The following is a 57,671-nucleotide window of genomic DNA, read 5'->3' as shown; positions in this document are numbered from 1 at the left end:
GATTTTGTAGTTGTCGGCTTCGGGGTACACCACGCGCTTCGGGGCCGAGCGGGCCCGCGACGTCACGCGGTTCATCAGCTTCTGGTTCACGCCGAGGCGGGCACGCAGCTCGTCCTCGTAGGCCGTCCAGTCGGTAATCTGGATGCGGGCCACGCCGCTTTCCATGGCCGCCTTGGCCACGGCCGGGCTCAGCGTGGTAATCAAGCGCGGGTCCAGGGGCTTGGGAATCAGGTAGGTGCGGCCGAAAGTCAGGGTGTTGTCGCCGTAGGCCTTGTTGACCATGTCGGGCACCGGCTCCTTGGCCAGTTCCGTGAGGGCGTGCACGGCGGCCAGCTTCATGGCCTCGTTAATCTCCGTGGCGCGCACGTCGAGGGCCCCGCGGAAGATGTAGGGGAAGCCCAGTACGTTGTTGACCTGGTTCGGGTGGTCGGAGCGACCGGTGGCCATGATGATGTCCTCGCGGGTACTCAGCGCCAGCTCGTAGGCAATTTCCGGGTCGGGATTGGCCAGCGCGAAGACGATGGGGTCTTGGGCCATCTTCAGCAGCAGCTCGGGCGCCAGCACGTTGGCGGCGGAGAGGCCGAGGAAGAAGTCGGCGCCTTCCATGGCCTCGGCCAGGGTGCTGACGGGCCGCTCGGTGGCAAACTGCATCTGCAGCGGCGCCAGGTTGGTGCGCTGCGGGTTGATGACGCCGTCCTTGTCGAACACCACCACGTTTTCGCGCTTCAGGCCCAGCTCCAGGTACAGGCGCAGGCAGCTGATGGCAGCCGCGCCGGCGCCGCTGACGACCACTTGAATTTCGTCGATTTTCTTGCCGACGATTTCCAGGGCGCTCAGCAGCGCAGCCGACGAAATAATGGCCGTGCCGTGCTGGTCGTCGTGCATGAGCGGAATGTTCATCTGCTCGCGCAGCGCCGTTTCGATGGCGAAGCACTCCGGGGCCTTGATGTCTTCCAGGTTGATGCCGCCAAACGTCGGCTCCAGCGCCTTCACCACCCGGATAAACTCGTCGGGGTCGGTGGCGTCGATTTCGATGTCGAAGCAGTCGATGCCGGCGAACTTCTTGAACAGTACGCCTTTGCCTTCCATCACCGGCTTGGAAGCGGCGGGCCCGATGTTGCCTAGGCCGAGCACCGCGGTGCCGTTGCTGATGACGGCCACGAGGTTACCCTTGGCCGTGTACTTATAGACGTCGTCGGGGTTGGCAGCAATTTCTTTGCACGGCTCGGCTACGCCCGGCGAGTAGGCCAGGGCTAGGTCAAGCTGGGTGCTGACGGGCTTGGTGGGTACCACCTCAATTTTGCCGGCGGGGTTCTGCTGGTGGTAATTGAGCGCGTCTTCCTTGTTTATTTTCAGCATAGGGGGGAATTCAAAACCAAAACGGCGCCGCCCGCTGAAGGCAGCGCCGTTAGGCAAGTTGCGGCTAAATTAGGCGGAATCAAAACCCCGGCCGTGCGCGCCGCGCCGGGGCGGAGCAGCTAAGTGTCTCGGCTATAGGTAGGAGGTAAGGCGGGAAGGCCTCTATTCTAGGCGCACGTTTTCGAATGTGCCACTAACCGTGACGCGGCAGCGCGGGGCGTTCTGTCCGGCCCGGCTGGGCAGCGTAGGGTCGGACACGTCGGGCAGGCGCACTTCGTAGCTGCCGCTGAGCAGGTGGCGGTCCGCATCGTACTCGGTGATGCGCACGTGACCCTCCATCTGGGTGGTATTGCTGTCGAAGAGGCGCAGAGAGGTTTGGCTATCCGTCAGCACGTAAGCGTAGCTGTAGCGCACCACGGCATCGTTGGTCAGGGAGCCTAGGCCCTGGAGCGAGTACGTGCCGGTAAGCGCCGACGCGAGGCGGCTACGCTGAATGCCGAAGTGCAGCGCGTCCTGTTGGCTTTTTGGGCCCACATTGATGCTGAGCGTGGTGGGTTCGTAGTAAGCCGACGTCTGCAATTCATCCGGGGCATAGCCGATACCGCTGCTGACGGTGGACGCGGGGTAGAAAAAGGTGCGGTCCATGGTAGCAGCCGGGGCAGGAGTAGCGGGCTGCGGGTCTTCCGTTTTGTGCTTGGAGTCGCAGGAAGCAGCCGTAAGGGTAAGGGCCAAGCCCAGCAGCGGGAGCAGAAATTGTTTCATAAAAGCAGAAAGGGTAGCGTATGGATAGCGTCGGCCAATAGCTGTGCCAAACGCAACAGATAGAAGGCTTAATTCGGCCACAAAACTATAACAAGTTGATATATAATTAATACAAAATATGTGATTGACAAAGACCGAATCTGGTGCTATAGCAGGCCGCTGCAAACAAAGAATGGCCGCTGCCCAGAGCGGGCAGCGGCCATTCTATAGTTATGCCAACCTACTTAAGCAGGCGGGCCAGCGTGGCTTGCAGCTGCTCGCCACGCAGGTTCACGGCCACAATTTTGCCAGTGGGGTCGATGAGGTAGTTCTGCGGAATGGACTGCACGTGGTAGCGCCGGGCGGCTTCGTTTTCCCAGCCCCGCAGGTCCGATACCTGCGTCCAAACCAGCTTATCGTCCTTCACGGCCTGCAGCCATTTGGCCCGGTTCTTCTCGTCGTCCAGCGAAACGCCCAGCACCTCGAACTTGCGCCCCTTGTAGGCATTGTAAGCCTTGATGACGGCCGGATTTTCCTCCCGGCAGGGGCCGCACCACGAGGCCCAGAAGTCTACCAGTACGTACTTGCCGCGGTAGTCCTTCAACGACACCGCCTTGCCTTCCGGGGTTTTCTGGGTAAAATCCGGCGCTACCGCCCCCAAGGCTACATCCTTAATGCTTTCCAGCATCTGGCCATACGTGCGCCCCAAGGGCGAGGCTTTCAGCGCGGGGTTTAAGGCGTTGTAAATAGGAGCCAGCTCGGTGTACTCGGGCGTGCTCATCATGCCGGCTTGCTGTAGGGCGTGCAGGCTCACCCACGAGGCGGGGTTGGCCTTGGCAAAAGCGAGGTGTGCTTGCCGGATGCGGGAGCCAATTTCATCGAACTGCGTCTGCAGCCGCTGCTTGAACTCCGGAGTGTTGCGCTGGGCCTCCGGCGTGCGGCCAAACGCGGCTTCGTAGATCTTGGCCTGCGCAATGATGGGCTTCAGCGAGGCCTGCAGCCGGTCGTAGTCGGAGGTGAGCGGGCCGCCTTTCAGGGTCGCATTCGGCAGCGAATCAGTGCTGGTCACCGCCAGCGTGCCGGGCTCCAGGATGATGTTCTTGTGATTGGGTGAGGCATCGTAAATACTTTTCAGCCGTCCACTGCGCTGCACCACGAGGCGGGCTTCGCTGGGGGCCGTGGCGGTGCCTTTCAGCTCAAATGCGCCATTTTGCAGCACCGTGGAGTCGGCTATTTCGTTGCCGCGCAACAGGTAAACTTTGGCCGGGGCGTTCAAGTGGCCCACCTGACCTTTGATGGCAAATGGAAATGGAGCCTGGGCGTGTGCCAGGATTGGGGTAAACAACAGGAGGCTGAGTAAGTACTTTGGATTCATCGTGAGATGTTAATATTAGAGTTGGTTAACGAGGCTCGTGGTAGCTTAGTATATCCTTTTGGCGGCTAGCAACCTGTTGCGTGTAAAAAGGTGCCGAATAACAGGAAGGCCGCTCCCTCAACAAGCCTAATAAATCGTTTTCCGCTTAGGAGTGGGCTTTGACAAAGCAACACGGCTCCGCTAGAAATAGCGGAGCCGTGTTGCTTTGTTTGCCTGCGAAAGGCTAGCTGGCTACGATGAGCTTCTGGCCCGGCTTTACCTCATCAGATTTGAGGTGGTTGAGCTTGCGCAGCTGTTCCACCGTCAGCCCTTGATAGCGCCGCGAAATGTTGTATAGCGTGTCACCGGGCTGCACGATGTGTACGCGCTGCGGCAGCTCAGCACGCACGGGCTTGGGCACCTCTTTCGCCACCGTCCGCTGATTGCGTGTCGCCTTAACGGGTTCTGTCTGGGCCCCGGCTTCGGGCTCGGTCGGCGGAGCGAAGCGCAGTTTCTGGCCCGGCGTCACCACTTCGGAGCGTAAGTTGTTCCACGCCATCAGCTGCTCCACCGATAAGCTCCGCTCACGCGCCAGCTTGGTCAGATAGTCGCCCTTACGTACTACATACTCCAGCACGGCTGCCTGCTGGGCCTGCAGTTGCGCATTGGCCGTTTCGACGCTGCTGGGCTCGGCCATAGCAACCACCGCTTCTACCGGGGCTGCTTTAGCTGCGCGCGTTGAGCGTGGCGTCGGCGTTTCGGTGGCTACTTCCGGAGTGGGGGAGGGGCTGGCAGTGGCTGGTTCTTCGGGCTCGGTAGCTGGCTTGCTTACCTGCGCTACGGCCCGTTTTGTCACTTTCAGGCCCATTTCGGCCGGCGTGCGCGGCATAGCAGCTACTGCGGGGGGCGCTGTGGCACGCACCGCTACGGCTGCTGGTGCCGTCGTGTTTTCCTTGGCCGGCAGGAATACCACCAACTGTTGCTTGGGACGCAATGCCCGGCCCTTCGGCAGGTCGTTCCAGCGGCGCAGTTGCGTCTGCGAAACGCCGTACCATTCGGCTAGCTCGGCCAGCGTCTGGCCGCGCTTCACCGTGTGCACCTTGCGGCGCGTGCGCGGGGTTTCCGCCGCTTCCGGTGGCGCGGCCGCTGCTCCACGTTTGGGAGTAGTAGTTGCCAGCGCGGCCGAAGGGAATGGTTCCACGCCTTCCAAACGTGGCGGCAAAGCCGGCAGCGGCGCAGGCAGGGCTTGCTGCGGGCGGCAATACCCAAACAGCGTGGCGCGGTCTACCACCTGCAGCTGCGGGCGCAGGGCGGCGGGGAAGCTCACGGCGTAGGCCCGGTAGCCGTCGGGCAGGTAGGTGCGGCGCAGCTCAGGATTGAAACGTCCGATGGCCGCCGAATCCAGCCCGATAGCCTGGCTTAGGCGCGTCATGTCGAACGCCTGCCCGTTGAGCTGCAGCGTATCCATGGGCTGGGCGTACTGATACTTCAGCTCCGGCGAGTGCAGCTGATGCTGCTGCGCGTACTTCATGGCGTACATAATGGCCGTGAAGCTGGGCACGTAGTTGCGCGTTTCCTTGGGCATGTAAGGGTACAGGTCCCAGAAATTACGCTTGCCCGATTTACGCATCACCCGTTGGATATTACCTGCGCCCCAGTTGTAGGACGCCAGTACCAGTTCCCAGTCGTGAAATATGCCGTAGAGGTAGCGCAGGTGCTTGCAGGCGGCTTCGGTGGCCTTTTCGGGGTTCATCCGTTCGTCCACCCACTCGTCGCGGCGCAGGCGCAGGTCATTCGCCGTGGGGCCCATAAACTGCCACAGGCCCGTAGCGCCCACCCGCGACTTGGCCGTCGGAATCAGCGCCGATTCCACCACGGCCAGATACTTCAGGTCGGGCGGTAGGTTGTATTTGGTCAGGTACTTCTCAAACAGCGGGAAGTACAGGTTTTCGCGCTCCAGCACCCGCTGCATGTAGTTACGGTTGCGCAGCGTGAAGTAGTTGATGTGCGCCAGCACCGTGCTGTTGATGGCATGCGGCGCCTCGGTATCGAAGCAAGCTACTCGGTCACAGATCAGGTCGCGCACCTCGGGCGGGGCCTGTAGCCACGCCAAACGCACCGAGTCAAGCTGAATGGGCTCGGCTACCAGCGAATCAGGCTGTAGTTCCAGCCGTACCCGGGTGGTATCGTCGCCCGCGCCGGCCTCCGGCAATACTACGGGCGGCTGCGTCACCTGGGCCGCCGCGGGGCGGGCAAAAGCGGCAGCCAACAACAGTAAAGCGGAGGCGCGGAGCGTTTTTTTCATGCCAATGCGACTACGGTGTTACTACCGGGGCCCCTACGGTTTCGGTGAGGTGCTTGGCAAAGGCCAGCATGTCGGCTTCGCGGAATGCACCGCTGAGCACCTGCAAGCCAATGGGCAAGCCCTGCTGATCGTGGCCGACGGGTACCGAAATAGCCGGCACGCCCGCCAACGAGGCCTGAACGGTAAAGATATCAGCAAGATACATGGCCAGCGGGTCTTTCGTATTCTCCCCGATGCGGAAAGCCGTGGTCGGCGCCGTGGGCAGGATCAGAAAGTCGTACTGGCGCAGCAGCTCGTCGGTTTGTTCCTTGATGAGGCGCCGCACGCGCTGGGCTTTGGTGTAGTACGCGTCGTAGTAGTCGGCCGACAGTACGAAAGTGCCCAGCATGATGCGCCGCTGCACTTCCTGGCCGAAACCCTGGCTGCGCGACTTTTTGTAGAGCGACTCCAGATCCGTGGCATTGGGGGCGCGGTAGCCGTACTTCACCCCGTCGTAGCGGCCCAGGTTCGAGCTGGCTTCTGCCGTAGTCAGGATGTAGTAGGAGGGTACGATGTAATCGAGGTAGGGAAAGTCAACTGCATCCACCACGTGGCCCTGGCCGCGCAACTGCTCGATAGTCGTTTCCAACGCCTGCTTGATGTCGGGCGCCAGGCCCGGATGCTCCACCGTGTCGCGGATGTAACCCACGCGGTAGCTGGCCTTGGCCTCCAGTAGCTGCGAGTACGCCGGCACCGGCTCGTGGCTCACCGTCGAGTCGAACTCATCGGGCCCGGCCATTACTTCCAGCAGCAGCGCGGCATCATCCACCGAGCGGGTAATCGGCCCGATCTGGTCAAACGACGAGGCGTAGGCAATCAGCCCGTAGCGCGACACGCGCGAGTAGGTGGGCTTCAGCCCGATGACGCCGCAAAACGCCGCCGGCTGGCGCACCGAACCGCCCGTATCCGAACCGATGGACGCCAGGCACATATCGGCCTGCACGGCCACTGCCGAGCCCCCCGACGAACCGCCGGGCACGCGGTCCGGATCGATTTCGTTACGGGCCGGGCCGAAGTAGGACGTCTCGTTCGAGGCGCCCATGGCAAACTCGTCGCAGTTCTGGCGGCCGATAAGGATGGCGTCTTCGTCGAGGAGGCGCTGCACGGCCGTGCCGGTAAACAGCGACTTGAAACCGTCGAGAATGTGGGAGCTGGACTGCAGCGCGTGGTCTTTGTAGGCCAGCACGTCTTTCAGGCCGATAACCATGCCCGCCAGCTTGCCCGCCGTGCCGGCGGCCAGCTTGGCATCGACGGCCTCGGCCTGCTGCCGGGCTTCGTCGGGCCACACTTCCAGGAAGGCGTTCAGCTGGCCGTTCTTCTGCTCGATGTTATCCAAGTAATACTCGACGAGCTGACGGCAGGTGAGAGTACCGGCCGTCAGCTCGTTCCGAACTTCCGTGAGGGAGTTAAAGCGTTTCATGTCGGGGGCCATTCAGGCCGCAGCGGGCGGCCGGGCTGGAGAGAAAAGGCTAGGCCGCCGCGGGGTACGCGGCGGCCGAAAATAACAGGAGGCGAAGATAAGCTTAAACCGACTGGGTCGGAAGCGGGGTGTCGCGCGGCAGGCCGCTGGGCGTTACCGTGGGCTGCTCAGGTGCCAGAGTAGCATCGGCTACGGGCGGCTGATCGAGGCCGCTGGGCTGGTAGGCTACTGGGGCCGCCGGCGTGGGCGGGGCGGGCTGATAGCCCGGCTGCTGGTAGTTGTTGGGCTGCTGATAGCCGGGTTGGCCGGCGTTTTCAATTTCGCTGCGAATCTCACGCGAGGCGTCTTTGAATTCGCGGATGCCCTTGCCAAGGCCCCGGGCCAGTTCCGGAATCTTGTTGGCGCCGAAGAAAATCAGGATGACGACCATGATGAGCAGAATCTCACCGCCGCCCAGGTCGCCGAGGAAAAGCAGAAAAGGCGTTTGCATGGCTGTCAAAGGTTAGGCGCGGGGCGGCTGCGGGTCGCGGTAGTTCGGGTTCTGGTCGCGGTACTCAGGCTTTTGGTCTTTGGTAGCGTCCTTAAATTCCCGTACGCCCTGGCCCATGCCCCGGAACAGCTCCGGAATACGCTTGGCGCCGAACAGCAGCACGATGATGAATACGATGAACAGAATTTCAGTCGTACCGAAATTACCGATCAGAAAGAGCGAGTTGAGCATGAGTTCCGCGTGGGTTTATCTACTGCAGGCTTACGGGCAAGCCCGCCGAAGGGATTGGTAAAGGTACCCGATAATTTTCAAAAGTCGTTTTGAAGCCTTTTGTTCCCGGGGGCGCGGGTTATTCCCAGATTAATCTGCACGATGCCGTTAAACGGCTGGTTTACCGCGTTTGACGGGCAAAAAATATTCTTGGTCGTGAAAAACCGATGAAAGGCTGCTTTGCGTAAGCAGCTTTAACCGCATATTTTACGTTTGTTCGCGTAACTCTATGGGGTTATGTCATTGCCCCTGCCAAAGGTCCCTACTATGAATGTGCGTGCACTCTCCTCTTCGCAATTAACTCCTGTGCTGCCGGACCCGAACAGCGAGCTGGAGCGGCTGGAGGCGTTGCAGGCCTACCAGGTGCTGGATACCTCGCCGGAGGCAGATTTTGACGCGCTTACCCGCTTGGCGGCTTACATCTGCGGTACGCCTATTTCGCTGATTTCGCTGGTCGATTCGCACCGGCAGTGGTTCAAGGCCAACTACGGCCTGGGCGGTGTCACCGAAACGCCCCGGGAGTATTCCTTCTGCCAGCATGCCATGGTAGGCACGGAGATATACGAAGTAGAAGACGCCACGACCAATCCGCTGTTCAGCACCAACCCGCTGGTGACCGAGGACCCCAACATCCGGTTCTACGCTGGGGCCCCGCTGGTCACACCCGATGGGCAGCCGCTCGGCGCGCTGTGTACCATCGATACCAAGCCGCGGCACCTGACCCCCGAGCAGCGGGATGCCCTGCAGATTCTGGCGCGTGAAGTAGTGTCGCACCTGGAGCTACGCCGGGCCCGGATTCAGTTGGAGCAAGAACGGGCCAAGCTCGAAGGCTTGCTGCGCATGGCCAACGACGCGGCTACTTCCATGTATTCTACCGGCCGCAGCAACGAAATTTTCGTCAAGCAGGACCACAAGCTCATCCGGCTCAACACCGAGAACATTTCCTACCTCGAAGCCCTGGGAGACTACGTCAATATCCACGCGGCTGGGGAGCGGTACACGGTGTACACCACCATGAAGGACATGCTCACGCGCTTGCCCCCGCGGGATTTTGCCCGGGTGCACCGCAAATACATCGTGCGCATCGGCAGCATCGTGGCCATCGACGGGGATTCGCTGATCGTCGATGGAGGGCGTGATTCGTCCGTGCCCATCGGTAATTCGTACAAAGGCGAACTGATGGGCCGATTGAACCTTGTGTAGTTCGTTGACTAGAACGAAGCACTCGGATAGAAATACGGCACCTTGGTCGAGTAATTTGATAATTTGGACGAAAGCCGCATTACCCTAAGGTTATATCTGTCGTATCTTTCGGCTGTTATCGGGGGATTAATCCTTTGGCGCTTGGGCTTAGGCTCTGCCAAGGAGGGATTAACTGATAGCTAAGTTTGTTTTCATAGCTCAGAAAGGCACCGTACACTGTACGGTGTTTTTTTATTTCTGCCTATGTCAAAATTGGCAGTAACCGTGTAGCAACAGCTATTTACGGCCCAGCCACTGCTCCGGGTTCAGATTGGTACTGTTACGCCACACCTGAAACTGCAGCTCTGTAGTTCCTTCCGGATTGGTGTACACGGTGCCGATGAGCTGGCGCATCTTTATCTGCTGCCCTTCACTTACGCTGACGGTGCGCAGCTTGGCGTACACAGTAAAATACTCGCCGTGCTGTACCATCACCACGTTGTTCATGCCGGCAATGTTGGCCACGGTGAGCACCTTGCCGTCGAAGATGGCGCGGGCCTGTTCGCCGGCGCTGGTCTGGATGTCCACGCCGCGGTTGTCCACCGTCACGTGCTTCAGTACCGGGTGGGGGTGCCGGCCGAAGCGCTGGGAAATAAAGCCACGGCCCACCGGCCAAAGCAGACGGCCGCGGTTTTCGGCGAAAGACGACGACAGTTCGGCCGTTTCGGGCGTCAGCGTCACCCGGTCAGTATTGGTGGTGGCTTCTTCGGCGGCCACGGCGGCATCGGCGGCTTCAGCCGTCTGGGTAGCTTCGCGCTTTGCGGTGGTACGCTCGGCCACGGTGGCATTGCTGCGTTCGGCGCGCTCGGCCCGTTCGGCGGCGGCTTTGGCGGCGGCTTTGGCGGCAGCAGCCTTGGCCGCGGCGCGGGCTGCGGCTAAGCGGGCGGCCCGGGCAATTTCTTCACGCACGCGTTGCGCAATGAGGTCATCCAGCTTGCGTACCGCCTGCTGACGTTCGGCCAGCTCTTTCTGCAATTGCTGCTCCTGCTGACTGAGCTGTTGCACCACTTGGTCTTGCTGAGTCCGCATGGTTACCAAGGTGCGGTTTTCCGTCAGCTGGGTGCTTAGCAGGGAGCTTTTCTGCTGCTTTTGCTGCGTGAGTGAGCTGAGCTGCTGGTGCAGCTCCTGCTGGGTGCGCAGGATGCCGCTGACCTGTTGCCGCCGGGCCTCCGAGTACTGCCGCACGTAGCGCAGGCGCAGCATAAACTCGTTGAACGAGTCGGCCGCGAACAAGAACATGATGCGGTTGTAGGAGTTGGCCGTTTTGGCCGAGGCGTAAATCAGGCGGCCGTACTCCGCTTTCAATCGGTCCAGCTCGCTTTGGGTGAGCTGCACGTTGGTAGCCGTTTTCTTGACTCCCGTTTCGATGTAGCGCAGCTCCGAAGAGGTCGACTTAATGACCTCCTTCTGCACCGTAATCTTTTCCTTAAGCGCGTTGAGCTGGCCCAGCGTGCTTTGCTTTTTCTGCTGGGTTTGCTCCAGGATTTTGCTGGTTTCCTGAATGCGCTTCAGGTTATTGCGCCGTTCGCGCTCCAGTTGAGCCTTGGTTTTGGGGGCTTCCTTGCTGCTGCGTCGGCGCTGCTGAGCCGGAGCCACCGTCAGGGCCAGCACCAGGCTACCCGCCAACAGCCAGCCGGCCCACTGCTTACTTGCGGTTTTTACGCCCATACTCGGCCGGCACGGAGAAGGGGAACGAAAGCCGCTCCTTGTCCAGATCCACGTTGCGGTAATTGATGGTCACGTTGGCGGGCTGCCGGCCGGGCTGCTGGGCCTGTACCAGAATGCCGTGGGCAAACGGCTGCTCACCCGGTTGCAGGGGTTGAAAATCGTTGTACGTTACCTTCAGGCTGCTCTGCGACTTGGGGTCCGTCACGTTCAACTGCTGCAAACGGGCCCGGCTCAGTTCGATGAGCTGCTCGACCAGAATACCCGTTTGGCGGTACTGCACCCGCTGAACGGGGCCTTCGGTAACGGCCGTCAGCGCGGTATCCTGCGGAGCAGGCAGGTAGTCGCCGAGCAGCATGGCCTGTAGCTGGGCGTAGGTGATGGGCACGTTGAACTGCCGCCGCAGGTAATCGAAGCCACCGGCGTAGTAGGTTTTCTCCAGCTTGTTGATGACCTGCACCGTGTCGGGCGTGATGCGGGCCCGGATGCCCTCGATGCCGAGCAAGGACGCCGACACCCAGATAACGCTGTCCTTGCGCATGCGCACGTTCAGGTTGGCCGAGTATTTCTCGCCGTTGGCTTCGATCTGCGCCTTGCCCTTGGCCGCCAGGTACGTGAAATCAAGGTTGCGGGCGCGCACTTCGGGCGCCGGCGGGCGAACAACGGCAGTGGTCTTGGAGGGAACGGCGCGGCGAGTACAGGCGCCCAGGCTCAGGCTGCCGATCAACACCAGCAGCGGCCAGCGTCTATTCATAGAGTTTTCGGTCTTTGATTTTTCGGTCGATCAGGGCGGAGGTGCCACCGGCCTTTTTGGCCTGCTGCCAACGCTCCACGGCTGCCGCCGAGTCACCTAGCTGGTACAATACGTCGCCGTAGTGCTCCAAAACGGTGCCGTCTTTGGAAGTACGTACGGCTTTTTCTAAGTATTGGCGGGCGCTGCTGTAATCTTTCAACTGATACAGCACCCAAGCGTAGGTGTCGAGGTAGGTGTCGTTGTCGGGGAAGAGTTTCACCAGCTTGCCGGCCATTTCCTTGGCTTTGGGCAGGTTCTTGCCGCGTAACGACAGGTAGTAGCTGTAATTGTTCAGGGCCTGCGCATTGTTCGCGTCGAAGGTCAGCGCTGCTTCGTAGGCCGCATCCGACTTGTCGTACTCCTTCAGCTCGTGGTAAGCGTCGCCGAGCTGCGAGTCAAACTGCGCGGCCAGTTCGGGGTTGTCGGTGGTGAGCTTTTTGCCCTGCTCCAGGGCCCGCACGGCCTTCTGCGGCTGTTTGGCCATCGTTTGCCCCACGCCGCTGTAAAACCAGAACACGGCCTGGTTCGGAAACAGCTCCAGCGCCTGGTTGGTGTGGCGCAGCAGCGAGTCCGTCTGCATCAGCTCGGCATCGAGGAGTACTACCTGCTGCCAGATCTTGAAGTGCGAGTTATCAAGGCGCAGGGCGCGCAGGTAATTGTCGCGGGCTTTGGGCTTTTGCTCAGCCAGCAGCTGCACGTCGCCCGCTACCGAAAAGGCTTTGGCCTCCCGTGGGTGCACGCGCGTGGTGATGTCGGCCAGCTCCAGCGCGGTGTGCTGAATAGCCGGGTTGGGCAGCTGCTTGAGGTAGTCTACCAGGATGCGCACCTTCTGGTCGATGTTCAGCCCGGGGCTTTCGAAGGCCTGCTTAATTTGCTTTTCCGACTCCGCCGCGTTGCCTTGCTGGCGGTACGCGTCGGCCAGAATCATGTGCGCCTGTGGGTTTTCCGGGTCTTTGCGCAGGGCCTGGTTGGCCACCCGAATGGCATCGGGCAGGCGGTTGTTGGCTGCGTACATTTCGGCCTGAGCCAGCACGTAGCGTACCTCGTCGGGGTTGGCCGAAATCAGGGCCTCACCTTCCTGCAGGGCCTTGTCGAGATTGTTCTGCTTGAGGTAAATCTGCTGTTTCTTGAACGACACCTCGTCCATGGGCCCGAATTCCTTCTCGGCCTGGTCAAAGGCCGTCAGCGCCTCGTTCAGCTTGCCCTGGGCCAGGTACAGGTCGGCCAGGTTGAAGAGGTAGCTCTTCGAGTCGGGCACGTCCTGAATCAGCTTGGTATACACCTGTGCGGCCTCGCTGTACTGCTTCTGCGAAGCGTAAATCTGGGCCAGGATCAGGTAGTAGTAAGGGTTCTTCGGGTCCAGCCGCAGGGCGGCGTTGGCGAAGTTAGTCGCGTCCTTCAGGTTGCCGATGAGCAGGTTGTTTTCGGCAATCTTGTAGTTAATGGCGGCGTTGTTGGGGTCGAGCTGGTAGGCCTTCAGCAGGCGTTCCTGCGCCTTTGGGTAATCCTCCAGCAGCATAAACTTCACCCCGTCGACAAAGTAGGCGGCGCTCAGCTCCCGGTCTTTCTCCGTGAGCTGGGTTTGCTGCTGGGCTTTGGCCGCTTCCAGGGCCGCTTGCCGCTGCATCTCCTTGCGTTCCTTGCGCGTCAGCTTATGCGGCTTCTCGGCCGCAGCCGGTTTGCCCGGCGCCGTTGGCTTTTGGGCACGCACGGGCCCGGCCAGGAGCAGGCCCAACGCTAACGAAAGGAGGGAAGCGGAACGAATCATGCGGAAAAGACGCAGCAGCGGAAAAATGGGTGGCTTCAGGGGCTGCCGCCTTGTGAGAAAAGATACGGCATTACCCTGAAACCACCCCGCTTGCGCTACAGTTTCAAGGCGTTGTAATCGCCCACGCTCAGATCGGCCGGCGTGCCAGTGAAGCTGGCATTGCTGCCGATCATGGAGTTGGTCACGTTGGCGTTGGTCACCGCGGCGGCCTTCTGAATGATGCTGTTGGCTACCACCGAGTGCTTCACCACCGAGCCGTCGCCCACCGACACGTGCGGGCCGATAACGCTGTTTTCAAGGACTACATTCTCGCCGATATACACCGGCGGGATAATTACGGAGTTGGTCAGTTTGGCGGATTTGGAGACGGTGTCTTCGCCGGCTTCCCGCAGGTACTCCAGGTAGCGCTGGTTGGTGTACACGGTCGCGTCCTTGTTGCCGCAGTCGAGCCACTCGGTTACGCGGCCGGGGATGAACACGGCGCCCTGGTTTTTCATGTTCTCCAGGGCGTTGGTGAGCTGGTACTCGCCTTTGTCCCTGATGTCGTTGTCGAGCAGGTACTGCAGCTCGCGCTTCAGGTACTCGCCGTCGCGGAAGTAGTAGATGCCGATGATGGCCAGGTCGGACACGAATTCCTGCGGCTTCTCGATCAGCTCCGTAATCTGGCCCTGCTCGTTGAGCTTCACTACGCCGAAGGGGCGCGGATCTTCCACGCGCTGCACCCAGATGGTGCCGTCGGCGGAGGTGTCGAGGGTAAAATCAGCCTTGAACAGCGTATCGGCGAAGGCTACTACCACGGGGCCGTCCAGGGCGCTCTGGGCGCACAGAATGGCGTGGGCAGTGCCCAGCGGTTCGTCCTGGTAATGAATGGTCCCCTTAGCCCCTACGGACTCGGCAATCTTGATCAGGTTCTGCTCGACCTCGGTGCCGAAGCGGCCGACGATAAACGCCACTTCCGATACGGGCTCGCCCACTACTTTGGCAATATCTTCTACGAGGCGCTGCACGATGGGCTTGCCGGCAATCGGAATCAACGGCTTGGGAACGGTGAGCGTGTGCGGGCGCATACGTTTGCCCATGCCGGCCATCGGAACGATGATTTTCATAAGGGGTGAATTGGGATGTTGAGTTTCGGGGGCGTGTACGTAAGCGCGGCCTTTCACGCTGCGCAAAGTTGAAGGGTAGAGTTAACGGATTTTACTGATTTCGCAGATTTTTTTGTACGTCAGAATGATAGGGGTTCAAGAATGTTTGAGTTGAGGGTTTAGGAAGTTTGAGTATTAATGAGTTGATGGGGAATTGGGCGTGAGGGGTGCCGGCAGGATAAACTTCCGCCAGACTAGTTAAGCAATGCACAAGCAGCCCTTGTCATGCACCCTCCTGTGTATCTTCGACAAATGCGGCCTGCCTAAATGCCTCAGCTCATCGTGTGCCCGTGCTGCCGTAGCCGCCCGCGCCGCGGGTGGTTTCGCTCAGCTCGGCCACTTCCTGCCACTCGATGGCCTCGTAGCGGGCAAACACGAGCTGGGCAATCCGCTCCCCGTCCTGCACCACAAATGCCTCGTTGGACAGGTTCACCAGCAGCACCTTTACTTCGCCGCGGTAATCGGCGTCGATGGTGCCGGGGCTGTTGACCAAGCCGATGCCGTGCTTATAGGCCAAGCCGCTGCGCGGACGCACCTGCGCCTCGTAGCCGGCCGGAATTTCCAGGTACAGACCGGTGGGAATGAGGGCGCGCTCCAGGGGGCGCAGTGTTACGGGCTCGGGGAGGTTGGCGCGCAGGTCGAGGCCGGCGGCGTGTTTGGTTTGGTAAGCCGGCAGCGGGTGGTGCGAGCGGTTGATGACGGCGACTTGCATCGGCGAGGAAACTGGGGAAACGGCTTAGGCTGCTTTGGTAGGAGTGCGGCGAAATGCCCGCTCGGGGCGTTCCACCAGCCATACCGCCGCCACGAAAGCCAGCGTAATTAAAAAATGTACCGCGTGACTTGTCCACAGGCCCAGCGGCGGCAGGGCCCAGCTGCCCGCTACCACGGCCACGGCTACCGCCAGCCAGAGCAGAAGCCGGCCCACCGGGTAGGGCACCGGAAAGTGGTGGTTGCCGAGGGCCCAGCAGATGACCGCCATGGTGGCGTAGCACACCAGGGTGGCAATGGCCGAGCCCATGTAGCCCAGCAGCGGAATGAGCAGAAAGTTGAGCGCGACGGTCAGCGCCGCGCCGCCGAAGCTGATGTAGGTGCCGAAGTAGGTTTTGTCGGTGAGCTTAAACCACACCGACAGGTTGTAGTAGACGCCCAGAAACAGGTTGGCCAGCAGCAGCACCGGCACCACCGGCAGGCCCTGCAGGTACGCGGCCCCGTGCAGGAACCGCGGCGCAATCAAGTCCAGGTTGACGCTCACCGCCACGAAGAGGATGGTGCAGCTGATGGTGAACCACTTCAGCACCAAGGCAAAGGTGCGGGGCGAGTTTTTGTCCTCGCTCTGAGCAAAAAAGAACGGCTCGGCGGCATACTTGAAGGCCTGAATGACCAGGCTCATCAGGATGCTGAGCTTGTAGCAGGCCCCGTAAATACCCACGGCGGCCAGATTGCTCTGGCCCGGGTAAAAGCCTTCGGGCAGCCAGCGCGGCAGTAGAATGCGGTCCAGTGTTTCATTGACCATGCCCGCAACGCCCATAAGCATAATGGGATAAGCGTAGCGCCACAATGGACCGAGGTAGGAAGAATCCAGCCGGGGCCGAAAATCCAGCAGCTCGCGCCCCAGCAGCAGCAGTGTAAGGGCGCTGGCCGCCAGGTTGGAGAGAAATACATAGCCCACGCCGATGCTCGGGTCGTACACGCGCTGCACCAGCGGCTGCAGTCCGCTCAGGTACTTGCCGGCCAGCACATCGGGGCAGAATACGATGAAGAACAGGTTCAGCCCGACGGTGAGCAGGATGTTGGCCAGCCGAATGGCGGCAAACTTAACCGCCTTGTTTTCCAGCCGCAGCCGCGCAAACGGAATGGCGGCTACCGCGTCGAGGCCCAGAATCAGGGCTATCCAGACGGCGTACCGCTCGTGGCCCGGCGGAATACCCAGCAGGCTCATCAGCGTGGGCGCCAAGGCTGCCAGCAGGGCCGTAAGCACAATGCTGCTCACGATAAGCAGCGTCAGCACGCGGTTGTACAGGTCGCGGCGGTCGGTGCCCGGCCGATTGGCGAAGCGCAAATACGTCGTTTCCATGCCGTAAGTGAACAGCACGTTCAAAAACGACACGTAGGCATAGAGCCCGGTGATGATACCGAAAGCCGCGGGCACGAAGCGCCCCGTGTACAGCGGCGTCAGCAGAAAGTTGAGCACACGCCCCACGATGCTGCTCACGCCGTACACGACGGTCTGGGATGCCAGACGTTTGGCTACGCTCATTCGATGAAAGTCGGTGGAAATACGAAATAAGTCAGAACGTCATTCCGAGCGAGGCTCAGGAATCCTAAGCGTGTTTGGCCAGATAGTAAAATCCTCGTTGAGCGAGAAAATTACCTTGAAAGTCAACACGCAGAATTCCTCGGCTTCGCTCGGAATGACGTTCTAAAAGGCAAATTACTTACCCGTGAAAGCAGCCGGCCGCTTCTCAAGAAAGGCCTGCGTGCCTTCGTGGAAATCATCCGAGAGGCAGCAGCGGGCAAAGCAATTGGCTTCGGTCTGGTAGCCGTGGCGCTCCTTGTCGAAGTACGCGTTTACGCTATCGATAACCAAGCCTACGGCCAGCGGTGCCTTGGTCAGGATGCGGCTCAGCAGCTGGCGGGTAAAGTCGAGCAGCTCGGCCTGCGGTACCACGTAGTTGACCAGGCCCAGGCGCAGGGCTTCGTCGGCTTTGATCATGTCGGCGGTCATCATCAGCTCAAGGGCCTTGCCTTTGCCGATGAGCTGCGTCAGGCGCTGCGTACCGCCGTAGCCCGGAATCAGCCCCAGATTCACTTCGGGTTGGCCGAAGCGGGCGTTTTCAGAGGCAATGCGGAAGTGGCAGGCCATGGCCAGCTCGCACCCGCCGCCGAGGGCAAAACCGTTAACTGCGGCAATAACCGGCTTGGTGCTTTCTTCGATCAGGCAGAACACCTGCTGGCCGCGTTCGGCCGCCCGGCGGGCCTGCGACTCGTCCAGCTGGGCCAGCTCGGCAATGTCAGCGCCGGCCACAAACGCCTTTTCGCCCGCGCCAGTGAAGATGATACCCCGCACGCGCTGGTCGTCCTGCGCCAGCTGCATGGCTTGGGTAAGGTCATCCAGGGTAGCAAAGCTCAGGGCGTTGAGCTTGCTCGGGCGGTTCACGGTAATAGTCAGGATGCCGTTGTCGGCCAGATCGAGGGCGAGATTTTCCAGGACAGGTAGCATGGGTTTGGCAGAATGTGCGTGGCAACAAAGATAGAGACAATGCGCACCTGCCGTTGGGGCCACTCAGCACGCCGAAGCTGCCGTTGGTCCAGCCAATGATCAGGTTGGGCAAAAGTCGGTGCGGTCAATTACCAAACCGACCACATTTGGGTTAGCCAAGGCCCAACAGAGGCCGCCCGTAAGGAGGTTATTTAGAATATAGCCCTTGCTATATTACCTCCACTCTTACTTGTTTTTCACCACCAACCCCCGCCGCGTCATGGGCTTCGTTTCCGAATTCAAAGAATTTATTTCCAAGGGCAACGTACTCGATCTGGCCGTTGGGGTCATCATCGGCGCTTCCTTCGGCAAAATCGTCAGCTCCCTCACCGACGACATCATCATGCCGGTAGTGGGACTGGTCACCGGCAAGGTGGACTACTCCCACATCATGCTGGGGCCCATGAAGGTGGGCAACTTTCTGAACGCTGTGCTCTACTTCCTGATCATCGCCTTCGTGATTTTCTGGGTAGTGAAGCTGGCCAACCGCTTCAAGAAACCAGCTCCTGTAGCGGTGGTATCGGAGCCGGCTCCCTCCAAGGAAGAAATTCTGCTGATGGAAATCCGCGACGCGCTGCGCAGCCGTGCTTAACCGCTTGCGACCTGCTTCTACTGCAGCGTTGGCCCGGCCGGTATGGGCGCTTGAACCGAGGCGTCCATACCGGCCGGGCTGATTGCTGCATTACTTTAGGCGGCCGGTCAGAAACGCTTGTCTGCCTGAGTATTGTTGGGCTGGAATTTTTTCGATAACCTTGGTGCTTCCAACGGAGTAAGTGCACCAATTTTGAACTAACTTACTTCTCCACCCGTTGCGCCGGCGTAGTTGCCACCCCGCTTAGAAACCGTCGCGCCTTACCTTCCTTTTTTCCATGAAGCACTTCGTTGCTGCCGCCGCCCTGCTGGTCACCAGGCTACTTATCACCGAGGCCGCCTACGCCCAGACGGCCACGCCCTTTACCGGTGAGAAACCCCGTCGGGAAACGGCGCCCAAAAAGCGCAAGCCTTCGAACAACGACATTGCGCGCATGCAGCAACGCATGAGCATGAACGAAGGCGACGTCAAGCGCGACCAGCAGATGGAAGTACTGGAGGCGCGCGCAGGCATCAGCAGCAACAGCCTCACGCGCGGCTCGTCCTCGTCGCGGCAGTACGACCGGGCATCCGGCGGCTTCACCGTGCGCGAGTTCCGCGACAAGCGCAACGCGGCCATGCAGAAGCGCGGCCAGGCACGTCCTGCCCCCGGCATCGACCCGCCCGGCAAGCCGCTGAAGCACAAGAAGCCCGGAAAGCATTTCCTGTTTTTCTAGGCCTCGACCCCAATCGATAAGAATAAGAAAAAGCCCCGGTGCATAGCTCCGGGGCTTTTTACTTCTTCAGGCTGGGTCAGAGCCACCGTTCGCCTCTGAGTGCTGAAGAATACTGGGTGGAAGGGGAGTGAAGGCGCACGCCGGCTTAGCGCAGCGTAAGCACAAAACCCAACAGGGCGGCCAGCAACAAGCCGAGGCAACGGCGCAGTAGTAGGCTTCCTGTCATGGCTAGGGAGAAAGGAAAGTGGAGAGAGAGCAGGGCAGAGGTATCAGAGCCGCACAAATTCCACGCGCTGGTTGAGGGCGGCGTAGTCATCGTCGGGCTCGGTGTACAGGGGCTGCGAACTGCCCAGCCCCTTGGCCGACAGCCGCGTGCCGTCGATGCCGAGGCTGATCAGGGCGGCGCGGAGGGCATCGGCACGGCGCTGCGACAGGCGCTGGTTGGCCGTGGCGTCGCCGGGCAGCAGCGTGTGCGCCTCAATGCGCAAGCGGATATCGGGGTTGCGGCGCAGCATGTCGGCCATGCCTTTCACGAAGGGCTGAGAGTCGGCCAGCAGCGTGGCCGAGCCTTCCTCAAACTGCATGCTGTGCGACACCACGCGGCCGTTGTCGATGAGCTGCCCGTAGTAGTCGCCGGTCTTTTCGGTGATTTTGCGCTCCACCGCTTCGCTGATTTTGCGCTCAGCCACGCGGTTGGCGGCCCTTTCCACGGCGCTGTTGAGCAAGCCAAACTGGGCCTGCGAAGCAAACGGCAGTAAGCAAAGCAGGCAGCCACACAACAAGAAGGTTTTCATAGGAAAGTCGGGGAGAAATAAGCGGGAAAGAGCAAGGGAGCCGGCCGAGGCTTTACAGAGCCGCCAGGGCGCGCAGATCCAGCGTGCGGGCCACGTCCTTCACGAGCTTGGTGTCCTCCTGCCCGGTCGATTCGACGGAGACAAAAAAACGCTCACCCACACCCAGTGCCACGGAAGCCCTTCGCTCCATTTTCTGCACCGTCTCGAAGCCGCGTACGCCCGGCACGCCCAGGTCAAAGCCGCGGGTGAACTGCTCGTCGCTTTCCTGCAGGAATTCGGTGCTCATCAGGGCCGTAGCCCCGTCGTACAGCGCCATGGCGCCGTTGTAGTCCACTACCTGCACCTTCAGCTGCTGACTGCCACGGCGGTAGTACTGCTCGCAGGTGGAGTAGTTGATGCCGCCGATGCGGACCAAATCACCTTGGGGCTGACCTTCGGAAACGAAGCCGGCTACGGCAGCGGGCAGGTACTGCGCCAGCGCCTGGCTTGGAAGCGAAGCGGTGTCGCCGCGCTGGATGCGCCGCCGACGCTCCGGCGCCAGCAGGGAGGCATCGGCGGCAAGGCCGTTGACACGCAGGCTGGCGGTAAGAGCATCGGCGGGCGCACCGTGGCCATTCCGCACCTCGCTGCAGCCCCCGAGCAGGGGGAAGAGCAGGAGTACCCAGCTGGCAAGCGTAGGCAGTGCTTTCATGGCGGGCTGAGGTGGAGAGGTAGAACGCCGCTGCTTGGGCTTAGAAGCGGGCAGTCAGGCCCAGTTTCAGGTACGACATGTCGTAGCCCAACTCGCCGAAGGCGCCGAGGTTGTCGGAGAACATGTAGCGCCCGCCCAGGAAAATGCCCGAGGTAAGGGCCGCGCCGCCGTACGAATTGCTGTACTGCGAGTCGCTCCAGTTATCGGAGTAGGACTCGACGCGCACGCCCAGGCTCAAGCCGGCGTAGGTATCGACTTTAGGGTTGTTCAGGATGTTGTAGTGGTATGCACCCCGCGCCGATACGATGAAGTTTTTCCAGGAGCTTTTGTAGCTGCCCGACTTCCAGCCGTAGCTTTTGTAGCCCACCAGGCCGCCGATGCTGATGACGCCTGGCCCGACGTTGTCGGTGATGCCGCGCTCCACCGATAGGCTCAGCGCGGGCGTGGAACGCACGTTGCCGCCCAAAATGCCGTAGCCGTAGCCCAGGCCAAACCCAACGCCTAGGTTGGCCGCCGTGCTGCCTTTGCCGAACTCAGTGCCGCGGGCGGTGGAGGCTTTGGGAGCTGCTTTCTTGGCGGGTTCAGTCGTTGCCTTAGGCGCTACCGGCGCTGCTTCTGGTTCGGCGGCAGGCTTGGGGGCGACAGCGGCAGGCTTCGTTGCCGTGGTAGCTGGCTTGGCAGCCGTGGCGGCGGGCTTGGCGGCAGTGGTTTTGGTAGCGGTAGCAGCCGGTTTGGCGCTGGCGGTGCGGCCGGCTACCGGGCTGGCCGGGCGGGTTTGGGCAGTGGCAGGAGCAGCGGTTGCCGTAGCAACGAGGGCGACGAGGGCAGAGAGGCCAAGAGTTTTCATAGTACGCGGGGTGAACGGGGTAAGGGTTTGTCAGTGTCCGACGCCGGCAGCAGGGCCAACCGTCTGGGACAAAGCTACCGGGTAATCATGCCCTGCGTCAATCGCATAATGATGTGACGAATTGGTATAGTTATATTATTTCGGCTCCGGGGAAATAAGAAACGGTCCTGATTGGCCTTAACAAGGGCCAGTCAGGACCGTTTCCGGAGCTTTCGGTATTCTACTCTGCGCAGGTGTAGCCTGCTAAAACGCAATTACGTTCTACATGTACCGATCGGCCAGCAGGCGCCGCGCCAAGCCGCCAATCAGTGGCAGAGGCTCGTGCAAGCCGCTGATAGCGCCCATCACGCCCAGCATACGCAGCATCAGCATCACGCCCAGCCCGATACCCGCTACCACCATGCTGCTCCAGCCGAAGAAAGGAAGCATAGCCAGCTGCGCCACGATGATGAGGGCCGACAGCCCAATTACCAGCGACATCTGGCGTACGTGGAAAGTAGTGAGCGAGCCGCGCTGCGCCCGCGGCGTGCGGTAAGCCACCAGCCAGCCGAACACCGAGAGGTAGCACATGATGGCCATTTTTCGGTCGAGCTGTTCGGCACTGGCGCCGTGCAGTTCGTACGCGTGCCGGGGCGAAATGCCGACTTCCTCAAAATCGCCTAACCAATTGCCTAACCGGTTGCTGAAGCGCCACACCAAGTCAGTCGTCAACAGTCTTTCTAAAGCAAACATATCGGTAGGAAGAAGGGAGAATGTGCACCGGGAAATCCGCTGGCTGGGGAGGCCGCATGCGGTAAAAGCAGGTGGTGGCGAAGTATCGCAGTACTAGCCCCGCCGACAGTCCAAAGGTGTCTGATTCGCTGACCGAAGCGTTAACACAGATGTTTCAAATACTAATAGCAATGTTACGCGTTGTATATGTATCTGATTTTCAGTTATTTTACTTATGTATTTAAGTATAAAAAATAGCACTGGCTGCTGATATACCGCGGCGATGATTGTAGAGCCGATGCCAATCAAGACTCCACTACTGCCGTAGCGGTGTACTCCGAAGGCGACTGTTGGTAAAGCTCCCGGAAGCACTTACTGAAGTACGACAGGTTGCCGAAACCTACCTGCTCCGCCACATCGGCTACGCTGCCTGCCTGTGCCTGCAGCAGCGCTGCTGCTCGCCGCAGCCGCACTGTGCGCACAAACTCGGAGGTCGACTGGTCCGTTAGGGCTTTGAGCTTGCGGTGCAGCTGCACCCGACTCATGGCCATCTGATCGGCAAACTGTTCGACGCTGAAGTCGCTGTCGGCCATGTGTTCCTCTACTACGGCCATGGCCCGCTGCAGAAATACCTCATCGGCGGAGGTGATGCTGATGTCACGGGGTTGCAGCGTGACTTCGCGGCCGAAGCGCTGCCGTAGCAGTTGGCGTTGCCGGATCAGGTTGTGCATGCGCGCCCGCAGTTCCTCCGGGCGGAAGGGCTTGGTCAGGTACTCGTCGGCGCCGAGGCCGAAGCTGGTCAGGCGGGCTTCGTCGCCGGGCTTGGCTGTGAGCAAAATAACTGGGATATGGCTGGTACGCTCATCTTTCCGTAACCGCTGGCACAGTTCCAGACCATCGAGCTTGGGCATCATCAGGTCGGACACCACCAAATCCGGCACCGCCGCAAAAATCCGTTCCAAGCCCTGCTCGCCGTCCTCGGCCGTCAGCACCCGGAACTCGGCCGCCAGGCAGCTGTGGATGTAGCCGCGCATTTCGGGGTTGTCCTCCACCACCAGCACCAGAGGCCGCATATCTATGTGATGCGCCGCCTGCTGCTCCGCAGAAGCAACAGGCACGGGCGCCAGGCTAGCCATGCTCGGCAGCAGCGCAGGCGCTGGCGCAGCTTCGGCTGGGCGCAGCTCTTCGGCGCGCAGGTGCGCGTGGCCCAGCGGCAGCTCCACCACGAAGGTGGTGCCCTGGCCCAGCGTGCTGCTGACGCGGATGTGCCCGTGGTGCAGACCGATCAGCTCTTTTACCAGCGCCAAGCCGATGCCCGAGCCTTCGTGGCGGCGCGTGCGCGAATCGTCCACCTGATGAAACCGGTCGAAAATCAAGGGCAGGTGCTCTGCCGGAATACCCATGCCGGTGTCGCGCACGCGCAGTACCGCCCGGCCCGCCTGCGCCTCGACGCTGGCTACTACCTGGCCGCCGGCCGGCGTAAATTTCAGGGCGTTGCCCAGCAGGTTGTAGAGCACCTTATCGAACTGATCCGTGTCCAGGTACACCTCCAGCGTCGGCACGTTGCTCTCGAAGCGCAGGTCCACGTCGTGGCTTACAGCCAGGGACTCGAATGCCAGCACATTGGTCTTCACGGCCTGCACCATATCTACCGGCGCGGCGGCCAGGCGCGTCTGCCCGGCTTCGAGGCGCGAAATGTCGAGTAGCTGGTTGATAAGCTGCAGCAGGCGGCGCGCATTGCGCAGCATCAGCGTGTATTCCGGCGGCGTGTCGGCTTCGGGGCGATGGCGGGCTTCGCTCAGCAGTTGCTCCAGCGGGCTGATGATGAGCGTAAGCGGGGTCCGCAGCTCGTGGGAGATATTGGTGAAGAACTTCGTTTTCAGCTCGTCCAGCTCCTGCAGCTGGTGCGATGTCCGAATACTAGTCTGCAGATCCTGATAAGCGCGCTGCAGTTCGGCCGCCCGCTCCGCTAGCTCGTGGTTGGTACGCAGCTGCAACTCTTCTTTCTCGCGCGACACGCGTAGGGCTTGCTCCTGGGCCGTTTGCTTTTCCAGCATGGCCGCTAGGGCCAGCCCCTGGGCCGCTTGTTGAGCCTGCAAGGCCCGCATGGCTTCTTCCTGTGCCCGCTGCTTGGCCTTTTTTTCCAGGTTGATGCGGTCAGCCAGACCCAAGGACAGCAAAATCATTTCCAGCGCTGAGGCTACGTGTACCCCGTGCCCTGACCAAAAACTGTCGCGCGGCGTAATGCCCACCAGGCTCAGGTAGAAATTGACTACGGCCAGCAGCAGCAGCGTCCAGCCTATCATGTAGTAGCGGGCCGGTCGATACCCCGCAAACAGGGCCAGGGTGCCAGCCGTCAGCAGCACAATACTCGTCCACAGCGCCGTGCTTACGGGCCACCACACGGCCACGGCGGGGTTGGGGGTGAAGGCACTCAGCAGCGGTAGCCACGCCACCACCAGCGTCAGTCGTAGCACCTTGTCCACGCGCGGCATCAGCCGGTCCGTCTCGAGAAAGGCCCGGGCGGTAAGCGTGCCGAAGAAGACGGTGCAGGCCAGTAATGTGTTTTGGCGTACGTCCAACCAGAAGCCGGATAGCGTATCGGGCCACCACTGCTGCCAGTAGCCCGTCATATCGATCTGCAAAGCCGCGAAAAACCCAACGTACAGCGAGTAAAGCAGGTAGCTCTTGTCGCGCACCGACACGTAGAGCAGCAGGTTGTAAGCCAGCAGCGCCAGCAGAATGCCGTAGTAAGGGCCCATGGTCCAGTCGGCTTCGCGCGAGTACTGCAGCAGATTTGCCTGCTCAATAACCCCCAGGTTCACGTACGCCTGTGCCGGGCTGCGGGCGTACAGCGTCACCACCTCATTGGGCGACAGGTCCAGCGGCACGTTATAGTTGCGTGCGATTACCGCGTGTGTCTGCGCGTGCGGCAGCCGTGAGTTCAGCCGGTAATGCTTAACCGGCCGGGCATTGCGCAACACGTACACGTCGATGCCATCGACGTACTCGGTAGCCACGCTTAGCAGCCACCGGGTACTTGCCGCGCGGCCCGACTGCAGCTGACAACGCGTCCAACGCTCACCGGCCGTTGCTGCAATAACCGCCGAGCCTATTGGCGCAAACCGTTGGCTCCAGGGGGCCGATTGCACCTGCGCCAGGGTGAGGCCGGCTGGTGCGGCCAGTACCTCGGCGGAGGTGCGAAGCCCGGTTGTCTGGGTGGTGTCGCTTACCACTACCACCGGGCCCGGCGCCGCTACGGCAGTAGCCATAGCCAATAGCAGCCACCCCCAAATGCTGAGTAACAGGTGTTTCATGCCGAACGGTGGGCGGTGGAACGGTGCACTCTGAATATACAACACGTTGCCGATATAGAGTGACAAAGTGCGTGGTTCGTTGCCCGCGGCCACAAAAAAGCCCCGGCCGTTTCCGGTCGGGGCTTGCATTGTAGCTGCGAGGCCGAAGCTTACAGCGTGCGTTTCACTTCCTTCTCGTCGAAGCCCTCGATGATGTCGCCTTCGCGCAGATCGTCGAAGTTCTTGATCGAGATACCGCATTCGTAGCCTTGGCGCACTTCCGAGACGTCGTCTTTGAAGCGCTTCAGGGCCTGAATGTTGCCGGTGTGCTGTACGATACCGTCGCGTACCACGCGCACCTTGGTGTTGCGCGTGATGGTGCCGTCCGTCACCATACAGCCGGCAATGGTGCCCACCTTGGTGATGTTGAACACCTGACGTACCTCGATGGTAGCCACCGTGACTTCCTGCACCGTCGGGGCGAGCATGCCTTCCATAGCATCCTTCACCTCGTTGATGGCGTTGTAGATGATCGAGTAGAGGCGGATGTCAATCTGCTCCTGCTCGGCCAGCTTACGCGCACCCAGCGACGGACGCACCTGGAAGCCGATGATGATGGCGTCGGAAGCCGAAGCCAGCAGCACATCCGATTCGGAGATGGCGCCCACACCCTTCGAGAGGATGTTCACGGCCACTTCGCCGGTCGAGAGCTTGAGCAGCGAGTCCGACAGTGCTTCCACCGAGCCGTCCACGTCGCCCTTCACGATGATGTTGAGCTCCTTGAACGAACCAATAGCCAGACGACGACCAATCTCGTCGAGCGTGATGTGCTTCTTGGTGCGCATCGACTGCTCGCGCTGCAGCTGCAGACGCTGGGTAGCAATTTCGCGGGCTTCGCGCTCCGACTCCATGGCTACCACTTTGTCGCCGGCTTGCGGAGCGCCTTGCAGGCCCAGCAGCTGAACCGGCGTCGACGGCCCGGCCGTCTTCATCTTCTTGCCGCGGTGGTCCGTCATGGCCTTCACGCGGCCGTAGTGCGGACCGGCCAGCACGATGTCGCCGACTTCCAGCGTACCCGTCTGCACCAGGATGGTCGTTACGTAGCCACGGCCCTTGTCGAGCGAGGCTTCGATAACCGAACCGATGGCGCGGCGGTTGGGGTTGGCTTTCAGCTCCAGCAGTTCGGCTTCGAGCAGCACTTTCTCGAGGAGGTCCTCGATGCCGGCACCGGTTTTGGCCGATACTTCCTGCGACTGGTATTTACCGCCCCATTCTTCCACCAGGATGTTGATGGCCGACAGCTCCTCGCGGACCTTGTCGGGGTTGGCACCCGGCTTATCGATTTTGTTCAGGGCAATAACGATGGGCACCCCAGCCGCTTGGGCGTGGTTGATAGCTTCCTTCGTCTGCGGCATCACCGAGTCGTCGGCCGCCACCACGATGATGGCAATGTCCGTCACCTTGGCACCACGGGCACGCATGGCGGTAAACGCTTCGTGACCCGGGGTATCGAGGAAGGTAATACGCTTACCCGATGCCGTTTTCACCTCGTAGGCGCCAATGTGCTGGGTGATACCGCCGGCTTCGCCTTTGGCCACCTGCGCATTCCGGATGTAGTCAAGCAGCGAGGTCTTACCGTGGTCGACGTGACCCATGATGGTCACAATCGGGGCGCGGTCCTCCAGGCTTTCCGGATCATCCTCGGTGATGATGGTCACGTCCTGCTCGTCCTCAGCCGACAGGAATTCTACGTCGTAGCCAAACTCGTCAGCAATGACGGTAATAGCTTCGGCGTCGAGGCGCTGGTTGATGGACACGAACATACCCATGTTCAGGCAGACCTTGATGACCTCGTTCACCGACACGTTCATCAGCGAAGCCAAGTCGTTGGCCGAGATAAACTCGGTCAGCTTCAGGGTCTTCGAGGCCAGTTCGCTCTGCTGACGAGCCAGCTCCGTAGCTTCCGCAATACCAGCGCGCTTGTCGCGGCGGTACTTGGCACGGTTGCCTTGGTTGCCGCCACGGCCGCCGCTCAGGCGGGCCAGCGTAGCCTTGATCTGGTCCTGAATCTGTTTGTCGTTCTGCTCAGCCGATACAGGCTGACCCGTGCCTTGGCCGGGGCGCTGACCACCGCGGTTATCGCGGTTGCCACCGGGCCCGCCCGGACGGTTGCCTTGGCCTGGGCCGCCGGGACGGTTGCCACCCGGGCCGCCGGGGCGGTTAGTGCCTTGGTAGCCGGTCCCGTGAGGACGGTTGTCGGGCTGGCCTTGGCCCTGACCACCACCTTGCTGACCTTGGCCAGGTACGGTGATGCGGGCGCGCTTTTTCTTGTCGCCGATACCGGCTTTGCGCACATCCGACGAAGCGACCGGACGAGCACCGCGGCCTCCGCCACGACGCGAAGCATCTACCGGCAGCTCGATTTTGCCGAGTACCGTCAGACCCTTCAGCTGCTCGCCGCGGGCTACAATGGTGCCCTGGTCGCCGCCTTGCTCACCACCAGCAGCCGGAGTTTCCGGAGCGGCGGGGGCTGCCGGGGCAGCGGGCGTTACCGGGGTAGCTGCTACGGGTGCTACCGGCTTGGCCTGAGCAGCGGGAGCCGGAGCAGGCGTAGCGGGGGCTGCCGGAGCAGGAGTCGGGGCTGGTGCCGGGGCGGCCGGACGAGCTTCGGCAACGCGTGCCGGAGCAGGCGCGGGGGCTGGGGTAGGAGCCGGAGCGGGCGCAGGTTGCGTGGGCTGCTGAGCTACCGGAGCCGGAGCAGGTGCCGGCGTGGGTGTCGGGGCAGGCGGGGGAGCCGGCTGAGCTGGCTTGGTTTCAGCAACCGGAGCCGGCACTGGGGCTGGGGCCGGTGCGGGAGCCGGCTGAGCCGGGCGCGGCGGCACCGGACGGCCTTTGGCGTCCAGCTCGATTTTGCCGAGTACTTTCAGACCTGGCACCGGACGGCTATTGTCAGCGGCGGGCTGGGCCGGGGCTTGCGGCGCGGCGGGTGCCGCGGGCTGCTGCGCCACCGGAGCCGGCTGCGGGGCAGCAGGACGGGCAGGTTCCTGGGGTTTGGGTGCGGGGGCTACCACCTTAGCCGCCGCTTCTTTGGCCTGGGCTGCTTGCTCAAGCTCGGTGTGGCGCAGGGTTTGCCCGCGTCGGGCGGCTTCGGCCTTGTCTTGAGCCGATGAAGCAAACTCCTTGTTCAGCAACGCAACCTGGTCGGCTGAAAGCTTGGTGGTGGGTTTATTTTCAACAGAAATGCCCTTCGTCTGGAGGAAGTCCACAATAGTGTGGGTCCCGACGTTCAGGTCCGTGGCCGCTTGTTTCAGTCGTTTGCTTGCTGCTTCCGCCATTCTTGGGTTGCGCTCGATACTCGTAGTTGGGTGCAAAAGTACGATTTAATTATTGCCAAACGGCGGAAAACCCACCTATTCAGGCAGGTCTTCCGCCGGACTGTGCCCGAGCGGCTCCGGCCCTTACGTACAGGGCCGGGCCGCTGGTTACTCCTCAGAGGTAGTTTCAGCGCCTTCAGCGGGCGTTTGCTCCTCGTCTTCGCCGTCAAATTCGGACTGGATAACGCGGAAAACTTCTTCTACGTTTTCTTCCTCCAACTCGGTGCGGCGCACGATGTCGGCCTTGTTAACAGCCAAAACCGCACGGCCCGTATCGAGACCGATTTTCTTCAGCTCATCGATGATCCACTGGTCGATTTCGTCGCTGAATTCTTCCAGCGTGATATCTTCTTCATAGGAATCGGCTTCGCGGAAGACGTCGATTTCCATGCCTACGAGACGGGAAGCCAGTTTGATGTTGGCGCCGCCCCGGCCAATGGCCAGTGATACCTGGTCCGGCTTTAAGAACACCGAAACCCGCCCGGTTTGTTCATTTATTTTCATCGTGCTGATGCGGGCCGGCGACAACGCACGCTGAATGTAGAGCTCCAGGTTGTCGGTGTAGTTGATGATGTCGATGTTCTCGTTCTCCAACTCACGTACCACCGCGTGAATGCGGCTGCCCTTCATGCCCACGCAGGCGCCTACCGGGTCGATACGGTCGTCGTAGCTTTCTACGGCTACTTTGGCCCGCTCGCCCGGCTCGCGCACGATGTTTTTGATGGTGATGAGACCATCGGCAATTTCCGGTACTTCCTGCTCCATCAAGCGCTCCAGGAAAGCCGGCGCGGCGCGGGACAGGATGATTTTGGGGGCGCCATTCAGCACGTCAACGCGGTGCACGACGGCGCGGATGGTGTCGCCCTTGCGGTAGCGGTCCTTGGGAATCTGCTCCGGCTTGGGCAGGCTCAGTTCGTTTTCCTCCTGGTCGAGCACCAGGGTTTCGCGGCCCCACACCTGGTAGACTTCGCCGGCAATAATTTCGCCGACCATGTCCTTGTACTTCTGGTAGAGGTTGTCGCGCTCCAGGTCCTTCACGCGCTGAATCAGCGTCTGGCGGGCCATGAGGACGGCGCGGCGGCCGAAATCCTCCAGCTTCACTTGCTCGGATACTTCCTCGCCTACCTCGAAGTCGGGCTCAATTTTTTGGGCTTCCGACAGCGGAATTTTGTCGTGGTCCCAGATATCCTCCGACTCGTCGTCCACGATTTCGCGGTTGCGCCAGATTTCCAAGTCGCCGTTGTCGGGGTTGATGATGACGTCGAAGTTGGAGTCGTCGTCAAACTTCTTCCGGATCATCGTGCGGAACACCTCCTCCAGGATGCTCATCATCGTGGGGCGGTCGATGTTCTTGAACTTGGCAAACTCCGAGAAGCTCTCGATGAGGTTGAGGGTGTTCATGGGAATAGATGGGTTATTCGTTTTTCGCTATTCGTTTTTCGCGCTCGGTCTTTCGTCGCAACGGACAAAAAAGGAATAGCGAAAAACAGACAACGCAGAACCTATTTAAACGAAATGACTACGCGGGCTTCGCTGATGTCGGCGAAGGGAAACAGCGCCGCGGGCAGGGTTTTCTTCTTGTTTTTCTCCTTTACCACTTCCGAGAGCATCAGGCCTTCGGGGGTAGTTTCCTCAAGCGTGCCTTCCAACTCGCGGCCGTCGGTGAGCTTCAGGGCGAGGGTGCGGCCGACGTGGCGGGCGTACTGGCGCTGGTCGGTGAGGGGCTGGTCGGCGCCGGGCGTGGTGACTTCCAGGTTGTAAGCCGCGTCCTCGCCGTAGGCCTCGTCGATCTGACGGGTGAGGCGGCGGGTGGTGGTGCTCAGCTCATCGATACCGATACCCTGCTCTCCGTCGATGGTGGCGGTGATTTTGGGGCGGGCGGCCGTGTTGCTCACCGTCAGGCTCACCACGAAGTACTCGGGGCCTGGCAGGCTGGCGTCCAGCATTTGCTGAATGCGGTTACGGTCGAAGCTCATGGGCAAGGTGGGTGGGAAAAGAAAGAGGGGACTAGCGTCCCCTCTCCTTGATTAACTGAATTGCGTGAGGCAAAGATATAACATTGGGCCGCCAAGCGCAAGTCCCCGTCGTCAGCGCACGATTTCCACCCAGCCTTTGGTGGCGTTGCCATCGGGGAAGCGCACCAGATAATAGTAGATGCCGGCCGGCAAGCCGTCACCGTTCCAGTTATTTTGGTAGGCGGCGGCTTCGTACACCTTGTTGCCCCAACGGGAAAACACCTGTAGCTGCGGCGGGCAGCCGTAGCCGACCATAAACCGGTCGTTGAGGTTGTCGCCGTTGGGGGTGATGACGTTCGGCAGCGGCTCGGCAGCCACTACTTCCACCGGGCGTAGCTGGATGAGCTGCTGGCACAGGCCGCCGTTGTAGGGCACGGTGACGCGCGGGGTGAAAGTACCGGCCTGCGTGTATACGTGCTCGACGGTAGTGCCCGCGACTTCGGGTGTGCCGTCGCCAAAGTCCCAGCGGGTGCCGGGCACGGCATCGACGCCGCTAAAACGCACTCGCAAGGGCGCCTGCTTATCCTGCGTGCACACGATGGCCGACCAAGAGGGCGCCAGGGCCGGTGCATTGACGACCCCGATGCGCCGCGTAGCGGAGGCAGTGCAGCCACTTACCGTGGCGGTGTAGGTGAGCGTGACCGGGCCGATAAACCCAGTGGGCGGCGTGAATAGGCCGCTGGCCGAAACGTTAGGCCCGCTCCAGGTGCCGCCGGCCGGGCTGGCCCGGAGCTGTACTGCCTGGGTACTGCCCGCGCAGATGACCGTATCGGGCCGCATACCGATGGTGGGCGGGCGAATCACCGTCGCGGTTTGGGTGGCTTGACTGGTGCAGCCGTTTTGGGAGAAGCTGTACGTAATGGGGTGTACACCCGCGCCGGCCACAGAAGGATAAAACAGATTGCCCACCACGCCGCGGCCACTGAAGGTGCCGCCGGCGGGCTGAGCCACGAGCGTAACCGGCGGCAACGTGCCGGAGCTCTGGCAGAATTGGCTTTGGCTAAGCGGCGCAAAAACTGCGGCCGGCGGGGTCGTCACGGTAACCTGCAACGAGGCCTGGCTGCTGCACGTGCCGCCGCCCGTGTAGGCATACGTCAGGGTCTGCATGCCAATCAGGGCGGTAGAAGGGGTGAAAAAGAAGCCGTTGGCGACGGAGCCGCTCACGCCCGGGCCCGACCACGTGCCGCCGAACGGGGTGCCGCCGAGGCGCAGTGGGGCAGCGTTGGCGCAAATCGTCTGAGCAGGGCCGGCCGAGGCGACACTGATTTCAAACTGAAATTTGAAGGCGGCGTTGTTGCAGTAGGAACCTTGATTGGAGGTAGAGTACGTGCCGGCGCCGGGCGGAATGGGGAAAGGCGCCGAGCTGCAGGCGCATACGGCCTGGTACACCACGCCGCGTGGATCGAAGCGGGAAGTGCCGCCGTCGACGTGGTCGCCCACCGATGCATCGTTGGCGCCGTAGTAGGTGGCGTATTCGAGGGCCTGCGCGTTGGGGGACAGGGCAATTAGGTAGAAGTCGTTGGCATCGGTGGTGCGCTGCACGGCATTGGCCGAGACGGGCATGCCGGCCGTATTGCCGTTGGGGGCGTACGACGAGTTGAACTGCCCGCCCCAGCCGCTGGCGTATATTCGGTCGCATTGGTCGACCAGGAAGGCGGTGGGCGAAATGTCGATGGACGTGCGGCCGCTGCCAAATACGGTGGAGAAGCTGCTGGCCGTCAGATCGGGGTTGAGGCAGTGAATAAACTGGTGGCTGCCCGCGTTGGCGTAGCGCCCCGCCGTGACGGGGTAATTGCCGAGGCTTTGGCCGAGCAGGTACACGTTGCCGCCGTTATCCAGCTGCACGAAGTAGGCCTGATCGTAGCTGCTGGTGCCTATGTAAGTGCTGCCCAGCAAGGCAGAGCCGGTGTTGTTCAGGCGCACCACAAAACCATCAACATCCCCGCGCAAGGTGGAAATGAGCGCGCCCGGGGTAGTGGGAAAGTTGGGGCTGGTGGTGCCCCCGCACACATAGAGGTTGTTGGTCGCGTCCAGGCGCAGGGAGTAGGCCGCGTCGGCGCCGGAGCCGCCGAGGTAGGTGCTCCACAGCAGGCTGGTCAGGCCCGCGTTGAGCTTGCACACCACGGCATCGGAGCCGCCGGTGCCAAAGGTGGTGCGGAAGCCGCCCACGGCCGGGAAGTTGCTGGAAGCGGTGTTGGAAGCTAGGTACACGTTATCGTTGGCGTCCACAATGATGTCGCCCCGGAACGGGTCGCCATAATTGTGCACCAGCGGGCCCACGAATAAGTTCGAAGGGTTCAGCAGGCCGTCGTTGTTGCTGCCGCCGAGGTAGGTGGAGCCCAGCAGGGCCGAACCCGTGGCGTTCAGCCGCGACACGACGAGGTCGGAGCCGGGTGGCAGGTCGTAGGGCGGGCCGTCAAGGTATGGATCAACGCTCACACCCCCGTTGAAGCTCCGGTCATATGCCCCGGCGGTAGTGGGGTAGTTGCTGGAGCCGGTGGCGCCGAGAATGAGCAGCTCTCCTTGGTTGTTGACCACCATGCTTTCGGGGTAGTCGCCGGAGTTGCCGCCGAGGTAGGTAGCCCAGAGCCGGGCGGCGCGCCCCGTGGTGGCCGTATTGTATTTGATAATGGCCATGTCGGTGACGCCGGCAAAGCTGGTGCTGAAGGCCCCAGGCGAAGCAGGATAACCCAGATTGAACGCAATGCCGCCGGAATACATGTTGCCCTGCTGGTCGTAGGTGGCCGTGAAGCCCCAGTTTTCCGCCGTCGAGCCCGTGTAAGTAGAGAATACCACTGTCGGGTCGATGGTCAGTGGGCGTTTGTGGTCGTAAGGGCCGAGTTGGAAGCTTACGTCGTGCCCGTTGAGCACGTAGCGGCAAGTCACGCGCTGGCGCTGACCAGTGGCGTCGAGTTGCCAGGCCTGAGGCGGCAGCTCGGTAAACGAGCCTACGTCGGCTGCTACCTGCAGGGCACCGGCGGCATCCACACTCAGGCCATCCGCTCCGTTGTAGTGCAGGCGAATGGCGGCCGGATCGGCGTTGGGAGCCAGCTCGAAGTCGTATTCAAGGTGCTGCTGAGCGTTTTCGTACAGCCGCGCATCAATGCCTGGCCACAGCTGCTGGTAGCGCAGCTGGCGGTAGCTGGCCACCTGGCTGGCCCAGCGGGCGGGCTCGTTGCCGCAGAAGTAGTTGCGCACTTCGCCGGTGGGCAGGCTGGGCTGCGGAGCCTGCGCCCGAGCCGCTACAAAGCGCACCTGCACCGCGTGGCCGCGGAGCTTATCCGCGGCGGTGGGCCGCTCTTTAGCGTGGTGGTCGATGGGCTCCATCAGCGCGTAGGTGAGGCCGTCGGGCTCCACAAATAGCCGGCCGCCGGGCACCGGGGCCGCGTAGCGAGCAGCAGTGGCCCACTGCCCACGGTTTTCGATAAACTCCAGCGTTTTGGCGGGCGGAGTGCCGGCCGTGGCAGCCGCGCCCGATAGCAGCCCGCTACCCAGCAGGGCAGTAAATAGTAATGAACGAAGCACGATACGAAGCAAAAAACAGACCACCGAAAGTAGCTCTTTCGGCGGTCTGGCAAAGGGGCTTAGCGTTGAATTTCTAGCCAGCCCTTGGCTTTTCGTCCTTCTGTATCGGTGACCTGGTAGTAATACACCCCGGCTGGCAGCGTGGCGCCGCCCCAGTTGTTGCGGTAGTCCTTGCTTTCGTACACTTGGTTGCCCCAGCGCGAAAATACCTTCAGCGTCACGGGCAGGCAGCTCAGGCGCTGCTCAAACACGTCGTTGAGGCTGTCCCCGTTGGGCGTGATGATGTTGGGCAGGTACGGGTCGCCGATGTACACCGGGGCCAGCTGCGTGGTAGAGTTGCAGGTGCTGTTATAGTAAGCCGTGAAGCGGACGGTGTACGTGCCCGGCTTCTCGTAGGTGTGCGTGGGGAATTGCTCGTGGCTGTGCGGGGTGTTGTCGCCAAAGTCCCAGTCGTAGCTGCTGGCAAACAGCATCTGGTGCTCAAACGTGTGCGTGAAGGGCGCAATGCCCGTGTAGTAGGGCATGGCCTCCGTGGCGCGGGGTTTCACCGGGCAGTTAGGCAGGTTCAGGGGCTGGTTGTTGCGGTTTTCGGGCACCAGCATCACGCGCAGCTGGGCCGCGTTCAGGCAGCCCGTGGGCGAGCGGTACGTGTAGGTCAGCATCACGGGGCCGCTGCTAGCCGGGGGCGTAAACATGCCCGCCGGCGTGCAGCCCTGGCCGCTCCAGGTGCCGCCGGCCGGTGTGCCGCGCAACTGGTACGGCGCGCGTTGGAAGGCGCACAACGCCGTGTCGCGGCCGGCCACCACTACGGGCAACTCGTTGACGAGGATGCTCTGCTGGGCCGAGCCGCATTGCAGCGTGGGCAGGGTATAGGTGATGGTATGGCGCCCCGGTCCGGCCACGCGCGGGTTGAACAGGTCGCCGATTACGCCGGGGCCGCTGAACGTGCCGCCGGCCGGCTGGGCCGTCATGCGCAGTGAGGCTTCGTCGCGGCAGATCTGCTGCGGCAGCACGAAGGTCACCGGCGTAATGGGCAGCACGTTCATGGTCAGGGTGCTGGTGGTAACGCAGGTGCCCGTGCTGGCCACCTGATACGTGAGTACCTGTGCGCCCACGCCCACCGTGGCCGGGGAAAAGGTGTAGCCCGTGGCCACGGTGCCCGTTACGCCCCTGCCGCTCCATTCGCCGCCCGCGGGGCTGCCACCCAGGCGTACCGGCGTTGCATCCACGCAAATGCTCTGGTTGGGGCCTGCCACGGCCGCATTGATTTCAAAGTCAATCTTGAAAGCTGCGTTGTTGCACTTAGCAGGCGAGTTGTTGCTGGTGGAATACGTGCCGGCGCCTTGCGGGAAGGGAAAGTTGGACGAGCCGCCGCAGCCGCCGCACACGGCCTGGTACACGAACCCGCGCCGGTCAAAGCGCGAGGTGCCGCCGTCGACGTGCTCCTCGCTATTGCCGCCAAAGTACGTGGCGTACTGCAGGCTGCCCATCGAGGGCGTAAACTGCACCAGGTAGAAGTCGTTGCCGTCGGTGGTGCGCTGCATGGCGTTGCCCGTCACGGTCATGTTGCGCACGTCCTGGTTGTTGTAGGGCGGCTCCTGGTTGATGTCGCCACCCCAGCCGCTGACGTAAATCCGCTCGCACTGATCCACCAGGAAGGCCGTGGGGGAGATGTCCGGATTGGCCCGGCCCGTGCCGAACACGGTGCTGATGGAGGCGCTGCCCAGATCCGGCGCCAGCTTGTTGATGAACTGTCGGCCGTTCAGGTTGCGGTACACGTTGCCGACGGCCGGCCAGCTGCCGCGCGTCTGACCCAGCACGTACACGCTGCCAAAGTCGTCCAGCTGCACGAAATACGCCTGATCGTAGCTGCCGGTGCCCAGGTACGTTGCCCGCTGCGCCTGGTAAGCAGTCCGGCCCACGGTAGGCGTCAGGCGCAGCACGAATCCATCGACGCCGCCTCCCGTGGCCGGCTGGTAAGCCCCGCCCGACGGGGTCAAGTCGGCGCTGGCCGTGCCACCGGCCAGGTAAATGTCGCGGGCCGCGTTCAGCTGGATGGAATAGGCCGCGTCGGCGTTGGTGCCGCCGAAGTAGCTCGACCAGGTGAGAGCGTTGAGCGTGGGCGAAAGCCGCGCCACTACGGCATCAGTCGATCCGCCACGGTGGTTGGCCTGCGCCGGGTTGACCATCGGAAAGTTCGTGGACGTGGTGCTGGAAGCGAGGTACACGTTGTCATCGGCATCCACGGTGATGTCGCCGCGGAACTGGTCCCCGTAGTTGCGCACCAGCTGGCTGCTGTTGCCGCTCAGCGTGAGCAGTCCGTCGTTATTGCTGCCGCCGAGGTAGGTAGAGCCCACCAGCGCGCTGCCATTAGCCGTCAGACGCGTTACCACCAGGTCCGAGCCGTGGTCGTAGGTGATGCCATTCAGCGGGGTCACGTAAGTACCGCCGTTGAAGGAACGGTTGAATCCATCGCTCGAAACGGGGTAATTGCCGGAAGAAGTGGTACCCAGGATGATCAGGTCGCCCCGGCTGTTGACCACCATGCTGTGCGGTACATCGGCCTGCGCGCCGCCGATGTAGGTAGCCCACAGGCGCGAAGCCGGCCCGGTAGCGGCCGTGTTGAACTTGATGATGGCTATGTCCACTATCCCGCCGAAGGAGGTGTCAAAGGCCCCGTTGGTGACGGGGTAGCCCGTGGCCAGCGCAATGCCGCCGGAGTACATGTTGCCCTGCTGGTCGTAGGTAGCCGTGAAGCCCCAGTTGTCGCCCGTGGCGCCCGTGAACGTGGAGAAGATAACCGTCGGGTCGATGGTCAGCGGGCGTTTGTGGTCGTAGCTGCCGAGCTGGAAGCTCACGTCGTGCCCGTTGAGCACGTAGCGGCAAGTCACGGGTTGGCGCTGGCCGGCCGCATCCAGTTGCCAGGCTTTCGGCGCCAGTTCCACCACCTGGCCTACGGACGTGCGGATTTCCAGGGCCCCGTCGGCGCGTAGCCGCAGGGCATCTGTTCCGTCGTAGCGCAGCCGAATGCGGTCGGGGTCGGCTTTGGCGGCCAGCTCGAAGTCGTACTCAAACTGCCCCTGCCGGTTTTCGTACAGGCGCGCATCGATGCCACTCCACAGGCCCTGGTAGCGCAGCCGCCGGTAGCTCGGCACTTCCCGGGCCCAGGTTTTGGCGTCGTTGCCGAGCAGGTAGTTGCGGACCTCGCCGGTGCGCTCCTCGGGCTGCAGCGCTACGCCGGGGCGGGCCCCCACGAAGCGCATGGTGTAGGCGTGGGCCTTGATCTTGTCGGTAGGCTCCGGCGTATTAGGCTCGTGGTGGCCGTGGTGGCGCGCGGCCAGCTGCGCCGGATCGACTAAGCTGTACGTCAGGCCGCCGGGCTCCACAAACATGCGGCCGGCCGGCAACGGGGCCGCAAAACGGGCGCGCTGGTCCCACTGGCCCTTGTTTTCGATAAATTCCAGGCTGCGCGTCGGCGGCTCGATGCCCGCCTGCGCCAGCAGCGGCCCACCCCACAAAATCAACAGGCCTATGACGCGGCCAAGCGTAGAAAGATGCATACAGTGTTAATAAACTAGTGACTCGAAGATACGACGAAAACAGGGGGCTATTGCACGAATCACCCGTTCATGTGGCCGGCGCCAAAATGCGTCGTAGGTTTGTGTTTTCACGGTTTGGATGGTTCGCGGTGCGTCGCTCGTTTGCTTTTAAGCTGACCCTTTTAGTGGTTGTGTGGTTGCTTCTGGCCATAGGGTGCATGCAAGTGCCTCCCAGGTTGCTTTGGCCCTTAGCTTTTGGCGCACTTACCATGCCAGTTGCCTTGCTGCTCAATGCGGTGGCGCTGGGCTACTGGCTTATGCGCCGCTGGCCCGTAGCCTTGCTGCCCCTGGCGGCGCTGCTGCTGACTTGGCCCCACCTGATGCGCGGCCTGGCCCTGCATCCGCTGCACTCGTTGGCGCCGGCCCCGGAGGCCACGCTGCGCGTCATCAGCGCCAACGTGCGCATTTTCAATGTGTACCCCCAGCTGCGCGACCCGGACCTGCACTCCACCAAGGCCATGATCCGCTACCTGGCCGATAGCCCGGCCGACGTGCTCTGCCTGCAGGAGTTCTATTCCGAGCCGCATCCCTCGCAGGATGGCACCGTGTTCAACACCGAGCGGCAGCTCGGGCGGCTCAGCGGGCGCGAAGCCTTTGTATCTACCTCCCTGGTCAACCGCATCGGTGCCAAGTTCGGCCTAGCCATCTTTTCGCGCTACCCCATTCTGCGGCGCGGCGTGATTCGTTTCGGGGCCCTCACCCAGAACCACGCCATGTGGGCCGATGTGCGCCTGCCGGCCGGCGACACGCTGCGGGTGTTCAACGCCCACCTGCAGAGCATGAGCATGGCCGAGCAGGACATCGTGCAGAGCTATTCCAGCAAAAGCGGCTTCAAAGCCAAAGGCATGGGCCTGCTGCGGCGCTTCAAGCGCGGCTTTGTGGCCCGCAGCAGCCAGGTGGATACGCTGGTGCACCGCATCGAAAGCAGCCCGTACCCCGTGCTGCTCTGCGGCGACCTGAACGACCTGCCCTACAGCTACACCTACGACCAGCTGGCCGACCACCTGCAGAACGCCTGGGCCGCCGTGGGCACCGGGGTGGGCGCGTCCTACAACGGCAAGCTGCCCCTGCTGCGCATCGATAATCAGTTTATCAGCCCCGAGTGGGAGGTGCTCAGCTGCCGCGTGCGCCGCGACCTGCCGTATTCCGACCATTTTCCGCTGGAAGCTGAGTACCGCCGGGCCCAGCCGAAGTAACCAGCCTGAAAGCCAGACTGCTACCGCGCTGCGGAGCTGTGGTGCCGGCTTTGCCGCCCGGGCGGAGTGGCTTGTTAATTCATTCCGCGCGTAACCGCGGCGGCCTCGGGCTGTTGTGCAAGCCCGGTCCCGGTAACTCTGCGGGCCGAATCTTGGTACCGCTTACTGAATCTTGGCTGGTTTCGGCTTCGGCCGAACCGCTACCTTTGCCCCATGCAACACCCACTGTCGCTCCACAACACCCTTACGCGCAAGAAAGAACCGTTCGTCCCCGTGCACGCGCCCTTCGTGGGCGTGTACCTCTGCGGCCCGACGGTATACTCGGAGGCGCACGTGGGCAACGCCCGCGGTCCGGTGGTGTTCGACGTGCTCACGCGCTACCTGCGCCACCTCGGCTACACCGTGCGCTACGTGCGCAACATCACCGACGTAGGCCACTTGGTGGGCGACGCCGACGAGGGCGAGGACAAAATCAGCAAAATGGCCCGGGCCCAGAAGCTGGAGCCCATGCAGGTGGCCCAGGAGTATGCCAACCGCTACCGCCGCCACATGGACGCGCTGGGCTGCCTGGCGCCCGACATCGAGCCGCTGGCTACCGGCCACATCATCGAGCAGATTCAGATGATTGAGGAAATCATCCAGAACGGCTTCGCCTACGAGGTGAGCGGTTCGGTGTACTTCGACGTGCCCAAGTACAACGCCGAGGGCAACAACTACGGCAAGCTCTCCAACCGCGTGACCGACGAGCTGCTGGCCGGCTCGCGCGACAACCTCGCCGGGCAGGACGAAAAGCGCAGCCCGCTGGACTTCGCCCTCTGGAAGCGCGCCGATGAGCGCCACCTCATGCGCTGGCCTTCGCCTTGGGGCGAGGGTTTTCCGGGCTGGCACCTGGAGTGCTCAGCCATGAGCCGCAAATACCTCGGGCAAGTCTCGGATATTCACGGTGGTGGGCTGGATCTGATGTTTCCGCACCACGAGTGCGAAATAGCTCAGAGCCAGGCCAGTCACTCGCACACCGACGAGGCGCGGGTGTGGCTGCACAACAACATGATTACGGTGAACGGCCAGAAGATGAGCAAGTCCTTCGGCAACTTCATCACCATCTCGGAGCTGTTCAGCGGCCGCCACGCGTCTTTGTCGCAGGCCTACTCGCCCATGGTGGTGCGCTTCTTCCTGCTGCAGGCGCACTATCGCAGCACCGTCGACATCAGCGACGAGGGCCTGAAAGCGGCCAGCAAAGGCTACCGCAAGCTCATGAACGGCCTGCGCCAGATCGAGCGGCTGCAGCTGCCCGAGGGCACCGAGCGCGCCGCCGACACCGAGAAAGCCGACGCCGAGCTGCGCAAGCTGGTTGCCGACTGCTTCGTGGGTCTGAACGACGACCTGAACACGGCCCGCGCCATTGCCTCGCTCTTCAACCTGCTGCGTAAGTTCAACGGCTACTACAACCAGCCCGCCACCTTGGCGCAGATAGGCGAGGAAGCTCTGGCCGAAGCCACGGCCGCGTACCGCACGCTGGTAGTGGATATCTTGGGCCTGCGCGACGAGCCGCGCGCCAACGCCGAGGAGTTGCTGGGTCTCACGCTCCAGTTCTATGCCGAAGCCAAGCAGGCCAAGGACTACGCCAAGGTGGACACCATCCGGGCCGCGCTCAAGGAGCAGGGCATCCTGGTGAAGGATACCAAGGCCGGCGTCGACTGGGCCTACGAAGAGTAAGCTTCCGGCAGCCTCACGGCTTTTGCTAACACGTCATGCTGCGCCCCGCGAAGCATTTCTGCCGAACGATTTCGTTCAGACGAAACGGTAGAGATACTTCGCGGGGCGCAGCATGACGTTCTTACGTAGATTTGTTTGCTCTTTCTGATCATTCCATGATTCTGACTTCTCTGCGCCTGTTGTGGCGCCCTGCCGCTTTGCTTGCCGCCACGGTGCTGCTCACGGCCTGCCCCGATAAGAAACCGGCCACCACGGACACGGCCGCCTCGACGGAGGAAGCCATGCGCAAGGCGCCGGCTTTCAATGCCGATTCGGCCTACCAGTTCACGGCCAAGCAGGTGAGCTTTGGTCCGCGCGTACCCAATAGCACGGCGCACGTGCGCTGCGGCGACTGGATCATCGGGGAGTTTCGCAAAATGGGCTTACAGGTGCAGGAGCAGCCGTTTACGGCCATGGCTTTTGACGGCAAGCAGCTGCGCAGCCGCAACATCATCGCGCAGTTCAACCCCAAGGCGACACGCCGCGTGGCCCTGTTTGCACACTGGGACACCCGCCCCTTCGCCGACAAGGACAAGCAGAAACCCAACGCGCCCCTGGATGGGGCCAGCGACGGGGCTTCGGGCGTGGCCGTAGCGCTGGAAATTGCCCGGCAGCTCGCCGCGCAGACCGATTCAGCCCAGCCCGCCGTGGGCGTAGACTTCATCCTCTTCGACTCTGAGGATTACGGCTACGACGAATCGACCCAGAGCAACCTGGAAAACAAGCTGGCTGGCCAGAACGTGGACAGCTGGTGCCTCGGCTCGCAGTACTGGGCCAAGAACGTGGTGCCCGTCAACTACAAAGCGGAGTACGGCATCCTGTTCGATATGGTAGGGGCGAAGGGCGCCCGGTTCTCGCGCGAGGAAATTTCGCGTCAGAAGGCCAACGACGTGGTGGGCAAGGTGTGGGACGTGGCCAACCGCCTTGGCTACTCCGATTACTTCATTGCGCAAGACGCGGCCGGCATCACCGATGACCACGTGTACACCAACCAGGCCGGCGTGCGCACCATCGACCTGATCGACCACGTGCCCTTCGGCGACGAGTACTTCCCTGCCTATCACCACACCACACAGGACAACATGAGCATCATCGACCGCAACACGCTGAAGGCCGTGGGCCAAACGGTGCTGCAGACGATTTACCAGGAGTAGCTTCGCAGAGCACCCTACAACAAGAAAGGCCCGGCGTCAACCGGGCCTTTCTTGTTGTAGGGTGCTTGGGTAGGTTTTCGACAGGTGAGGCGCCGGCCTTGCGAGGTTCGGCGAAGTCAGCTTATCAGGGCTGCGCTGATAGCAGCTTATAGTACACCACCGTGGCCTGCAGCTCACCTTTTTCATTGCGCACAAACTCCGGGATTTCGCCCGCGCGTGCGTAGCCCTGGCTTTGGTAAAGCTGCTCCGACACGTCGCCCAGGCGGGTATCGAGTACCAACGTGGTCCGGTGCAGCTCCCGCGCTGCCGCTTCCACGGCCTGCAGCAGCTGCCGCCCAAGGCCGAGCCGCCGGTGCCGGGAGTGCACCAGCAGCTTGCAGACTTCGGCGCGGTGCGGGGCATTGGTTTTGTGCACCGGGTCGAGCTGCACGGTGCCGAGCAGCTGCCCATCTTCTTCCGCTACCAGCAGCACCCGTTGCTGCGTTTCGATGGCCTCGACAACGCCCTGCCAGTAATCGGCCGCCTCGGCGGGCGCCAGCGGCAGCAGAAAGCCGACGGAAGATCCGTTGTTTACGGAGTCCACGAGCAAGTCCACCAAGGACGGCAGGTGCTGACGGGCTTCCGGGGCAGAGAGTTGCCGAATCGTCATGGCAAGGAAAAACTGGGCGTAGGTAGTTGGGAAAGGCAAGGCAAAATAGCAGTTAGCTACCAACGCCGTCAACGCCAGCGGCCTGAGCCCGTATCTTCCGCCATCAACGGACGCTGCCTATGCCTGTGAAGTACCTGGCTTGCCTGCTGACGCTGCTTGTCTGGCTGACCCAGCCGGCCCTGGCGCAGCTCGATACTACCGGCGGTAAATTCTACCAGCCGCTCTACAGCGACCCGGCCCCCAGCGTAAGCACTGGCGTGGCATTCGGCTCTTACCCGACCAGCCAGAGCAGCACCCAGCCCCTGCTGATGGATGTGTATCAGCCCATAGGCGGGCCCAACACGCCGCGGCCGCTCATCATTCTGGCCCACGGCGGCGCTTTCGTGTTCGGCAACCGCGCCGACTACGACGTGACCGAGCTGTGTCGGCGCTTTGCCCGCCTTGGCTACGTCACGGCCAGCATCGACTACCGGCTGGAGTCACCCTTCACGTACTCTGGGGCGCGGGCCGTAGTGCAGGCTATGCAGGATATGCGCGCCGCCGTGCGCTTCTTCCGGCAGGACGCGGCCACCACGAATAGCTACAACATCAACCCCGACTACATCTTCGTGGGCGGCTCGTCGGCCGGGGCGCTGACGGCCTTGCACGTGGCCTACCTGGATCAGCAGGCCGAGCTCGATGCCCTGAATGCGGGCGTACCGGGCGGGCTGGAGGGCAGCGGCGGCAACCCCGGCTACAGCAGCGCCGTGCGCGCCGTCATCAACCTCTGCGGGGCCCTGGGCCGCAGCGCGTGGCTGGGCCCCGGCGACGAACCGCTGGTAAGCGTGCACGGCACCATGGACGCGGTAGTGCCCTACGGCCGCGGCAGCACCTTCACCGGCGACATCGTGTACGGCAGCGGGGCCCTGCATCCCCGGGCCGATTCGGTTGGGGTGCTTAACCGGCTGCGCACCTTCAAGGGCGCTGGCCACGTGCCCTACAACGGCCTCAGCGCCGCGCAACTGGCCTACATGGACACCACATTCCGGACGGTGCGCGACTTTCTGCGGCCGCTGCTGGCGCAACCGGCTCCCTTGCCGGTGCGCCTGAGCAGCTTTACGGCTGTTCGGCAGGGCGGCACGGTGCTGCTGCGCTGGCAGTCGGCCCAGGAGCTCAACAGTGCCGGCTACGAAGTGCAGGTGTCGGCTGAAGGCAAACAGTACGTCCGGCTGGGATTCGTGCCGAGCTCTGCGGCCACCACCAGCAACTCCGTGAGCTACGAGTTTCGGGACGCGGATGCTGCCGGGCCAGGACTGCGCTACTACCGCCTGCGCCAGCTCGACCTCGACGGTACGGCGCACTATTTCGGCCCGCGCGTGGTGGCGTCAGTGGCCTCCGCAGCCCGGTTGATGGCGTTTCCGAACCCCGTTAATGGCACTGAAGCCTATGCACAAGTAACCGTGACGGCGCCCACCACGGCCCGACTGGAGCTAAGCAACGCGCTGGGCCAGCTATTGTACCAGCAGGAACTAACGCTGCCCGCCGGCCCGACGCGGATCAGTCTGCCCCAGTTCGGCACGTACCCGGCGGGAGCGTATTATTTGGTATTGCACTCCCAGGGCGCTGCACCCCAACGCCTGACGCTGCTAAGGCGCTGATGACCCCGAAATTCGTCCAGCCACACGCAAGCAAACGACCCGGTGCGCGTTGCAGACGCGGACGCTACAGTTCCCGGTCATTATGCTTGTTATCGACGATTTACGGTTAGAAGAAGATATACTGCCGCTGTTTAACCACACCAACAGCGCCGACGGCGAAGCTGCCCTACGGACCTTGCTGCTGCAGTTGCCCGCGTCGCTGGGGCAGGTGCAGGAGCGGCAGGCGGTGGTGTGCGGGCTGTTGGCCCACTGGCCCCGGCTAGCCGATTTTTTCTACTCGCGCATTCAGCAGCTCGACGTCTGGCAGCTGCTGCACGACATCAGTACCCGCCGCCTGGCGCTGGATAGGAGCCGCTGGGTGGCTTGGTTGCGGCTGCTCGTATCGGAAGAGGCGCGTTACGCCCAGCGCGGCAAGTGCGTGCAGCTGATTCTGCTGCTGCGTCGCCTGCGCCAACGCCTGCTGGAGCCGCTGGTCGGGGCGGAGCTGCCAGCCAGCTTCATGGCCCAGCTTACCGTTATCCGGCGGCTGGGCATTGAGCGGCTGGCGCTGGCCGTCGACGAAGACCGTTTCTCATTGGCCCAGCTGGTGGAGCTGGGCCGGCAGCTGCAGAGGCTGACGCCGGAAGACGTGGCAGCTTTCTGGCAGGCTTTCGGGCAGTTCGAAGCTTATTGGTCGGTGGCGTACACGGTGGTGCAGCGCGGCTTTGTGCTGGCCGATTTTGCGCCGGGCACGTTTCAGCTCACCGATTTCTATCACCCGCTGCTGCGGCAGCCGGTCAAGAACTCCTTGCAGCTGCATCCGCCCGAGAATGTGGTGCTGCTGACCGGGCCGAACATGAGCGGCAAATCCACCCTGCTCAAGGCCATCAGCCTGTGCGTGTACCTGGCCCACGCGGGTGTGGGCGTGCCGGCCGTCGGCTGCGTGGTGCCCTTCTTCCAAACTATATCGGTGGCCATCAACCTCAACGACAGCCTGCAGAGCGGTTACAGCCACTTCATGGCCGAAATTCAGAACCTGAAAACCGTGCTGACCTGCGCCCGGCCGGGCCACCCCACCTTCGCCGTGTTCGACGAGATATTCCGCGGCACCAACGTCGACGACGCCCTCGACATCACTCAGGCCACCATTGCCGGGCTGGCCCGTTACCCCAACTCGTACTTTTTCATCTCCACCCACCTGCTACAGCTGCAGGCCCAGCTGCCCGCGCACGCCGTCAATATTTGCCAGCTGTGCATTCACTGCGTGCTGGAAGATGGTATTCCGCGGTTTACTTATCAGCTCCGGCCCGGCTGGACGACCCTGCGCATCGGGCGCATCTTATTCGAACAAGCAGGCTTGCCCAGCTTATTGGCGCCGCCCCTGGCCTGATCCGGCTAGAGGTAGCGGAGGCTGGTGCCGGCGTCGTTCACCACCAGTTCGGCCCGGCGGCCGCAAATCAGCGCCAGGTTGGCCGGTTCGTGGCCCACGGGGAAGCCATACGCTACCGGAAACTGGTACTTGCCCGCGTACGCGTCAATGATTTCGTAGCTGGTCTGGCCGAAGGGAATGGCGTTGTCCTGCGGATTGGTGAAGTGCCCCACGATAAGGCCCGCCAGGTCGCGTAGCTTGCCGGCGCGGTCCAGGTGCACCATCATGCGGTCCACGTTGTAGAGGTACTCGTCGATGTCCTCCAGAAAGAGGATGCGGCCGGCCGTGGGGCAGTCCGAAGCCGTGCCGCTCAGCGTCTGCAGCAGGCTCAGGTTGCCGCCGATGATTTCACCTTCGGCCGTGCCGGGGCGGTTCATCGCATGCGGGGCTACGCTGTAGCTCACCGGCTCACCGAACAAGGCCCGGCGCAGGCTTTCCAGCGCATCGGCGCCGCCTTCCTGGGTGAAGATGAAGGGCATTACGCCGTGGATACTTTCGTGGCCGAGCCGGAGCAGGTGGCAATTGAGCGTGGTGATGTCGGAGAAGCCGGCAATCCACTTCGGGTCCCGGGCGAAGCCGGCAAAGTCGATGTGGTCGATGATGCGGGTGGTGCCGTAGCCGCCGCGGGCTACCAGAATGGCCCGGATGTCGGGGTCGTCGAGCTGGCGCTGAAAGTCGCGGGCCCGTACCTCGTCGCTGCCCCCGAACTGGTGGTGTTCGGCTGCCACCGTTTCACCTAGTACTACTTGCAGCCCCCAGCTTTCCAGCACCGCGATGCTCGGCGCCAGATCCTCGCGCGAGACTTTGCGGGCAGTACACACAATGGCAACTTGGTCGCCGGAGCGGAGGGCAGGGGGCGTGGTGGGCATGAGTTAAGCAGTTATCGGCCGCAAACCTACGGCGCTGCCAGCACCTACACCACGAACCACCAGCAGGGCCAGCCAAAATATTCCTGCACTTTCGTTTCAGTGCCTTATGGATTATTGCTCCAGTTTACATCAGCTATTGCATATGCGCCCTCTATCTACCCTTGCCTGCACCGCCCTGCTGCTGACCAGCTGCACCGCCACTCGCCCGGAGCTAGTGCCCGGCATCTATGTCGAAACGCGGCCCAATGCTGTCCTGTTTTCTAGTAAAGAGCTGCGCCTGTACGCTGGCCATCGGTTCCGCTATTTTCAGCACGAGGACGTGGTAGGCACGGAGCGCGAAGGCGCGGGCACCTACCGACTGCGCGGCCGGCAGCTGGAGCTGCTCTTCGACGGGCAACCAGATACTGTCACTTCCCGCGCCAGCGCGCAGCCCGTGCCTTTCGTCACCGACGAGCCGGAGGTTCAGTTGCTGGTGACTACTTTGGAAGAAACCGGCCATAATGCGACTGTAGGAGGCGCTACTGTGCTGCTACGCGACGCTGCAGGCCGCGTCATCGGCGGAACCTCTACCGGAGCCGACGGCTACGCTGCTTTGCTATTGGCCCAGGGCACTCCACCCAGCACCGTCGAGGTAACCGGAATCGGGTTTGCGACCTGGCGGCAGGCATGGCCCACCCAAGCCGTGCGCTACCACGTGACTTTGGCGCTATACCCGTACAAGCCCTACGCGCCGGGCACCCGCAGGTCGTTTAAAATACTGTCGCAGGTGCCGGGGCGGCTGGTGCTGCAAGACCGCGACACCATCACGCTAGTGGCTCGGCCCTAGCGCCGCATCAGAGGTGGAGCCTGAAAAGGTACTCTAGGTGCCGTGACCTGGGCTGGTAGCAGGGCCTTAAAACCAATCTGCTCCCGAGCTTATACCACGTAACCGGAGGTAAAGCATTTACACCGCTGCAGTGCTGATGCGGCCGTTTCGGCAAAACCAACGAGAGCTTAGCCTATGAAACCGGCTTATTCCGTTTCGAAAACGGCCTCCAGGGACGCCGTTTCGGGTTGCGTTACCGGCCGCACCCGCCCCGTTCGGACCACAAATGCGCCGGCAGCCCGTAGGACATCGCGAAACTGGTGGAGCTGACTCAGTCGCGTGTAGCCGCTGGTATACTCTGCCGCTGAGTCGTGGGCTGTTGCGCTGGTTGGCGCCAGGTCCAGCGCCGCAAGCAGATCTGCCGACGCATTTCGGATGTACACTTCCAGCCCCAGATCAGCCGGTGTAGCTACCGCAGCCGATGCGTCCAGCTTGGCATAAGTGTAGCGGCTGCCCTGGCGCAGCGCCACCAAATCGGCCAGCACGGCCGAGCCGGTAGGGTGGCCGCCGGCCCCGCGGCCCTGCCAGAAGTGCTGTCCGGCAAATTCGCCCTCTACCAGCACCCCGTTGTATTCCCGCTCTACTGCGTACAGCGGCGAATCGGCCGGCACCAGCTGCGGCGTGACGTACACCGTGGCGCCGCCTCCTGGCAGCAGCTGTACCGTAGCCACTACTTTGATTTTCTGGCCGCGCGCCGCCGCGTAGCGGATATCGGCTGATGATACATGCTCGATGCCGAGGTTAAGCACGTCATCGGGGTTGAGCAGCAGACCGCAGACGTGCGCGGCCAGGATGACGGCCTTGGAACGCGGGTCGAAGGCGGCCATGTCGAGCGTGGGGTCGGTTTCGGCGAAGCCCTGCGCCTGGGCTTCGGCCAGGGCCTCGGTGTAGTCGGAGCCGTCCTCACGCATGCGCGTCAGCACGTAGTTGGAGGAGCCGTTGAAGATGCCGCTCACACTGCGCAGCGGTTCCTGGGCAAAATAGCTGTCGATGGTGCGGATAACCGGAATGCTGCCGCACACAGCCGCTTCGTAAAGCAAGGTGCCGCCGAAGTCGCGCTGCAGCTCCAATAGCTCGGGCAGGTGGCGGGCCACCATGGCTTTGTTGGCCGTAGCCACACGTCGGCCGCGGCGCAGAGCTGCACCAACCAGCCGGAAAGCCTCGTCGGCGTCGTCAATGACTTCCACCAGCAAATCCAGTTCGGGGTCGTCAAGCAGGTCGTCGGCGTGAAACTCAAAGCGGTTGGCGGGCAGCGGGCGGAGCTTCGTCGGGTTCTTCACCGCGATGCGCGTCACCGTAAAGCCTGCTTCCGGGTGCTGCTGCAGGATGTTGTAAAGGCCCTGGCCCACGCAACCGAAGCCAATCAGCCCCACGCGGGCCGGCGTGGGCACTGCGTTAGTGGGCGAAAGTCTGGACATAGAATCGTTCGAGGAAGTGCGCGATTTGCGCGGTTTCAATCAGGAAGCCGTCGTGCCCGTAGCCCGATTCCATTTCGGCGTACATGGCCCCCGAAATGTGCCGGGCCAGCAACTGCTGCTCGGCGGGCGGAAACAGCACGTCGGACGAAATGCCGAGCACCAGCGTGCGGGCCCGCACCCGCGCCAGGGCCGCCGCCACGCCACCTCGTCCGCGGCCCACGTGATGCGAGTCCATGATGTGCGAGAGCGTGACGTAGCTGTACGCGTCGAAGCGGGCCGTAAGCTTGTCGCCCTGGTACTGCTGGTAGGAACTGGCCTGGTAAAAGGCCGGCAACTCGTCGCCATTGGGCTCAGCCTGCGTACGGCCGTAGGCCTCGTAGCTGCGGTAGCTTAGCAAGGCCATAGCCCGCGCCGCCCGCAACCCCAGCTTGCCGCCTTCAGGGCCGCCGCCGGCGTAGGTGCAGTCAGCCTGAATGGCCAAGCGCTGCGCCTCGTTGAAGGCAATGCCCCAGGGTGAATGCTGCGCATTGGTAGCCAGCAACACCAAGTGGTCAAACACCTCCGGTTGCTGAATGGCCCACTCCACGGCCTGCTGCCCACCCAAAGAGCCGCCGATGACGGTGTGAATTTTCGTCAGGCATAGGTGTTGCCGCAGCTGCTCGTGCGCCGCCACCAGGTCGCGCACCGTCAGGCGCGGAAATGCGGCGTACAGTGGCTTGTTGCGAGGTGCTACGGGTGTTGTCGGGCCAGTGCTACCGTAGCAGGAGCCGAGCACGTTGGCGCACACGATAAACCAGTCGGCCGGATTGAAATAGGCACCGGGGCTGAACAGGCCCGACCACCAGCTGAGCACGTCGGAGTTGGCCGTGAGGGCGTGGCACACCCAGATGGCGTTGTCGCCCGCTTCGTTGAGGGTGCCGTAGGTGTGGTAGGCAATCTGCACGCCGTCGAGCTGCCCGCCGCACTCCAGCGGCAGCGGCTGCGCAAGCGTCAGCGTTTGGGGGTTACTCATGGCGAGTAGGCAGCAAGGCTAGGTAAAAAGCGCCGCGGGCGGCGCGCAAAAACAATTCTTTGCTTCCGGCCCCTTCCGCAGTGGGAAGAGGCCGGAAAGCAAAGAGGCCGAGACAAGGGCACCGCGTTTTCTCCCGAAACGTGGCGCCCGTCCCCGTCGCTGGCCGGGGGCCGGACCATGGCAGCGGCCGGCCTCCCCGGTCCCTCCCTTGTTAGACTTCCAGCGTGGCGGGGTGTTCGGCTTGTTGCTCGACGAGGATTTCCGTGTCCTGGTCAAAGTCGCGGGTGGCGTCTTCCTTCACCGCGTCGAAGGCGCGTTGCAGGTCACCCTTGATGTCGTCGATGTGCTCAATGCCCAGCGAAAGGCGCAGTAGCGTGGGCGTCACGCCGGCGGCGCGCTGCTCTTCGTCGGAGAGCTGCTGGTGCGTGGTGGCCGAGGGCTGAATGATGAGCGTCTTGGCGTCGCCCACGTTGGCCAGGTGGCTGACCAGCTGCAGGCTGTCGATAAACTTCGTGGCCGTATCCTTCGAGCCTTTGATGGCGAAGGTGAGCACGCCGCCGAAGCCACGCTTCAGGTACTTGGTGGCCAGCTGGTGGTAGGGGCTGCTCTTCAGGCCGGGGTAGTTCACGGCTTCCACCTGCGGGTGCTGCTCCAGCCACTCGGCAATTTTCAGGGCGTTTTCCACGGTGCGGTCCACGCGCAGGCTCAGCGTTTCGAGGCCGATGAGCAGCTGCCAGGCGTTGAACGGGCTCTGCGAAGGACCAAAGTCGCGCAGGCCTTCTACCCGGGCGCGGATGATAAAGGCGATGTTGCCAAACGGCCCGTTTTTGCCGAACACGTCGTTAAACACCAGCCCGTGGTAGCCTTCCGAGGGCTCGGTAAACTGCGGGTACTTGCCGTTGCCGAAGTCGTAGGTGCCGCCGGCCACAATCACGCCGCCAATGCTGGTGCCGTGCCCGCCAATCCACTTCGTAGCCGATTCCACCACGATGTGCGCGCCGTGCTCCAGCGGCCGGAACAGGTAGCCGCCCGCGCCGAAGGTGTTATCCACAATCAGCGGAATGTCATACTTGTTGGCAATGGCGGCAATAGCTTCAAAGTCAGGAATATTGAAGCCCGGGTTGCCGATGGTTTCCAGGTACAGCGCCTTGGTGTTGTCGTCAATCAGCTTCTCGAAGCTCTCGGGGTTGTCGCCGTCGGCGAAGCGCACTTCGATGCCAAGGCGTTTGAACGCAACCTTGAATTGATTGTACGTGCCGCCGTACAGGAACGAGGTCGACACGAAGTTGTCGCCGGCCTGCAGGATGTTGTTTAGGGCAATGAATTGCGCCGCCTGCCCCGATGCCGTAGCCAGAGCCGCCACACCGCCTTCGAGTGCCGCCACGCGCTGCTCGAATACGTCGGTGGTGGGGTTCATCAGGCGGGTGTATATATTGCCGAACTCCTTCAGTGCAAAGAGGTTGGCACCGTGCTCGGCATTCTTGAATACGTAGGAAGTCGTCTGGAAGAGCGGCACGGCGCGGGCTCCCGTCGTGGGGTCGGGTTGCTGGCCGGCGTGGAGTTGTAGGGTCTCGAACTGGAGGTGCTGAGCAGACATGATGAGGCTGAGAAAGAGGGTTGTAGACGAGGAAGTCGATGCGGGGAGTTAGCCTCACGCGGCCCTAGGGCCGCGTGAGGCTTCAAGTGCGGCTCAGCGCCCGGAGCACAGCTCAACGGGTGCAGCGAAGCCACGCGCCGCCCGGAAGCCCGGCGGCCAAAACGAGTAGGGAAGGGTAGGAGCAGGCCTATTTAGCGGCCCGCGGCGCCGACTACCAACAACAGCAACAACACATCGAGGCAGCGCGCAGAAGCTGCGGCTGCATTCGGGCACGCTCGGCGGCGGGGGCCGCTACGGACAAAGCGGTAGCGGGCGCCGCTGCGGGGAGCGGTGACAAACGATGGTCGGACGTGTGGGGGTAGTGGCTCATGGCACGCGGTTTATTTTTCCCCTTCCTGCAGTGAGCAGTGGGGCAGGATTTGGCACCTGCCAGCTTGTGCATTGCTGGTGGTTGCCAGAGGGTCACGGAGCCTAGTCTCTCGCCTCTTCGGAATAAATGCGTCAAAAAAATCCTGCGCCGGTAGCAGCAGGTGGCACAAAGGTAGTACCGGATGCATAAAACGCAAATCCGGCAAAAAGTTTTTCGGTAACGGAGAAAACATAGCGGAAATAGCCCTACGGGCTAATCAACCCAGAAAATAAAACTCTCGCCCGTCATCCTGAACCGAAGGCGAAGGACTTTATCACGTCTGCACGACAAGCGTATGGACGACTCGTTCTCACGTAGCAAGGTGCTTCGGCTGCGCTTCAGGATGACGGGCGATTTTTTAGCTTTTAGTAATGTATAACCACAAAAAAACGCCCTGGGGGTCGGACCCAGGGCGTTTCTGTATTCAGAGGCGAAAGAAGCTTCTACAGCTTCGGCAGCTGCAACACCTGGCCTACTTCGATGTGGTCGGGGTTGGAGCCGATGGTGGCTTTGTTGGCGTCGTAAATCTGGTGCCACTTGGAGGCGTCGCCGTAGTGGTGCTTGGCGATTTTCGACAGCGAATCACCGCTTACCACGGTGTAGCTTTCGCCTTGCGCAGCAGCCGGTTGAGCAGCGGGCTGCGCGGCTGGTTGAGCTTTGTTGCCGAAAAAATCAGTGGCGCTGCCGGTTTGCGGTTGAGTCGGTTGAACGGGCTTTTTCTCGCCCTTATCGCTCAGGAAATCAAAGAGTCCCATGGTTGTGTCTTGGTTGAGGTGTGGGGAACGGTGACCAACCGCCTGACGGCCAGTTGGTCGGGGTGCTTTACGCGGCCACCCCAGTAGAAGTTGCAAGCTTAACCCTTTGACGGACGGCGCGTAAGAAACGCCGCAGCGGTAGTCAGCTCAACCGACTCCGCGGCTCGTTCTCCCAGTTCCATTCTCCATTCCAGACACCCCCGATGAAACGCCCATTCAACACCCCGCTGCATTATTTGGCTACGCTGCTGATGCTCGTAACCCTGATTACCTACGCCTGCGGCAGCAAGGAAGGCAAAGTAGAAGCCGCCAACATGCTGTATGGCACCGACAGCAAAGTGTGGAAAACCCACAAAGAAGAAGACGCTACCGGCGACAAAGTGAAGCAGACTTCGGAGCAGAAGCAAGAGGAAATTCGCTTTTTCGCCAACGGCCAATACGTAATGTCGTCGCCCACGCAATCGGTTAACGGTAAGTACACCTTCGACCAGGCTGGCAAGAAAATCACGATGACGCCCGACAACGGCAATATGGCCAACACCTTCGACGTGGCCACCCTCACCGATGACCGCCTGACGCTGCGCAGCCCCGAAGGCGCCGAACTGCAGCTGGAATCAGAGTAAGCTGTTCCGATTGATAACAAAAAGCCCCGTCAAGCAAATTGACGGGGCTTTTTGTTTTATCCGTGGCGGGTGATTCTCGCGGAAGAAGATTAGGTTTTGGTCATCCTGAGCCAAAGGCGAAGGACCTTACCACGTCAGATAGCAACTAACTATCCAGGTGTGGCAAGGTCCTTCGCCTTTGACTCAGCATGACGATACGAACAAAGGCACTGCTGCCTTTGCAAAGCATTTGGGCTGCGAGACCTTACGAGGCCATAACCTCTTTCACCGCCTGCTTGCCGAACACCCGGCCCACCCAGCGCGGCAGGAAGATGGTACCGAGCACCAAGTAGAGGTAGTACGTCACAATGCGGTAGAGCAGCAGGATGAAGTTGGTCATCGTATCGGAGCCGGCAAAGGAGCGGAAGAATGTAGGAAACGCTCCTTCCGCAAAGCCCGCGCCGCCCGGCGTAATGGCAATCAGCAGCACGACTTTGTAGACGAAGTTGCGGGCAAAGATGAGCCCGAACGAGCCCCAGGTCACGTCGATAAACGCGGCAATCAAGCAGCCGATAACCAGGTAGCGCGCCGTCCAGACGAAAGCTGTGCTCAGCGCGGCTTCGGACCAATACCGGACGCCGTTGCCGCGCAGCTCTGCCGAGGCATGTACCATCTCAATGCCGTGGTGATAGGCCCGGCGGCGCCAGCGGTGCAGCCCTTTCAGCGAGAACATGCGGACCAAAAAGCGCTTCACGGAAAGCGGGTTGACAAACAGCGCGTAGGCCATCAGGCCCGAATACGCCACGGTCACCACGTAGCTTGTCCAGAAGGCAATCTTGAGCGTGAGCACCAGGCTGGGGTTCAGCACTTCGTGGGGAAAGATGTGCGGTCCTGCCACCAACCACACGATGGGGCCCGCTACCACAAAGTACAGGTTGTCGAGCATGGCCGTAACCATGATGTAGGCCAGTGACTTACCGAGCGTAATACCCTCCTTGTTGAGCAGCAATGACGCAATGGCCGTGCCGCCCACGGCCGAGGGCAGCACGCAGGAGGCAAACTCCCAGATCATGATAACGTCAATGCTTTGCTTCCACGAAAGCTTTTTCTCGGCGATGTGGCGGATGCGGTACATGTAGCCCCAGTCGCGGGCCAGCAGCACCAGCAGCGTGACGAGCAGCCAGCCCGGTTTGGCATTGGCCAGGCCGGCCAAGTCGCCCGGTTTGTAGCTGCGCCAGAACATAAACCCGACCACTCCGAGCCCGATAACGACCGGCAGCAGCATGCGCGAAGGCGACAATTTATCGAGCAGCTGGCGGTCCTGCTGGGGAGTAGTCATGCACTGGGAAGGGAGGTGACAGGCAAAAGTACGGATATAGGGGGCGGTGGGTGTCTTAAAAAAGATTAAGGCCCGATTGCCTGACCGTTAGTGCCCTGGCGCCAGCGGTTCAGCTTGAACTGCTGGTCTGAAAATGTCGTAACTTTGCCTGCTTGCTTATGCCTTATTGTGGCCTCCCCGTAACAATCTGGCAGTTAAATAAGTTAGCGCGTTACCTCCCACCTGTTGCCGTAACCTACCCCGATGATTGTCGAACCCGGACCCCTGCTGGCGGCTATAAACTCGCCCGCTGACCTGAAAGAGTTGCGCGAAGAACAGCTGGTGCAGCTGAGCCAGGAGCTACGGCAGTACATCATCGATACGGTGAGTATCTACGGCGGGCACTTCGGTGCTTCGCTGGGCGTGGTGGAGCTGACGGTGGCTCTGCACTACGTCTTCAACACGCCCTACGACCAGCTGGTGTGGGACGTGGGCCACCAGGCCTACGGCCACAAAATCCTCACCGGCCGCCGCGCGCAGTTCCACACCAACCGCAAGTACGGTGGCCTCTCGGGCTTCCCGAAGCGCAGCGAAAGCGAGTACGACGCCTTCGGGGTGGGCCACAGCAGCACCAGCATCGGGGCGGCGCTGGGCATGGCCGTGGCCTCCGACTACAAAAAGGAGTTCGACCGGCAGCACATTGCCGTCATCGGTGACGGGGCCATGACCGCGGGCATGGCCTTCGAGGCCCTGAACCACGCCGGCGTGGCCAACACTAACCTGCTGGTCATCCTCAACGACAACTGCATGAGCATCGACCCCAACGTGGGCGCGCTCAAGGAATACCTCACCGACATCACCACCTCACGCACCTACAACCGCGTGCGCGACGAGCTGTGGAACGTGCTCGGTAAGCTCTCGAAGTTCGGGCCCAACCCGCAGGCAATTGCCAGCAAAGTCGAGTCGGCCATGAAGGCGACGCTGATGAAGCAGAGCAACCTGTTCGAGTCGTTGAAGTTCCGCTACTTCGGCCCCGTGGATGGGCACGATGTGCAGCACCTGGCCGCTATTCTGAAGGATCTGAAGTCCATTCCCGGCCCCAAGCTGCTGCACTGCGTGACGGTGAAGGGCAAGGGCTACGCGCTGGCCGAGAAAGACCAGACCCTGTGGCACGCGCCCGGCCTGTTCGACAAAATCACGGGGGAGATTTACAAGAAAGTCCCTGCCACGCCGCAGCCACCTAAGTACCAGGACGTGTTCGGCCACACCATGGTGGAACTGGCCGAGCAGAACCCCAAAATCATGGGTGTGACGCCGGCTATGCCCTCGGGCTCGTCGCTGAACATCATGATGACTGCCATGCCCGACCGCGCCTTCGACGTGGGCATTGCCGAGCAGCACGCCGTGACCTTCTCCGCCGGCCTCGCCACGCAGGGCCTAGTGCCGTTCTGCAACATCTATTCGTCCTTCATGCAGCGGGCCTACGACCAGGTGCTGCACGACGTGGCCCTGCAGAACCTGCACGTGGTGTTCTGCCTCGACCGCGCCGGCTTTGCCGGGGCCGACGGCGCCACCCACCACGGCGCCTACGACCTGGCCTACATGCGTTGCGTGCCCAACATGGTCGTCGCCTCGCCCATGAACGAGGAGGAGCTGCGCAACCTGATGTACACCGCCACGCTGCCTGAAAACGCCGGTCCCTTCACCATTCGTTACCCCCGCGGCGAAGGCGTGATGCCAGAGTGGCGCAAGCCCCTGCAGCGCATTGCCGTGGGTACCGGCCGCACCGTGCGCGAAGGCCAGGGCGACGTCGCTATCCTCAGCCTCGGCCACATCGGCAACTACGCCGTGCGCGCCACCCAGCAGCTGCTCACCGAAGGCCTCGATACCGGCCACTACGACCTGCGCTTCTGCAAGCCCCTCGATGAAGAGCTGCTGCACCAGGTATTCAGCCGCTACAAAGCCGTGGTGACGGTGGAAGACGGCTGCCTGCCCGGCGGCTTTGGCGCCGCCGTACTGGAGTTCATGGCCGACCACGGCTACAGTCTGCCCGTCAAGCGCCTCGGCATTCCCGACAAGGTAGTGGAGCACGGCTCCCAGGATGAGCTGTACAAAGAATGCGGCTTCGACGCTGCCGGCATCGCCCAAGCCGTGCGCGACATGCAAGCCAAGGTATCGGCCGCCGCGACGAGCAAGTTGCTGCGCTAGCAGCTTCGAGAAACTGAAAGCAAAACCGCCCCGCTGGATTGGTCCGGCGGGGCGGTTTTGTTTTAGAACGACACTATCAGAACGTCATTCCGAGCGAAGTCGAGGAACTGAAGGAAGGCGTAGCCAATCTCGCGTGCTGACGTCAGGCCTCAACAATTGCTCCCGTTGTCGCAATGCCAAACGTCGTAGAATCCGTTACGCGCAGCTCTACTACTATACCGCCCTCCACCAACCGGTTAATCTGAGCAGTGCGTGCTATTAATGAAGCATTCTGCGGAGGAAAAGCTTCTTGAAAGCCAACGCAGGCTATAGCCAAGACCTCGGAATTCGGAGCTATGACACCAGCTCTGTAGAAGTCATTGATAGAAGCTGCAAGCTGTGGAATTCATTCCTGCACCCTTTCAGAGCGTCTGCGGTGTACGCCGTGCTTGAACTCCACGAAGCGAATTTCCTGCGCGCACACCAGCGCACAGTCGCAGCGCGTCGTATCACCCGAATCGTACAGGCAGCTATCAATAGCCACTAAATGGACCGGCTGCAACTGAGGGTTATGCACCGATAAATCGGTGACCTGCGGCTCGCCTATTCGGCAGTTGCAGGGTGGCCGCCGTTGTGGCTGCCCTGCTTCGGCTTCTGGTAGCGGTGGGTCGTAAACGTGGAATAATACGTCGGTATGTGCGCTAAGAGCGTGTTGGGGAATTGAGTAGGGCGTAAACAGAAACGAGCCAGTAAGTTGGGGCGGGAGTTCCTAGGCTTCCGTTCCCTTATGGTTGAGTGCTTTCAACCCCTTACTGACTCGCAGTGGCAAGG

The 57,671-nt window shown here is 61.9% G+C and carries 42 protein-coding genes and 1 riboswitch (1 of these 43 running past the window's edge); of the genes, 11 read left to right on the top strand and 31 right to left on the bottom strand.

The genetic code is table 11. The annotated features are described in order from the left end of the window. The 7 genes from B0919_RS21340 to B0919_RS21310 form a co-directional block, all read right to left on the bottom strand. Positions 1–1,359 carry the 5' portion of an NADP-dependent malic enzyme gene (locus B0919_RS21340; RefSeq protein ID WP_176133166.1) on the bottom strand. 915 nt of this gene lie to the left of the window's left edge, so 1,359 of the gene's 2,274 nt are visible here — the first part of the coding sequence; its start codon is at positions 1,357–1,359; its stop codon lies off the left edge, out of view. 162 nt (positions 1,360–1,521) lie between these two features. After that, positions 1,522–2,121, bottom strand: coding sequence for a hypothetical protein (locus tag B0919_RS21335; RefSeq protein WP_078014328.1), 600 nt, complete (start codon positions 2,119–2,121; stop codon positions 1,522–1,524). A gap of 220 nt (positions 2,122–2,341) precedes the next feature. Further along, positions 2,342–3,445 (bottom strand): TlpA disulfide reductase family protein, encoded by a 1,104-nt coding sequence (locus tag B0919_RS21330; RefSeq protein WP_176133165.1) that lies wholly within the window; start codon positions 3,443–3,445, stop codon positions 2,342–2,344. Between the two features lie 253 nt (positions 3,446–3,698). After that, complete coding sequence (locus B0919_RS21325) at positions 3,699–5,759, bottom strand: LysM peptidoglycan-binding domain-containing protein (RefSeq protein ID WP_078014326.1); 2,061 nt, start codon at positions 5,757–5,759, stop codon at positions 3,699–3,701. A gap of 10 nt (positions 5,760–5,769) precedes the next feature. After that, positions 5,770–7,218, bottom strand: a complete 1,449-nt coding sequence (gatA, locus tag B0919_RS21320; protein ID WP_078014358.1) for an Asp-tRNA(Asn)/Glu-tRNA(Gln) amidotransferase subunit GatA — start codon at positions 7,216–7,218, stop codon at positions 5,770–5,772. Between the two features lie 103 nt (positions 7,219–7,321). After that, complete coding sequence (locus B0919_RS25980) at positions 7,322–7,708, bottom strand: twin-arginine translocase TatA/TatE family subunit (RefSeq protein WP_078014325.1); 387 nt, start codon at positions 7,706–7,708, stop codon at positions 7,322–7,324. 12 nt (positions 7,709–7,720) lie between these two features. Next, positions 7,721–7,939 carry a twin-arginine translocase TatA/TatE family subunit gene (locus B0919_RS21310; protein ID WP_078014324.1) on the bottom strand — a complete coding sequence of 73 codons (219 nt, stop codon included), beginning with the start codon at positions 7,937–7,939 and terminating at the stop codon, positions 7,721–7,723. A 345-nt stretch (positions 7,940–8,284) separates the two neighbouring features. Here B0919_RS21310 and B0919_RS21305 point away from each other — a divergent pair, with 345 nt between their 5' ends. Further along, a complete protein-coding gene (locus B0919_RS21305) occupies positions 8,285–9,181 on the top strand; it encodes a GAF domain-containing DNA-binding protein (protein ID WP_217701059.1) in 897 nt (298 codons plus the stop codon). A gap of 276 nt (positions 9,182–9,457) precedes the next feature. Here B0919_RS21305 and B0919_RS21300 read toward each other — a convergent pair whose 3' ends face one another. From B0919_RS21300 to B0919_RS21270, 7 genes are all read right to left on the bottom strand, one after another. Next, positions 9,458–10,888: a murein hydrolase activator EnvC family protein gene (locus tag B0919_RS21300; protein ID WP_078014322.1), complete on the bottom strand. Its 1,431-nt coding sequence runs from the start codon at positions 10,886–10,888 to the stop codon at positions 9,458–9,460. After that, the gene (locus tag B0919_RS21295; RefSeq protein WP_078014321.1) at positions 10,866–11,639 is read right to left on the bottom strand and encodes a DUF4292 domain-containing protein; all 774 of its coding nucleotides are present in this window, start codon (positions 11,637–11,639) and stop codon (positions 10,866–10,868) included. The genes B0919_RS21300 and B0919_RS21295 overlap by 23 nt, the downstream gene beginning before the upstream one ends. Then, the gene (locus B0919_RS21290; protein WP_078014320.1) at positions 11,632–13,446 is read right to left on the bottom strand and encodes a tetratricopeptide repeat protein; all 1,815 of its coding nucleotides are present in this window, start codon (positions 13,444–13,446) and stop codon (positions 11,632–11,634) included. The genes B0919_RS21295 and B0919_RS21290 overlap by 8 nt, the downstream gene beginning before the upstream one ends. Positions 13,447–13,541: 95 nt before the next feature. After that, on the bottom strand, positions 13,542–14,552 hold the full coding sequence (locus B0919_RS21285; RefSeq protein WP_078014319.1) for a sugar phosphate nucleotidyltransferase: 1,011 nt from the start codon (positions 14,550–14,552) through the stop codon (positions 13,542–13,544). Between the two features lie 316 nt (positions 14,553–14,868). Further along, a complete protein-coding gene (dut, locus tag B0919_RS21280) occupies positions 14,869–15,303 on the bottom strand; it encodes a dUTP diphosphatase (protein ID WP_078014318.1) in 435 nt (144 codons plus the stop codon). Positions 15,304–15,327: 24 nt separating this feature from the next. Beyond that, entirely contained in the window at positions 15,328–16,848 is a 1,521-nt protein-coding gene (locus B0919_RS21275; RefSeq protein ID WP_078014317.1) for a lipopolysaccharide biosynthesis protein, read from the bottom strand. 174 nt (positions 16,849–17,022) lie between these two features. Beyond that, positions 17,023–17,811, bottom strand: coding sequence for an enoyl-CoA hydratase/isomerase family protein (locus B0919_RS21270; protein WP_078014316.1), 789 nt, complete (start codon positions 17,809–17,811; stop codon positions 17,023–17,025). Between the two features lie 259 nt (positions 17,812–18,070). Here B0919_RS21270 and mscL point away from each other — a divergent pair, with 259 nt between their 5' ends. Both mscL and B0919_RS21260 read left to right on the top strand, forming a co-directional pair. After that, positions 18,071–18,442: a large conductance mechanosensitive channel protein MscL gene (gene mscL, locus B0919_RS21265; protein ID WP_078014357.1), complete on the top strand. Its 372-nt coding sequence runs from the start codon at positions 18,071–18,073 to the stop codon at positions 18,440–18,442. A 277-nt stretch (positions 18,443–18,719) separates the two neighbouring features. Beyond that, on the top strand, positions 18,720–19,157 hold the full coding sequence (locus tag B0919_RS21260) for a hypothetical protein (protein WP_078014315.1): 438 nt from the start codon (positions 18,720–18,722) through the stop codon (positions 19,155–19,157). Between the two features lie 269 nt (positions 19,158–19,426). On the opposite strand, the gene B0919_RS21255 is transcribed toward B0919_RS21260, so the two are convergent. From B0919_RS21255 to B0919_RS21210, 10 genes are all read right to left on the bottom strand, one after another. After that, on the bottom strand, positions 19,427–19,951 hold the full coding sequence (locus B0919_RS21255; RefSeq protein WP_078014314.1) for an OmpA family protein: 525 nt from the start codon (positions 19,949–19,951) through the stop codon (positions 19,427–19,429). A 52-nt stretch (positions 19,952–20,003) separates the two neighbouring features. Beyond that, entirely contained in the window at positions 20,004–20,642 is a 639-nt protein-coding gene (locus tag B0919_RS21250) for a hypothetical protein (RefSeq protein WP_078014313.1), read from the bottom strand. A gap of 40 nt (positions 20,643–20,682) precedes the next feature. Then, positions 20,683–21,489: a hypothetical protein gene (locus tag B0919_RS21245; protein WP_078014312.1), complete on the bottom strand. Its 807-nt coding sequence runs from the start codon at positions 21,487–21,489 to the stop codon at positions 20,683–20,685. A 261-nt stretch (positions 21,490–21,750) separates the two neighbouring features. Further along, positions 21,751–22,221, bottom strand: a complete 471-nt coding sequence (locus tag B0919_RS21240; RefSeq protein ID WP_139362307.1) for a hypothetical protein — start codon at positions 22,219–22,221, stop codon at positions 21,751–21,753. A 284-nt stretch (positions 22,222–22,505) separates the two neighbouring features. Continuing rightward, positions 22,506–25,517 carry a 7TM diverse intracellular signaling domain-containing protein gene (locus B0919_RS21235; protein WP_176133164.1) on the bottom strand — a complete coding sequence of 1,004 codons (3,012 nt, stop codon included), beginning with the start codon at positions 25,515–25,517 and terminating at the stop codon, positions 22,506–22,508. 149 nt (positions 25,518–25,666) lie between these two features. Continuing rightward, complete coding sequence (gene infB / locus B0919_RS21230) at positions 25,667–28,831, bottom strand: translation initiation factor IF-2 (RefSeq protein WP_078014309.1); 3,165 nt, start codon at positions 28,829–28,831, stop codon at positions 25,667–25,669. Positions 28,832–28,978: 147 nt separating this feature from the next. After that, the gene (gene nusA / locus B0919_RS21225) at positions 28,979–30,271 is read right to left on the bottom strand and encodes a transcription termination factor NusA (RefSeq protein WP_078014308.1); all 1,293 of its coding nucleotides are present in this window, start codon (positions 30,269–30,271) and stop codon (positions 28,979–28,981) included. Positions 30,272–30,372: 101 nt separating this feature from the next. Beyond that, positions 30,373–30,846, bottom strand: a complete 474-nt coding sequence (gene rimP / locus B0919_RS21220; protein WP_254846638.1) for a ribosome maturation factor RimP — start codon at positions 30,844–30,846, stop codon at positions 30,373–30,375. A gap of 111 nt (positions 30,847–30,957) precedes the next feature. Next, complete coding sequence (locus B0919_RS21215) at positions 30,958–34,410, bottom strand: gliding motility-associated C-terminal domain-containing protein (RefSeq protein ID WP_078014307.1); 3,453 nt, start codon at positions 34,408–34,410, stop codon at positions 30,958–30,960. 59 nt (positions 34,411–34,469) lie between these two features. Further along, positions 34,470–37,970 carry a gliding motility-associated C-terminal domain-containing protein gene (locus B0919_RS21210; RefSeq protein ID WP_078014306.1) on the bottom strand — a complete coding sequence of 1,167 codons (3,501 nt, stop codon included), beginning with the start codon at positions 37,968–37,970 and terminating at the stop codon, positions 34,470–34,472. A gap of 248 nt (positions 37,971–38,218) precedes the next feature. Here B0919_RS21210 and B0919_RS21205 point away from each other — a divergent pair, with 248 nt between their 5' ends. The 3 genes from B0919_RS21205 (at position 38,219) to B0919_RS21195 (ending at position 42,114) form a co-directional block, all read left to right on the top strand. Further along, complete coding sequence (locus B0919_RS21205; RefSeq protein ID WP_176133163.1) at positions 38,219–39,205, top strand: endonuclease/exonuclease/phosphatase family protein; 987 nt, start codon at positions 38,219–38,221, stop codon at positions 39,203–39,205. A gap of 213 nt (positions 39,206–39,418) precedes the next feature. Next, on the top strand, positions 39,419–40,921 hold the full coding sequence (gene cysS / locus B0919_RS21200) for a cysteine--tRNA ligase (protein WP_078014304.1): 1,503 nt from the start codon (positions 39,419–39,421) through the stop codon (positions 40,919–40,921). A 155-nt stretch (positions 40,922–41,076) separates the two neighbouring features. After that, a complete protein-coding gene (locus B0919_RS21195) occupies positions 41,077–42,114 on the top strand; it encodes a M28 family peptidase (protein ID WP_176133162.1) in 1,038 nt (345 codons plus the stop codon). Between the two features lie 124 nt (positions 42,115–42,238). Here the strand turns inward: B0919_RS21195 and B0919_RS21190 are convergent, their stop codons facing one another. Next, positions 42,239–42,802, bottom strand: a complete 564-nt coding sequence (locus B0919_RS21190) for a GNAT family N-acetyltransferase (RefSeq protein ID WP_217701058.1) — start codon at positions 42,800–42,802, stop codon at positions 42,239–42,241. An 80-nt stretch (positions 42,803–42,882) separates the two neighbouring features. Here B0919_RS21190 and B0919_RS21185 point away from each other — a divergent pair, with 80 nt between their 5' ends. Both B0919_RS21185 and B0919_RS21180 read left to right on the top strand, forming a co-directional pair. Continuing rightward, positions 42,883–44,400, top strand: coding sequence for an alpha/beta hydrolase (locus B0919_RS21185; protein WP_078014302.1), 1,518 nt, complete (start codon positions 42,883–42,885; stop codon positions 44,398–44,400). Positions 44,401–44,482: 82 nt separating this feature from the next. Further along, complete coding sequence (locus B0919_RS21180) at positions 44,483–45,769, top strand: MutS-related protein (RefSeq protein ID WP_078014301.1); 1,287 nt, start codon at positions 44,483–44,485, stop codon at positions 45,767–45,769. Positions 45,770–45,774: 5 nt separating this feature from the next. On the opposite strand, the gene B0919_RS21175 is transcribed toward B0919_RS21180, so the two are convergent. Then, positions 45,775–46,677 (bottom strand): LD-carboxypeptidase, encoded by a 903-nt coding sequence (locus B0919_RS21175; protein WP_078014300.1) that lies wholly within the window; start codon positions 46,675–46,677, stop codon positions 45,775–45,777. Between the two features lie 142 nt (positions 46,678–46,819). Here B0919_RS21175 and B0919_RS21170 point away from each other — a divergent pair, with 142 nt between their 5' ends. After that, entirely contained in the window at positions 46,820–47,503 is a 684-nt protein-coding gene (locus B0919_RS21170; RefSeq protein ID WP_078014299.1) for a carboxypeptidase-like regulatory domain-containing protein, read from the top strand. A gap of 185 nt (positions 47,504–47,688) precedes the next feature. Here B0919_RS21170 and B0919_RS21165 read toward each other — a convergent pair whose 3' ends face one another. From B0919_RS21165 to B0919_RS21150, 4 genes are all read right to left on the bottom strand, one after another. Further along, on the bottom strand, positions 47,689–48,960 hold the full coding sequence (locus tag B0919_RS21165; protein ID WP_078014298.1) for a homoserine dehydrogenase: 1,272 nt from the start codon (positions 48,958–48,960) through the stop codon (positions 47,689–47,691). Then, positions 48,938–49,972, bottom strand: coding sequence for a homoserine O-acetyltransferase family protein (gene metX, locus B0919_RS21160; protein ID WP_078014297.1), 1,035 nt, complete (start codon positions 49,970–49,972; stop codon positions 48,938–48,940). The genes B0919_RS21165 and metX overlap by 23 nt, the downstream gene beginning before the upstream one ends. A gap of 211 nt (positions 49,973–50,183) precedes the next feature. Then, positions 50,184–51,569: an O-acetylhomoserine aminocarboxypropyltransferase/cysteine synthase family protein gene (locus B0919_RS21155; protein WP_078014296.1), complete on the bottom strand. Its 1,386-nt coding sequence runs from the start codon at positions 51,567–51,569 to the stop codon at positions 50,184–50,186. A gap of 377 nt (positions 51,570–51,946) precedes the next feature. After that, positions 51,947–52,068: riboswitch (SAM riboswitch) on the bottom strand. 353 nt (positions 52,069–52,421) lie between these two features. Next, positions 52,422–52,733 (bottom strand): LysM peptidoglycan-binding domain-containing protein, encoded by a 312-nt coding sequence (locus B0919_RS21150; protein WP_078014295.1) that lies wholly within the window; start codon positions 52,731–52,733, stop codon positions 52,422–52,424. A gap of 203 nt (positions 52,734–52,936) precedes the next feature. Between B0919_RS21150 and B0919_RS21145 the strand changes: the two genes are divergently transcribed. Next, entirely contained in the window at positions 52,937–53,356 is a 420-nt protein-coding gene (locus B0919_RS21145; RefSeq protein ID WP_078014294.1) for a lipocalin family protein, read from the top strand. Positions 53,357–53,600: 244 nt separating this feature from the next. Here the strand turns inward: B0919_RS21145 and B0919_RS21140 are convergent, their stop codons facing one another. Beyond that, positions 53,601–54,674 carry a YbhN family protein gene (locus B0919_RS21140; protein WP_078014293.1) on the bottom strand — a complete coding sequence of 358 codons (1,074 nt, stop codon included), beginning with the start codon at positions 54,672–54,674 and terminating at the stop codon, positions 53,601–53,603. Positions 54,675–54,917: 243 nt separating this feature from the next. Between B0919_RS21140 and dxs the strand changes: the two genes are divergently transcribed. Continuing rightward, complete coding sequence (dxs, locus tag B0919_RS21135) at positions 54,918–56,861, top strand: 1-deoxy-D-xylulose-5-phosphate synthase (protein ID WP_078014292.1); 1,944 nt, start codon at positions 54,918–54,920, stop codon at positions 56,859–56,861. The last annotated feature ends 810 nt before the right edge of the window (positions 56,862–57,671 follow it).

This window comes from Hymenobacter sp. CRA2 (assembly GCF_002007105.1).
GTDB lineage: Bacteria > Bacteroidota > Bacteroidia > Cytophagales > Hymenobacteraceae > Solirubrum.
This window is presented reverse-complemented; position numbering and strand designations above follow the sequence as displayed.

Excerpts from the sequence above, each read along its gene's own strand:
- B0919_RS21335 (WP_078014328.1), bottom strand. The coding sequence starts at position 2,121 with ATGAAACAATTTCTGCTCCCGCTGCTGGGCTTGGCCCTTACCCTTACG.
- B0919_RS21325 (WP_078014326.1), bottom strand. The coding sequence starts at position 5,759 with ATGAAAAAAACGCTCCGCGCCTCCGCTTTACTGTTGTTGGCTGCCGCT.
- gatA (WP_078014358.1), bottom strand. The coding sequence starts at position 7,218 with ATGAAACGCTTTAACTCCCTCACGGAAGTTCGGAACGAGCTGACGGCC.
- B0919_RS25980 (WP_078014325.1), bottom strand. The coding sequence starts at position 7,708 with ATGCAAACGCCTTTTCTGCTTTTCCTCGGCGACCTGGGCGGCGGTGAG.
- B0919_RS21310 (WP_078014324.1), bottom strand. The coding sequence starts at position 7,939 with ATGCTCAACTCGCTCTTTCTGATCGGTAATTTCGGTACGACTGAAATT.
- B0919_RS21300 (WP_078014322.1), bottom strand. The coding sequence starts at position 10,888 with ATGGGCGTAAAAACCGCAAGTAAGCAGTGGGCCGGCTGGCTGTTGGCG.
- B0919_RS21295 (WP_078014321.1), bottom strand. The coding sequence starts at position 11,639 with ATGAATAGACGCTGGCCGCTGCTGGTGTTGATCGGCAGCCTGAGCCTG.
- B0919_RS21290 (WP_078014320.1), bottom strand. The coding sequence starts at position 13,446 with ATGATTCGTTCCGCTTCCCTCCTTTCGTTAGCGTTGGGCCTGCTCCTG.
- B0919_RS21285 (WP_078014319.1), bottom strand. The coding sequence starts at position 14,552 with ATGAAAATCATCGTTCCGATGGCCGGCATGGGCAAACGTATGCGCCCG.
- dut (WP_078014318.1), bottom strand. The coding sequence starts at position 15,303 with ATGCAAGTCGCCGTCATCAACCGCTCGCACCACCCGCTGCCGGCTTAC.
- B0919_RS21275 (WP_078014317.1), bottom strand. The coding sequence starts at position 16,848 with ATGAGCGTAGCCAAACGTCTGGCATCCCAGACCGTCGTGTACGGCGTG.
- B0919_RS21270 (WP_078014316.1), bottom strand. The coding sequence starts at position 17,811 with ATGCTACCTGTCCTGGAAAATCTCGCCCTCGATCTGGCCGACAACGGC.
- mscL (WP_078014357.1), top strand. The coding sequence starts at position 18,071 with ATGGGCTTCGTTTCCGAATTCAAAGAATTTATTTCCAAGGGCAACGTA.
- B0919_RS21260 (WP_078014315.1), top strand. The coding sequence starts at position 18,720 with ATGAAGCACTTCGTTGCTGCCGCCGCCCTGCTGGTCACCAGGCTACTT.
- B0919_RS21255 (WP_078014314.1), bottom strand. The coding sequence starts at position 19,951 with ATGAAAACCTTCTTGTTGTGTGGCTGCCTGCTTTGCTTACTGCCGTTT.
- B0919_RS21250 (WP_078014313.1), bottom strand. The coding sequence starts at position 20,642 with ATGAAAGCACTGCCTACGCTTGCCAGCTGGGTACTCCTGCTCTTCCCC.
- B0919_RS21245 (WP_078014312.1), bottom strand. The coding sequence starts at position 21,489 with ATGAAAACTCTTGGCCTCTCTGCCCTCGTCGCCCTCGTTGCTACGGCA.
- B0919_RS21240 (WP_139362307.1), bottom strand. The coding sequence starts at position 22,221 with ATGTTTGCTTTAGAAAGACTGTTGACGACTGACTTGGTGTGGCGCTTC.
- B0919_RS21235 (WP_176133164.1), bottom strand. The coding sequence starts at position 25,517 with ATGAAACACCTGTTACTCAGCATTTGGGGGTGGCTGCTATTGGCTATG.
- infB (WP_078014309.1), bottom strand. The coding sequence starts at position 28,831 with ATGGCGGAAGCAGCAAGCAAACGACTGAAACAAGCGGCCACGGACCTG.
- nusA (WP_078014308.1), bottom strand. The coding sequence starts at position 30,271 with ATGAACACCCTCAACCTCATCGAGAGCTTCTCGGAGTTTGCCAAGTTC.
- rimP (WP_254846638.1), bottom strand. The coding sequence starts at position 30,846 with ATGAGCTTCGACCGTAACCGCATTCAGCAAATGCTGGACGCCAGCCTG.
- B0919_RS21210 (WP_078014306.1), bottom strand. The coding sequence starts at position 37,970 with ATGCATCTTTCTACGCTTGGCCGCGTCATAGGCCTGTTGATTTTGTGG.
- B0919_RS21205 (WP_176133163.1), top strand. The coding sequence starts at position 38,219 with ATGCCAGTTGCCTTGCTGCTCAATGCGGTGGCGCTGGGCTACTGGCTT.
- cysS (WP_078014304.1), top strand. The coding sequence starts at position 39,419 with ATGCAACACCCACTGTCGCTCCACAACACCCTTACGCGCAAGAAAGAA.
- B0919_RS21195 (WP_176133162.1), top strand. The coding sequence starts at position 41,077 with ATGATTCTGACTTCTCTGCGCCTGTTGTGGCGCCCTGCCGCTTTGCTT.
- B0919_RS21185 (WP_078014302.1), top strand. The coding sequence starts at position 42,883 with ATGCCTGTGAAGTACCTGGCTTGCCTGCTGACGCTGCTTGTCTGGCTG.
- B0919_RS21180 (WP_078014301.1), top strand. The coding sequence starts at position 44,483 with ATGCTTGTTATCGACGATTTACGGTTAGAAGAAGATATACTGCCGCTG.
- B0919_RS21175 (WP_078014300.1), bottom strand. The coding sequence starts at position 46,677 with ATGCCCACCACGCCCCCTGCCCTCCGCTCCGGCGACCAAGTTGCCATT.
- B0919_RS21170 (WP_078014299.1), top strand. The coding sequence starts at position 46,820 with ATGCGCCCTCTATCTACCCTTGCCTGCACCGCCCTGCTGCTGACCAGC.
- B0919_RS21165 (WP_078014298.1), bottom strand. The coding sequence starts at position 48,960 with ATGTCCAGACTTTCGCCCACTAACGCAGTGCCCACGCCGGCCCGCGTG.
- metX (WP_078014297.1), bottom strand. The coding sequence starts at position 49,972 with ATGAGTAACCCCCAAACGCTGACGCTTGCGCAGCCGCTGCCGCTGGAG.
- B0919_RS21155 (WP_078014296.1), bottom strand. The coding sequence starts at position 51,569 with ATGTCTGCTCAGCACCTCCAGTTCGAGACCCTACAACTCCACGCCGGC.
- B0919_RS21150 (WP_078014295.1), bottom strand. The coding sequence starts at position 52,733 with ATGGGACTCTTTGATTTCCTGAGCGATAAGGGCGAGAAAAAGCCCGTT.
- B0919_RS21145 (WP_078014294.1), top strand. The coding sequence starts at position 52,937 with ATGAAACGCCCATTCAACACCCCGCTGCATTATTTGGCTACGCTGCTG.
- B0919_RS21140 (WP_078014293.1), bottom strand. The coding sequence starts at position 54,674 with ATGACTACTCCCCAGCAGGACCGCCAGCTGCTCGATAAATTGTCGCCT.
- dxs (WP_078014292.1), top strand. The coding sequence starts at position 54,918 with ATGATTGTCGAACCCGGACCCCTGCTGGCGGCTATAAACTCGCCCGCT.